The sequence below is a fragment of the Dyadobacter sp. 22481 genome (genome assembly GCF_052044875.1).
Classification (GTDB): domain Bacteria; phylum Bacteroidota; class Bacteroidia; order Cytophagales; family Spirosomataceae; genus Dyadobacter; species Dyadobacter endophyticus.
This window is the reverse complement of sequence record NZ_JBQENV010000007.1, coordinates 1-57,671: the sequence shown is the minus strand read 5'-3', so window position 1 is coordinate 57,671 and position 57,671 is coordinate 1. Positions and strand designations below refer to the sequence as shown.

Below are 57,671 nucleotides of genomic sequence, written 5' to 3'. Positions count from 1 at the left end.
ACAGCCTTTCAACGCCGAAACGTTCGATTTTTCGGACGAAGAATTTTTCCTTAAACTGGCGGCATTAGGCGAGAAATATGCCAACGACAAGGAGCTGCGTAAAATGAATATGAACCGGGGTTCCAAGCACTTTATTTACATCAACCGCACGTTCTTCGGGCTGTTCAGCCTGCTGCATGACCTCAAAGCGGTGGTGGATACCAAGCAATTTGTAAACTGACACCAATCATAACCGGTCGTGATACCCTCACGACTGGTTTTCTTCTTCCGGGTCGGTGCCTGCCGCCGGCTTTTTAAGTTTTACGAAACGGAACAGGTTGTTATTCGCCTGCTCGGGCGTTTGGTCCCCCAGTAAAATCCCCCACGGTTCCAACCCCTCTACCCGGTCGAAAATCACTTTCATCATGGCAATCGCCGGAATCGAAAGGAACATTCCCGACAAGCCTGCGAGCGCGCCGCCCACGAGCACGCCTACGATCGACACCAATGCATTGATGCGCACCTTCGAGCCGACAATGAACGGCACCAGGAAATTGTTATCGATCACCTGCACGGCGATAAATACACCCACAACGCCCAGCAGCACGTCAATTTCGGGATGGCTGATAAACGTTACCATTACCGCAAGCGCTGTCGCAACCAACCCGCCGATGTAGGGTACCAGGTTGAGAATGGCTGCCATTACGCCCAACAGGATTGCATATTGAACATTCAGTATTAATAACCCGGCCGAGTTGAGGACGGCAACCACTGTCGTTTCGAGCAGTAATCCCACCATGTAGCTCTGGATGATCGATTTGATTTCTCCAAGGATTTCCAGCACGAGTTGCTTTTGCCGTTCTGCGAAAAGCACCACCGAAAAATGGATCAGCATTGCCCGGTAATAGAGCAGCAGAAAAGTATAAATAGGAATGAGGATCAATGTGCCAAGCGGACCTGTTACCGCACCCAGCGTATCTGGTCCCTGAAACGTTTCCAATGTTTTACTCTGCGCATTTTTGAGATATTCGGCTTGCTGGCGGTAGCTCACACTGTATTCCCGGCGAATCCACCGGCGCGCATCACGGTAAAAAAGGTCGATATTCTTTTTGAGCTTCGGCCATTCGTCGGAGAAGTCGGCAACTTGCATGGATATCAATACTGTTACCGCCGACACCACCAAAACCGCGCAAAACAGGGCCAGCGTAATCGCGAGTGTTTTTGGAATACCGATTTGAATCAGTCGCTGTTCCAATGGGCGGAGCAAAACGGCAAGTAACCCCGCCAATGCAAGCGGCACGATAATGTCCTGCCCCAGGTAAATCGCGATCATGATAATGCCGATCGCGAGGAGGGTTAGGGAGAGTTTTTGGTAGAAGGGAGGGGTAGAGGTTTCCACTATGTGTCAGTTCGCGTTGAAAACGGTTAAGATAGAGTTTTCCCCAAACAAACACTCCGCGCTTCATCCGGAAATTCTCCGAAATGCGGAATATCGTTGTATCCCAGCTTCCGGTACAATGCGATGGCCTCCGGCTGGCCGATGCCGGTTTCGAGAATCGCCGTTGGATAACCAAGCTCCCCGGCCCATTTTTCTAATTCCTCAACCACCATCGAGGCAAGACCTATGCCACGGAAGTCGGGTGTAACAAACATTCGTTTCAACTCGATGCGCTGCGTGTCGAACTGTTTGAAGCATCCGCAGGCGATGGCGATGCCATTTTCGTAGGCAAGCACGACGGTTGACAGACCGGTTATGCGGTTGTAGTCCTCGTAATCTTCCTTTTTAGTGTTATAAATGCGGCAGAGTTCGGTGTCAAGCTCGCTGGTAAGATTCTGGAAATCGGGGTTGTCGCTGGTGGTGCGGATGATTTCGGGCATTAGTTTACGCAATTTGAATGTCTGGATTGCGAAGATAGGCATTTGCGTTATCCGAGTTTTATTTGACGATCTTTCGAAACGACTTGTAGTTTTGCATCGCGGCGCTTTCAGGGCTGTTTGTTAATACTTAAAAGAATATGCAAAATATAGTTGCTACTCTCCTGTTACTGGTCCTGTCGTTGGCCGCATTTGCGCAAAAGGGCTTCAAAGTCGTGCCTCTGGGTGTTAAAGGGGGAACAATGGATGGAAACCTTTCCGCATACCTGCTCGCGCCTGCCGGCTCGGATGCGTATGTGTGCCTGGATGCGGGTACGGTGAGTAACGGCATTGAAAAGGCTATCGAAAAGAAGACATTCAACGTGAATGGGGAAACGGTTTTAAAAAAATATATCAAAGGCTACCTCATTTCACACCCGCATCTCGATCATATTTCCGGCATGGTCATCAATTCGGTGGACGATACGGTGAAGCAGGTTTATGCTATGGAGCATTGCATTGGTGTGATGAAAGCGCATTATTTCAACTGGCAAAGCTGGCCTAACCTGGCGAACGACGGTAATGCGCCCGCATTGAACAAATATCGTTACCAACAATTGTCGGAGGGGGAAGAAACGCCGCTTGCGGAGACACGAATGTCCGTGAGAGCCTTCCCGCTAAGTCATTCGAAACCTTATTCCAGTACTGCTTTTCTCGTGAAGAGTGGAGAATCCTATGCGCTGTATTTCGGTGATACAGGGCCGGATGAGGTAGAGAAAACCGATCATATGCACAGGGTTTGGGCCGCTGTGGCGCCGCTGGTGAAATCGGGCCAATTGACAGGGGTTTTCCTGGAAGTCTCGTATCCCAACACGCAGCCCGACCGCCATTTGTACGGGCACCTCACGCCGAAATGGTTCATCCAGGAATTTGAAGTGCTGGCCGGATTGACCGGAAAAGAGCGTTTACGAGGCCTGAACGTGGTCGTTACGCACATCAAACCCACCGGAAATAATGAAGAAATAATACGCAAGGAATTAAATGCCGGTAATACCCTCGGGCTGCGGCTGATCTTCCCCGAACAAGGTGTAAAGTTTGAATTGAATTGAATGCAAAAGGCGGGTTTTGCGACCCGCCTTTTGCTATTTGAATAGGGTAACCTGGCCGCTTGCCACTCTCGGGTCGTAGGGGACTTGTAGTTCCATTCCCAATTCTTTGTTTAGTTTCTGGATCAAATACGAGGATAGCAAAGGCGATGCTTCCTCATGGTTCTGGTGAACAAAGAAATAGATATTCTGGATACCTTCCTCCGTCCAGCGTTTCAGCCTTTCAAACCAGTCGTCGAGGCGGGTATAATCAGAATCGACATTAGCGCCGTTGTAGCGGATGAATGCGGTGGGCGTTGTGAGTCGCATGTGCAGCAGGTCACGGCGTCCGGCCGAATCGGTCACGATATGCGAGATATTTTTCTTTTCCAGCAGACTATAAAGCTCTTCGCTGTCAAATGACCCGTCGTACCATCCCGTATGCCGCAATTCCAGCGCAAGCGGGAAGCCGGAAGGCCATTCTTCCAGGTATGCCTTCAATATTTCCCAGTTTTTGGGGCCGAAATTGTCGGGCATTTGCAGGAAAAGCATTCCGAGTTTGTCCTGCAAATGAGCGATCCCGTCGAGGTAAATGTCGGTCGGCTCCTTGGCATCTTTCAACCTTTTCCAATGGCTGATACCCTGGTGCAGTTTCGGGAAAAATTTGAAACCCGCCGGCGTTTTGGTATACCAGGTTTCGATCGTTTCAACAGGGAAATTATTGTAAAAGGTGGCATTCAGCTCAATGCTGTTGAATTGCGTCGCATAATACGCCAATTCATCTTTAGTACCCTTGGGATAAAAACCTTTGAGGTCGGTTTTATTCCATTTGGCACATCCGATGTAGATTCCCGGTTTTCCGGCTTTCGCCGCATTCAGCAGCGCTTTGTTGGCAGGAGCATCGGGCGGCAAACTGAAATCTATGTCATCGGGATTTTCAACTTTTCCGAATTTCATGACTGGCTAGGTTAGGATGAGGAATTAAAAACCTGGCAAGCCTCCAAGACTTGCCAGTTGTCGAATAACGACCGGATTATCTTCCGAAGTCGTCCTGAACCCGAACGATATCGTCTTCGTCGGATGGATTGGAAGGATCTGTATGTTGCCAGATTTCGGCTACGAAACCCCATTCGTTGACACCCACCAGGCGATGGCGCTCGCCTTTTTTGAGGTTCACGACCGTACCGATCGACAGTTGCTGCAATTCGGTTTCTTCGTCGGTGTCGCTGATCACGATGCCCGCGTTTCCGCCGATCACTTTCCATATTTCGGCGCGACGGTGGTGGTATTGCCATGAAAGGCGTTTGTTCGGGGCCACCACAAGAACTTTGGGGCTTAATTTTTCATAACCCGCGAAATCAGCGAGCGACAAATGCGGGAAGAATGTGGAGATGAACTTGGGTGCCTGACTTTCGTCGAGTACAAAGAAACCGCCCCATGGGCGTGAATGGTCTTTGGCTACAACCGTGAAGCCTTGCTCATCTATAAACTGCTGTACTTTTTCGAAAACCTCATTTTTATCGGCATCGGCCGCAAACGATTGTATCATAACCAATAGTAATTAATGAATCAGGTGAATTTCAAAATTAGGATAAAAAACAAAAAGATGCCCCAAAATATTCAGGGCACCTTTTGAATTAAATCTACTAATTTATACTATTTGTCCCACCATACCTTTGTGGTGAATTCGTCGGGCAAAGTAGCGCCTGTCTGGTAGTTCGGGTTACCTGCTACTTCGTTGGTCGGATAGCGGAGTCTTACGGGAATGGTTCCTTGGGTTACGTTGCCTGGGTAATTGGTGGGTGTCAGCTTGGGAAAGCCGGTTCTGCGCCAGTCGTTCCAAGCTTCCCACCAGTTGAAGAATTTGTTCACCCACATTTGCTCCCCGATCATTTCCAGCGCCGGTTTGGCGGTGCCATAGGGGTAGGTGTTGAGATAAGCGGTTACCGCCGCATCCGAAACTGTCAGCGCCGCATCGTACGGCGTGTACATTTGCATGGATGCTTTCACACCTGCGTCGTAATGCGATTTCGCCGTTCCAGAGATACCGGTTCCGATTTTGCGTTCAATGGCTTCTGCCAGTAGAAACTCGACTTCGCCGTAGTTCATGATCATGTATGGATCCGAGTCTTGCAACATTTTCACGTTGATACGGGAATACGTTTTCGGCAATATCACGGCCTGGCCTTCGAGTTTGTCGAGCATGGGCTGGTCGTATCCATTCGGCATGCCCTTTTGTTTCAGTGGGTCAAGCGTAATAGGAGTGTAGCCGGCGGCAGTCCAATCACCGATTCCTCCGCTGATAACCATCAATCGCGGATCATCATCAGCCGTACTGGTGGCATTGGTGCCCTTCAGGAAGTTTACGAGCGTAGCGCTGAGGTATGCAGGCTGTCCGCCATCGCCCGGATCGAATGCCCGGGAAATACCATTCTGGTTGGTCCATTCCCCCGGACCGTCGGCCATTGCTACCCAAACGTTGTCGGCATTGCTCGCGAATACGCCTCCGGCCGCTGCTTTGGTTACGTAAGTTGCCGCCTTGGCTGCGTCCACATTGGAAATGCGCATGGCAAGACGGAGCATAAGGGAATAACCGAATTTCTTCCACTTCGCGATGTCGCCTTTATAGATGAAATCGGCAGCAGCGAAGCCCTCATCTGCATTGGATGCGCTTAGCGCCGAGGAAGCTTCGTCCAGTTCTTTCAGCAAATCGGCGTAGACAGCATCCTGCGAGTCATATTTTGGAAAGAAAATACCTTCCGTGCCTTTATTGGCCTCGGAATAGGGAATGTTGCCGTAAAAGTCGGTGAGGCGGGCAAAGCTGAATGCGCGAAGAATGCGTGCAGCCTGGCGCATATTCAGGTATTTACCTTCTCCAAATCCGCCCGGTCCGGATTGTTTCAGGATTTCGGCAAGGTTTTTCAATTGATCATTGTAGGTGAAATCAAAGGGTGCCGCATTGGTTTCGGCATTCACCGTGTATTTATCACCGGGAGCGATACCGCCGCCTGCATTAGCCAGCTGTTGGATCGCGTAGGCACACATACCTATGTTGGTACGCCAGTCGATGTAGCGGTTGTCGCCGGATGTACCATTGGAAGCTATGCCCAATTCGGCTGACGTGAACATCAGGTTCAGGTTAACCTGGTTCAATGCCTGCGGATTAATGTTGAGATCGTGGAGTTCCTTCGTATCACAGCCAGTCGCCAACATTATCGCCAAACTATATTTCAAATATTTCGTCAAATTTTTCATGTCGGGATAATTAGAATGTTGCTCTCAAGTTGAAACCGTAACTGCGTGTAGAAGGGAAACCGAAGTAGTCGAAGCCCTGTGAGTTTCCATTCGAGTAAGTCGACTCAGGATCCACATTATCGATGTTTTTAAACAGGATAGCCAGGTTTCGTCCGACGAATGAAACGCTCAGGCTTTGCAACGGGGTTTTTTCAAGCAGTTTTCTCGGAACTGAGTAACCTAAGGTTAACTGCCTCAACTTAATGAACGAAGCATCATAAAGGTACATTGGAGTTACAGCGTCGGCTTCACCGCCAACGGATTGCCAGTAGTCATAAGCTTCACGTGGCGACAGGGTTTTGGTGAAAGGTTTGTATTCGGTGCCTTCCTGTGTTACGCCTGTTACGGTCAAAGGTGCTTCGCCTTCTCTTCCTTTCAGCGACTGTTTGCTCACACCCCATTGATCAAGGCGCATATTGGTACCTGAAAGAATATCCCCTCCCCATTTGAAATCGACAAGAAAAGAAAGATCGATGCCTTTGTAATTGAATGCGTTGGTCAGACCGCCGGTAAGCTTGGCTATACCATTACCGATGATTTCATACCCGCTCGATCCGACAGGGCGGCCGTCGTTGTAAAACACGGGCTGGCCATCCGGGGACATTTTCTGCACCCGACCGGTGATCATACCAAAGGGTTGGCCTACAATGTTTTTGATGTAAGAGTTACGTGTACGCGGTTCATCCATTACAAGCTCATTGCTGCCTTCGATCAGCGCTTTTACTTTATTGTTATTTTTGGCAAGGTTCAAACTGACATCCCAGTTAAGTATGCTGCTCTTAAGGGGAGTTACTGTGAGCAACAATTCGATGCCCCTGTTTTGCAGTTTACCAAGGTTTACGTAAGTCTTCTCGAAGCCCGTGGCTTTGGAGATGGTCGCGCTAAGGATGTCGTCGGTAGTCTGCTGATCGTAATAAGTGAAATCCACGGCGACTTTGTTATTAAAAAGACGGAAATCAATACCGATCTCTTTTTCTGTCACTGTCAATGGTTTCAGGTTCGGATTCGGAATGGTACCGCCGTTACCCATTGCTTGCGAGAACGATGCCATCGGATAGCCCAGGTGGGGATTGCCGTTCAGAGAATAGGTCAGGTTGGTTGAATACTCCTCATTTGTAGCGTTACCCACCTGTGCCCAGGATGCACGTACCTTACCATAGGAGACCCAGGAAGGGAGGTTTTTAAAAGCATCAGAAAATACGAAGCTGGTTCCGATTGACGGATATAGTGTACTGTTGCTTTCCGGATTCAAAAGAGAGAACCAGTCATTACGCGCGGTTGCGTTTAGATAGAGAAAACCGTCGTAAGAAATCTCCGCCGATCCCAACAATGAGTTAATCCCTCTCTCTTTGAAATCGTAATCCCACGATTTACCCTTTACGTTGTTTAAAGCAGGGAAGAATTGAACGTTGAAGCCATTACCATAAGCGTTCACGTAGTCATATTTCCGTCTCATGCGGTTACCGCCGGCAAACGCGTTAATACCGATTTTCCCAAAATCTTTGTTAACTCCTATCATATATTCGGCATTGATTTCCTGGACATTCCAGGTTCCCATGCTCCGCGCCCCACCACGCTGATAACCTGTTCCTTCCGGAGTGAGCCCTTCGGCGCGACGTTGGTATTTGTCGAGGCCAACACGGCCAGAGATGTATAGCCAGTCGGTAAGCTGGTATTTCAATGAGCCGGAAGTGATAAACCGGTTCTTTTTGTCGGTTTTAATGAACTGGTGCGTGACCCAGTAGGGGTTCTGGCCCCAGTTGTTGCTGGCTTGCTGGTATTCTTCACCTACCTGCTTGCCGAAAATACTCAGGCTATTCGCGTCGGTTCCGGCAGGAATCGCACCTGGTTTGTTAGGGTCACCATAATAGTCAAGCACATTATAGCTGCCGGGAGTGCGCCAAAGCGACTGGATCGCGTTACCGGGTGAATCGGACACGTTCGGACGGTTTTTAGCTTTTTCTTCTGAATAGAGAACTTTCGCATCCAATGTCAGCCTTTTGCCGAATTTGGCATTGGTCGATAGCGAAAGGTTGATCCTGTCATAGCCCGAATTAGGGATAATGGTGGTGCTGTTCAGATTGGTAACCGATGCCCGGAAGTTCTGGGTTTCGTTTCCGCCCGACAATGCAAGGTTGTTGGTAAATGCGTGACCTGTTTTATAAAAGCGAGAGAAATTGTCGCCCTGATAAGCATAAGGCCGCATTTTGCCGTCGAAGCCTACATATTGGCTGTTATCGTATTTGGGCCCCCATGAGTCGTCGCCCCATTCGTAGGCTTGTGTTTGATTGGCGGGCTTAGAAGCTACACCATTCACGTAAGAACCACTGCCGTAAGAATGTTGGAGGTCCGACAGGTCGTTGAATTTCTCAAGAACATAGTTTGAACCGAATTCGACACCAATACCTTTTCTTTTGGTTCCGCGCTTGGTAGTGACGTTGATAACGCCGTACGCTGCGCGTGAACCATACAATGCTGCTGCATTAGCACCTTTCAGTACCGTCACCGACTCGATGTCATCCGGGTTGATACTCGAAAGACCATCCCCTTCATCGGAACCTCCCCAAAGGCCGGCCTGGCCGAAGTTGTTGTTATCCATCGGAATACCGTCGATTACATAGAGTGGCTGGTTAGGCCCTTGAAGGGATTTGTTACCGCGGATGATCACGCGGGAGGAACCCGCAGGCCCAGAGGCGATTTTACTGACGTTAACCCCCGCTACACGTCCGGCCAGGGCGTTACCGAGGTTGGCCTCCCGAGCCGCCGTCATGTTGGTTCCTGCTACTTCCGTAATGGAATAGGCAAGAGATCTCTTTTCGCGACTGATACCCAATGCGGTTACTACCACTTCGTTCAATGCCGTTGCTTCGGCGGTCAGTGAAAGGTTCAGGATGGTTGCATTGGCTGTCACTTCTCTGGTAACGTAACCGATATAGCTGAACGCCAATGTTTTCCCCTTCTCGACAGTGATACTATATTCGCCTTTATTGTTGGTGGAGGTACCTCTTGTGGTACCTTTTACAACTACATTGACACCGGCTATCTCACCGCCGGCAGCGTCGCTTACTTTCCCGGATACTGTCATTTCCTGCGCATACCCCCTAAGGGAGAGCACAGTGAGCAGTATCAGCATCTTAACTAGTAAATTTTTTTTCATACAGTTTGTACATCGATAGGTTAAACCGTTTTCTTGGATTAAGGAATTAGGGCTGAAAATCAGGTCAAATATACCGCAGTTGACTCCATATGTATATAGTGCTTTTTTAACTGAAAATAACACATTTTTAACACCTTTTTAATATTGAATTCATAAGTATTCTTATATTGGATAGAGATATTTATAGATTTGGATGCCGGTTTTTCCCTGGCTTTAACAATACAGATTGGCCTGAATCACATCAAAAATTATCAAAAAACATGTTCGGTGGTATGTATACGTTTGTAATAGACACTATCTTAAAATGTCAGAGGGAGTACCGCTTTCCACATCGCTGGGGTTAAGGAAGGGAAGATTGCGGCCGATAATCGCGGTAAGGGTATTCCGGGAGGCGGCAGAAGTGAGGCCGTCGGATGGTGTGTGGATGACGTAGTCGAGTAGCCGCTCTACCGACGTGGTAGCCACATGCAGTCGCGTGTCGGAAGAGCCGTAATAGATGAATACTGAGCCGTCGTCGTCGGCAATCCACCCGTTTGAGAATACGACATTGGAGACGTCGCCGATGCGTTCGATGCCCTCTGGCGCGAGAAAATAGCCGGCGGGCTTGTAAAGGACCTTCGCCGGATCTGCAAGGTCGGTCAGGAACAGGTACAGCACGTAGCGCAGGCCTGCCGCGGTTTGCCGGACGCCATGCGCTAAGTGAAGCCAGCCAAGCCGGGTTTTGATGGGTGCGGGGCCCTGGCCGTTTTTGGATTCGTAGGTTGTGTGGTATTTCTTCGGGTCGATGATCGTTTCGTGGGCTACTTGCGCATTTTCAATGCTTTGGGCTAATCCGAACCCTATACCACCGCCAAGCCCCGCCTCGATGAACGAATCCTGGGGACGGGTATAGAACGCGTATTGACCGTGGACGAACTCGGGGTGCAAAACCACATTCCGTTGCTGGACTGAGGATGTTTTCAGGTCCGGGAGCCTTTGCCAGCTGCGCAGGTCCCGCGTGCGTGCGATCCCGCATTGGGCGATCGCCTGCGATTCGTTGCCCGGAACTGCGGCGGGATCTTTGCGCTCGGTACAAAACAGTCCGTAAATCCAGCCATCCTCATGCGCCGTGAGCCGCATATCGTAGATATTCACATCCGGCTCCGAGGTTTCGGGCATATCGAGCGGATATTTCCAAAATTCGAAACCACCGGTGCCGGTAGGACTTTCGGCCACGGCAAAAAACGATTTCCTGTCGTAACCTTCGACCCGTACCACAAGCAGGTACTTGCTATTGAGCTTAATGGCGCCTGCATTGAAAACCGAATTGATCCCGAACCGCTTCATGAAATAGGGATTACTGCCCGGATCGAGGTCGTATTCCCAAAAAACCGGGACGTGTGCTGCCGTGAGCACGGGAAATTTGTAGCGGTCGCAGAATCCGTCGCCTGAACCTAACATTTCGTTAGGTGTTTCGGTCAGCCGCTGCTTTTCGCTTTTGATGCGTTGAAGACGCTCTTCGAAGATAGTCATGGTTGATTTTTGTCAGGGATTGTTCTAAAACTCACTGGTGAGGAAGGCGCTTGTACCACGTCTTCCAGAGAATCGCTGAGCATATCAGAAAAACAGCTGTGGCGACGAAAGTTTCAGCAGGCATTTTAAGGATACCAAAAACAGGTACTGCTGTGAGGGCGGTTTGCGCTACGATGCCGGCGGCTACATTGAAAAGGTCTCTTGCAAAATGCCTGTTTGGTAAAAAAAATGGATCGCTTTTGCAGACTGCCTCCCTGACTGGCCCCCAGAAGCCCCACGGGTTTACCGTGCGGTAAAATGTTTTGAGGACTTCCATGTCGGTAGGTTTCGTTGCCAGCGATCCTGCAACTGCCCCGATCGCCGAGATGATCAGTATAAGCGGGAAGTAGTACAAGGGCAATGTGTCTGCAAAAAGATGCGGACAAGTCAGCGCACAGAGGATACCTGCCGCCATTCCCCAAAAAAAGCCGGCGCTGTTGAACCGCCACCAGTACCATTTGAGCATATTCGAAGCGATATATCCTCCATACAAAGCGGATACGATCCATTGAAGAATGCTGTTGACATCCTTCGCAAGCAGACCGAGCAGAATGCTGACGCAGACGATCACAATGCCGGAAAGATAGCTTACCCGGCTGATTTGCCGGTTGCTTGCGTCGGGATTGAAGGAGCGGAGGTAGATGTCGTTTACGAAATAGGCCTGCGCTGCGTTGAAAGTACCGGCAAACGTACCCATGAACGCACCCATCAGGCCGATCAGCACCAATCCCAATAAACCCGAGGGAATGTAGGTGTTGAGCACGGCGGGAAGTACTTTCTCGAAATCAGTACCGATGGCGGCCGAAATGCCGGGTTGCCGGAAATAAAGCAGCGCTAACACGGCAACGCCGGTGATAAAAAGGTACCGCGTGGGTAGTAATACAATGTTCACGATCATGCTCATCAGCGCCGCTTCCCGCGCCGAGCGGGTCGAGAGGATTTTCTGCATATCGTAATTAGGCGCCGGGCCGGCGAGACTCGCCAGAATACCTTTCGCGGCCATGAGCGCGAAGAAGTAGCCAAAGGGGGCAAAGCTGTCGTTTTGCAGCTTTCTGACAGCGGCTGGGAGGCGGTCGGACCAGTCGAGGCCGAGTTCCTTTCCGAAAAACAGGTCAGTCCAGCCGTGGGGAATCGGTAAACTGGCCACGCCTGGCAGTGCCGTATATGCCATAGCGGCCACCGAAACGCAAACGACGACCATGATCAGGTAATGCAGCATATCGGCCCACACAATGCTTTTCATACCACCCAGCAGGGCATAGCAGGCAGTGAAAACCGTGAAAAGGATCCCGTAGAAATGGGCGGTGTACGCGTGCGGTAAATCAAATGGAAGGAATGCTTTAACTATTTCCCACGGTATGAATATTTCAATGAATTTGCCGAGCCCGATAAAACCGTAAGCCATAAAGCTCATGCAGGAAAGCAATGCAAAAATAATGATGATTTTATGAGAGAGCCCTGCTCCGTGCCGGTCGCCGAAACGGAACAGCATCCATTCTGCGCCGGTAGCCGCATTGGAGCGCCTTAGCCACATCGAGAGGTATACCATCATGAATATCTGGTTAAATACCGGCCACAACCACGGCAGCCAAATGCTTTTTACGCCGTACACTACCATAATAGCGACCATCCAGGCTGTGCCGGAAAGATCGAACATACCCGATGCATTGGAAATACCAAGCATCCAGAACGGCATGGATTTCCCTCCGAGCAGGTAGTCGTTTTTGCTTTTTGACGCCTGCCGTTTCAGGTAAATGCCGATCACCATTACTGTAATCAGGTAGAGTAATATGACGAGGAGGTCGATCGCCCTGATTTTCATCGGTGAGCCGGCAGATCGATCCGCGCCTGGCACAAACTTATCGACAAAACCGCCGCGGGGTATAGTACTTTTTTATCCATGATTAGACCAATACTAACTGTTTATAGGATTATAGGAAGGGTTACAAATGGTTTTATTAGTAATTAATATTTAAATTGTTACCTCAATGTAACATAGCGAGCCGATACGGACCGAGTCGTTTTCAATTTAATCTAAAAAATACAATTTAGCCTATGAATGAAATTTACAGAGAAATTACCCCATTAACCCAGTACGATTGTTTTACTGTTTTTGACCGAAAAAAGACCGTTTTCGATTTCCCGCTACACAACCACGAGGAGTTCGAGCTGAACCTGATCCTGTCGGGGAAAGGCGTGAAGCGGGTCGTAGGCGATCATACCGAAGTGATCGAAGACGTGGAACTGGTGCTGGTGGGGAACAATCTGCCACATGGCTGGCTTACGAATTCCTACCGATGGCAGGAGGGAATGCCGGAGATTAAGGAAGTGACCGTGCAGTTTCACCGAGACTTGTTCGACGACAAATTTCTGAAACGGAACCAGCTGTTTTTTGTTCGTTCGCTGCTGGAAAAATCGGCTAAGGGAATCGCGTTTTCCAGGGATACGATTGAGCGGATCAAGCCCAGGCTCACCTCTCTGGCGCAAAAGAGCGGCTTCGATTCAATGCTGGAACTGATGTCTATCCTGCACGACTTGTCGGTTTCGCGTGATATGCGAACGCTTTCCAGCAGTACATTTACGGACGAAGACATCAATTTCAATAGTCGCCGCATCGAAAAAGTGTTCGCATTTATGCGTGACAATTATGATAAGGACGTGAATCTGGCAGGAGTAGCGAAGCTGGCCGGAATGTCGGAGGTGTCGTTCAGCAGGTTTATTAAAAAGCGCACGGGCAAGACCTTTGTGGAAAGTCTGAACGAGATCCGCCTCGGCCATGCATCGCGGTCGTTGATCAATACCTCAAACACGATTTCGGAGATCGCTTACAAGTGCGGTTTTAATAACCTTTCGTATTTCAACCGGATTTTTAAGAGCAGGAACGGCTGCACACCAAAGGAGTTTCGGGACAACTATTCCGGAACGCGAACATTTGTGTAGGAACTAGTTAGTGGCCGATGATTGAATTTTGAATGACCAAATAAAAAAGAGTTCAAAGTCTCAGATAACCCTTGACTTTGAACTCTTCCGGAATTCATAACTTATGACTCATTCAGTCATTCAATCACTAAACCTTCAACATCCAGCCGAAGATATCTTCTTCTTTGCCGGTGCGGAGGTCGGTCAGGTAATTTTTTACTTTATTCACGAATGAATCTTCTTTGATTTCGGGTAGTGCGTAATCCACACCTTCGTACGCGATCGTCGCGAAAGGAGAGATTACCACGGCAGTTCCGGCCCCGAATGCGGCTTCGAGCTTACCGGCTTTCAATGCGTCGATGATCTCTTTCACGGTGATACGGCGCTCTTCTACCGGAATTCCCCAATGCTCTGCGATGGCCACGATGCTTTTACGTGTGATACCGTCAAGCGTGGTTTCGGAAACGTGAGGGGTAAGCAGTTTGCCGTCCAGCATGAACATGATGTTCATTGTACCCGATTCTTCGATGTACTCATGATTGCGGGCGTCGGTCCAGATCAACTGATCGTACCCTTCCTGCTGGGCGAGTTTCGCCGGGTAGAGCGAACCTGCGTAGTTACCTGCGCATTTGGTAGCACCTACGCCACCTTCCGCAGCACGGATGAAATGCGTTTCCACTTTCACACGCGGAGGTTTTGCGTAATAGGTACCTACCGGGCTGGTAAAAATGATGAAATAGTATGATTCCGACGGTTTGACACCAATGTAAGGGTCGGTGGCAAACATGTATGGACGAATGTAAAGCGAGCAGCCAGGCTGAGACGGGACCCAGCCTGCATCGAGGCGAAGCAATTCCGTAAGACCGTTCATGAAGACCTCTTCCGGGATTTGCGGCATACAAAGGCGCTCGGCGGACTTGTTGAGCCTTTTCCAGTTATCGATAGCACGGAAAAGCAACACTTCACCTGCGTCGTTTTTGTAGGCTTTCATTCCCTCGAAAATAGCCTGACCGTAATGGAGCGCGGCGGTCGCGGGGCTCAACGAGAGGTCGCCGTAAGGGACGATGCGCAGGTCTTGCCATTGTCCGTTTTTGTATTCGGCGATATACATATGGTCGGAGATGTTCCTTCCAAAAACGAGGTTGTTGAAGTCAACCTCCTGCAAACGGGATTTGGTGGTTTGCTGAACTTCTATTTGTACTGTGTCGGCTGTCATGATGCCAAAAATTTTAATTTTTCAAACGCTTTCCGAAGCTAATACTTTGAAAAAAGGCAGGATTTGGAGATCCCGGCGGATTCTCTAAGTCCCGCAATTTAAAGAATTTAATCTATAAATAATTGATATTTAGTATAACAATTATTTTTCCCGCGAGACCCTAGGTTGCCAGGTAACCTCTTCAATTCCCAGCTCGTGCGTCATCGCCCGGCAGAGCATAAAAAGGTAATCGGAAAGGCGGTTCAGATAGCGGATTACGGCAGGTTCGACTTCTTCTCCCTGCTGTAAATGGATCACCGCGCGCTCGGCCCGGCGGCAGACCGTCCGCGCGATGTGCCCGAATGAAACAGCCTGATGCCCGCCCGGCAATATGAATGCTCTTAATGGAGGCACATTAGCGTCGATCAGGTCCATTTCCTTTTCGAGCAGCGTAATGTCGTCGTCGTAAAGATCGGGTAGTATCTTCCTTTTCTGGTCGGGCTCCGAAGCGAGGTGCGAGCCGATCGTGAACAGGCGGTCCTGGATTTCTTTGAGCAGGTCTTTACGACTCTCATTCACCGGTTGGTCGCGGAGCATTCCGATGTAGCTGTTCAGTTCATCGACGGTCCCGTACGCGTCGATACGCACGTGGGCTTTACTCAGGCGCGTACCCCCGATGAGTGAGGTTGTGCCTTTATCACCGGTTTTGGTGTAGATTTTCATGTGGGAATTAGGCCTTTGCTTTTTTCAATTAGGTTTTAGAAGCTTCCCGACCTAATTTTGCACCCGATTTACTATGGCGAAAAGACCTCTATTTAGGTTACCAATTCATGAAAGTTACAACATTTGCAATAAAGATCTGGCGTTGGGCATCGTTATTATTCGTTATCGGGGCGCTGGTATGGACGTATTCGCTCTTCCCGGAAATGGTCGCGGTCGACTTCGCGGATAGCGGTTTGGCCGAGCATTATGTGGATAAGGAGCATATTTTTTATATCGTAATGGGCCTGTTTCTGGTGAACAATGTGATCATCACAGGTATTGCCCGCCACATCCCGAACATCGATCCGATGAACCTCCCTATTTTGAAACGCAAGGAATGGGCGCAGCACCGAACTGAACTTAATGAGCACCTTACCAACTGGCTTTTTTGCCTCGTGGCCGTGATCAATACCATTATAGGTTTCAGCCTGCTGGCATTGGCGACTATCAATAGTACCAGCTACAAACTGGACGTTTTCGACTTCTCATGGCTTTATTACGCCAGTGTTGCCCTCGTTTTGTTTGTTTTCCTGCTTCCGTTGCGCCTGCTGTGGCCGCCTGTACACGAGGATAAACTGTAACATGGCGTGGTATGGAAGGTAGAATAACGGCTGAGGAGAACCACGACGCATTATGGCGGAGAGAGGCAGAGGCGATCGATCTTGAAAGCTATACCTATGACCTGCCCGATGACCGGATTGCGAAGTATCCTATGGAAATTCGTGATCAGTCGAAGCTCATGGTATACGGGAACGGTGAAATTAACCATTTGCGGTTTACCGACATTACTTCGCAGTTACCCGAAAACACACTCCTCGTTTTTAACGATACCAAGGTTATCCCGGCCCGCGCCCATTTCAAAAAAGAAACCGGCGCGGTGATAGAGCTCTTGCTCCTGCATCCCGAACTGCCTACCCGGGTGATCAACGATGCTATGCTGGTGCAGCATTCGTGTGTGTGGGAATGTATGATCGGAAACAAAAAGCGGTGGAAAGTAGGCGATACATTATCAGCCGTCATACAGGTAAGTGGGGCGGACGTACAACTGAAGGTCTCCTATCACGATTACGAGCAAAATCTTATACGATTGCGCTGGGACACTGACGTTAGCTTTCTGGATCTCGTGAAAGCGTTGGGTGAGATCCCGTTGCCGCCTTACCTCAACCGTGATACGGAAGAGCCCGATAAGGAGACATACCAGACTGTGTATGCACACCATGACGGAGCAGTGGCGGCCCCGACAGCCGGATTGCACTTCACTTCGCGCGTTTTTGATGAACTGGAAAAGAAGAATATTCGTAAATCGTTTCTCACTTTGCATGTAGGAGCCGGTACTTTTCAGCCTATTAAGGTGGAGAAAGTGACCGAACACCGGATGCATTCCGAACAGGTCGTGTTCACGAAGGCGCTTATTGAGGATTTGCTTCAATCAGTTGAACGCGTTGTACCCGTAGGGACTACTTCTCTGCGATCGCTCGAAAGCTTGTATTGGTACGGAGTGAAGCTCTTCAAAAAGGAGACGACAGACTTCAATATAGAAAAACTTTATCCTTATCCCTGGAAGGAGGAAGAATTGCCCTCGGCTAAGCAGTCTCTTCAAGCCATTGCCGATTACATGAATAGCGTTGGTTTGGAAGAGATCGTAGGAGAAACGGAAATCTTCATTTTTCCGGGCTATCGTTTCCGCTTATGCCGCGGGATAATTACTAATTACCATCAACCGGGTTCCACACTCATTCTCCTTGTTGCTGCGTTTGTCGGAAATGACTGGAATAGGATATATTCAGAGGCATTAGCAAAGGATTATCGCTTTTTGAGCTACGGCGACTCGTCGCTCCTTTGGCTCAATGATAATGCATGATCTTATCATTTGCGAAATCCACCATTTGAAATAAGCCTTATTGAACAGTAACTACCTTACTCGCTGCCGATACCCCATTCTCATTAAAAGCCTCAATAGCAAAGTAATAAGGCACGCCCACATTCAGGGCGCGTAGCTCGAACGTATCCGGCTCGTCGTTCCAAAACTGATAGGTTTGGTAAAGCTTGTCGGGAGCGATGCCCCATAGCACATTGTAGCCGACAGCACCCGGTACTTTTTCCCATTTCAAATCCGCATTTCGAGTATCTTTCTGGCGGATGGCTGTGAAGGTCGCCGGCGTTTGGGGGGCTTTGCCGAAGCCATTCCCAAAGATGCGCAATTCGCTGATTGCGAGGGTTGGCGAGGCTACGTATACATGCTCATAACGCACGTAACGCGCACGGACGGGTGTCGCAAGTTCGATGTAGGCGCAGGGGCGGTCGCGCTTGGGTTCCTTTGTAAGGTCGCTCGCGAGGTCCCACTTTTTGCCGTTTTTCGATGTCCAGATCTTAAATTGCGTATAGACTTTTTCAGGCTTGTTGTCGAAAATGTCGGATTTGTAGTCGGTGTAGTTGACCTGGATAGCCTTCACTTCCTGCTCGGTTTGCAAATCGATCGTCAATGTTTCACCGGGCTTGTTTTGCTTGGCCGCCCAGAATGTCCGCGGGTTTTCGTCGGTAATTTTTTGCGCCGCCATGGTATCAAGCGTGGAAGAGGCGGTTGCGGGCTTTTTGTAGGACAATAGCATCCAGCCGGTGAAAAGCTCGTCGCCCTTGCCTGTCCAGGTTTTGGTGGGCATTTTGTGCGGAAAATCGCCGAAGCGGGTATTGGCGAACATCTGGCCATCTTTGTCGAAACCGGCCGCATATCGCACAATGCGGCGCTCCATGGCCCAGTTCAGGCCGATCCACGAGGTTCCGGTATTCCAGTAGTTGCCAAAATTGTCCTGAAACGTATTGCCATGCCCGGCGCCGGTCGCGAAGCCGCCCGGCTTGTAGGAAACCGGGTTGTAAGGTGCATAGGTAAATGGCCCCAGCGGTTGGTCGCTCACATATGTGCCATTGGCGTATACATTATATTCTGTGCCGGGTGCGCCGTATTGCAGGTAGTATTTGCCTTTGTGCTTAGTCATCCAGGCGCCTTCGGTGAATGGTTTGAAAGGGTCCGAGTGGTTTGGCCCAAAGCGTTCCCAGCCATGCTCGTACTGATTTAGCCAAAACATGGACTGATATTGCCCCTTAAATGCAAGCCGTTTGGAATAATCCAGCTCCGAGCCGAAAATGGGATAGACGTTCGAAGAGCCCCAATACATATACCATTTGTCGGTATCGGGGTCGTGGAACAATGCCGGGTCCCACGGGCCGATGTCCTTCGGCAGCCGCGGCGTCCAGCGGTTGTAGAATTCCCAAATGCCTTTTTCAGGCGCAACCGAATACAATATCGGACGCGATTCGAAGGTGGATTGGAACAAAAATAATGTATCCCTGACGGAAACGGCTGCCGGCGCGCACATGTCCTCGAAAGGCCAGCGGTTGGCGGTCAGGTATTTCCAGTTGATCATGTCTTTGGAATGCCAGTAGCCACCTGAAATGGTTACGAAAAGGAAGTATTCGCCTTTGTGATTGATAATTACCGGGTCGGCGCCGGAGCGGTAGCTGATATTTTCGTTGAGCTGTTCGAAATTGTATTTGTAATCGATGTCCATCGGGTTACAATAAGTGCTCTGGGCAGTGATGGGCATTGCACTGAGAACGAGTATCAAACCCATGAATATTCCGAAAGAGCGTAACAACATGATTTTGCTGATGACAGGGTACATATTATCCTTTTTAATCTTGCAAAATTACCTGTTTTTGAATTAATAATCTTCCGTGCGGGCAAAACCATCGCGTCTTTAAGAAGTTTTGAAACCGATAACCTTTACCTTTGCGGTCGATTTTGAAATAAGCAACAGTTTTTAGAATGGCGATTGATTTTATAGAGGAACTACGCTGGCGGGGCATGCTGCACGACATGATGCCGGGAACGCATGAGCAACTTCAAAAGGAGATGACTTGCGGATATATCGGTTTCGACCCAACGGCTCCTTCGCTGCACATTGGTAACCTGGCTACCATTATGCTTTTGGTGCATTTCCAACGCGCAGGTCACAAGCCGATCGCATTGGTGGGAGGTGCTACAGGGATGATTGGCGATCCTTCTTTTAAGGCGGCCGAACGGTCGTTCCTCGATGAAGATACATTGCGGATCAATCAGGAAGGTATCCGCAAGCAGCTGGAATCGTTCCTGGATTTCGATTCCGGCGAAAATTCCGCTGAAATGGTCAATAACTACGACTGGTTCAAGGATATCGGCTTTTTGCAGTTTCTGCGCGATGCTGGTAAGTATTTGAGTGTCAATTATATGATGTCTAAGGATTCTGTGAAGAAGCGCCTGGAAACCGGAATCTCGTTTACCGAATTTTCCTACCAGCTCTTGCAGGGTTACGATTTTTATCATTTATATAAAAACAAAAATGTCCGGCTGCAAATGGGCGGCTCGGATCAATGGGGTAACATTACGACCGGTACGGAGATCATCCGCCGCAAGGAAGGCGATGAAGAGGGCTATTTCAAGGCCTACGCATTGACCACGCCGCTCGTTACCAAGGCCGACGGCTCCAAGTTTGGGAAAAGCGAGGGGGGGAACATCTGGCTCGACCCGGAACGGACGTCGCCGTATCAGTTCTACCAATTCTGGCTCAACCAGAGCGACGACGATATGCCGCGTTACCTGCGCGTGTTCTCGCTGAAAGGTCGGGAGGAAATTGAAGCATTTGAAGCAAGCCACGCTGCCGAGCCGCATTTGCGTATCATGCAAAAGGCATTGGCGTCAGAGCTGACGATCCGTATTCACTCGCAAAAGGCCTATGACCTGGTGTTGAAGGCATCGGAAGTTTTATATGGCAAAGCGACATTGGAAACGCTTCAAAGCATTGCGGAAAATGAGTTCGAGGCAGTGTTCGATGGTGTGCCGCAAACTGAGATCAGCCGTCGGGAATGGGACGAATGCGCTAACATCACCGACCTGGTTTCCACTGCGACCCGCTCGGAAGTGTATGCTTCCAAAGGCGAGGCACGCCGCGCGATCCAGCAGAATGCGGTGAGTGTGAATAAATCGAAAGTTAGTTCAGCCGAACAGCCTTTGAGCGATTTCGCATTGCTGCAAAACAAGTTCTTGTTAATTTCAAAAGGTAAGAAGAACCATTTGATCAAGGTAATATGATGTTTCGACCGGCTTGGCAGGCGATTATGCCTTACCAAGCCGGTCGAAGCTGAAAATAGCGGCATCCTTATTTTTCTTTCCTGCAATAAGATCCGTGATGATCCCGGCAGCGATGACGCTGAACAGGATGCCGTTCCCGCCAAATCCCAATGCGAAATAGGTATTCGGGTGCTCCCTGACACCTCCGATAAATGGAAGACCGTCCTCGGTTTCCGCAAAAGTGCCGCACCAGCTGTAATCGGTAGCAAAGGGCAGATCGGGAAACATGCTACGGGCATTTTTTTCCAGTTCTTTGGACTTTCTATTGAGCAGTTTGTCCCTTCTAATGGCGCTTTGGAACATTTCGTCCTTACCGCCGATCAACACCCGGTGATCCGCGGTTGTGCGCAAGTACAGATAAGGACGGGCGCTTTCCCACAGCAACGCATTCCCGTACCACAGTTCTTCCTTTTCGGGCATAGGCTTGCTGACGATCGCGTAGGAAGAATGCAGGCGCACGAAGTTGTGCGATACCAGCTTCTGTGACTCATAGCCTGCGGCAACAACCAATTTCTTTGTTTTGACGATATTGCCGTTGTCCAACACCAGGGTGACACCGACCCGCTCATGTCGGATGTCGGTGATTTCCACTGTATCATACACGCGCGCACCCTTCTGAATGCACTCCTGCAATAGCGCATGCGTGAGCGCGTACGCATCTACCTGCGCGGCTTCGTGCGAGAGGATGGCGCCGCTTTTGCGAATGCCGGGAAAATGGGAACGCAATGTGGCCTGGTCCCACCACTCGACATCGATACCGATCTTTCTCCGTGCCTCGTACTCTTTTTCCAACAGCGGCAGTTCCTCTTTTTGGGACGCGTAATACACACTCTTTACAAGCGAAAAGCCGGTTTTAACCTGCAATGAGTCCACAATTTCGCGGGCTTTATGAATAGCCTCCACACACAAAAGGTAGCTGCGCACGGCATGTTTTTCTCCGACCATACCGATAAGATCTGTGAGCATGGTGTCGATCTCGTATTGAAGCAATGCCGTGGAACCGGACGTGCTTCCCATTCCGATATGCCGTTTTTCCAGCACCACCACGGGGAAACCGGCTTGTGTAAGATGCCACGCCAGTAACGCACCGGTAATGCCGCCGCCCATGATGACTATTTCCGCTGTCAGGTTTTCTGACAAAGCAGGGTAAGCATGCATCGCCCCGTTTTTGTAAAACCAATGAGGCTGCCCACTGAGTAGATCCATCGAGAGTTTTTGTTAACTGAATGGATCAGGTGGTTAAAATTCTGTACCAGGAGGTTTGGAATGCACTGATATTTTTATGGAAAAGGAATACTTAAATCTGATACGCCTATTGAACGAGGAAGCCGTTGAATATTAAATCTCAATTAGCTCTTCCCGGAAAACGTATTCAAAACCGGCGCTGCGGTAGGGTTGTATTGGTACGACTGCCAGGTGTGGTCGTTGTAGATTTCAACGATGCGGTAGCCCTTGTATGCGGTTCCCCAGTTGCCGCCGAAATGGCCGTCGAAGAAATAAGGCTTTTTGCCGTAGATTTTCGTGCTGTCCTGGTCGTGGTCATGTCCGTTAAAAATCGCTTTCAGATTTGGCGTATTTTCGAAGAGTTCGATCACTTCCTTGCATTCGATACCGTTAACCGTCCATTTGGCCGGAGTAATATGCAGGAACACGAAAATGCCCTTTTTGTCTTTGTACTTAGCGATTTCGCTGCGTAGCCAGGTCGCGTCCGGGCATACGTACTCTCCTTTTTCATTCGAAGTATCACCTACGACGAAAGCATATTCCCCCTTGGCAAAACTATGGTTGGTTGGGTATCCCCAGGTGCTTTGCCAGACATCCAGTCCCACTTTGTCGTGGTTGCCGCGACTCACGTAATAGGGCACGCTGAGGTTCGAGATGGTGTTCTTGAAATCGTATAACAATGTTGGGTCGTCGTGGATGAGGTCGCCGTTCAGAAAGAGAAAATCTACGCCTTTTTGCAGCTTTTCGCGGTTTACCCAGCTTACCAGGTCAGAATGGAAAGTCTTAAACTCCGTGTTGGCCTGTCCGTAATGTCCGTCGGAGGCGACGATGAACCGCAGCGAGATATTAGCGGCAGGTTGCGCTTTTACGGGTTCCGACAGGTAGGTGATTCCGGATAATGCAGGCAGGAGTTTAAGAAAAGACCGTCTCTGGAAAGTCATGGTTTTAGGGGTTTAAATAAAATGGAAACAGGGGTTTCTTGTACTTTCAAAAATAGGTATTAGTCCGTGATATTTCCTTAATCTTGCACGGTGTTAAGAATATTTAATAAAAATAGCATTCATGGACCGGCTTATTCTGCAAAAAGCGGCTTCCTATTGCGCCTATCAGGAGCGGACGCAGGACGAGGTTAAGCAGCGCTTGAAAAAATGGAATGTGTGGGGCGACGAGGCCGACGAGATCATTGCCGAGCTTATTTCCATGAATTACCTCAGCGAGGAACGGTTTGCAAAAACATATGCCGGCGGCAAGTTCAGGGTCAAAAACTGGGGCCGTATGAAAATCAGGCAGGAACTCAACCGCCGGGGGCTCAGCACGTATAGCATTGAAAAAGGAATGGGAGAGATCGGCAACGAGGATTATGTAGCCGGGTTGCGCGAGTTGCTTTCCAAGAAGCGGGATCTGTTGTCGAAAACAGAGACCGACCCTTTCAAACTGAAACAAAAACTGGCGAGGTTCGCGCTCGGGAAGGGGTATGAAAGCGAACTGGTGTGGAAGGAGTTGGGGGAGTTATAAAGGTTGTAGTAATAGGCGGAAACGATGTCACCCTGAGCGGAGTCGAAGGGTAATTGCATCACGCAAATGCCCTTCGACGCCGCTCAGGGTGACAGTAACACTCCGAGCGAAGTTCTTTCTTTAATTTATTAGAAATCAGAGTCGAACGAGATTCTGTGTGCCGACTCTTTGTCTTTCACACCGCTCATTACACCCGCTTTCTGATATTCTCCCACGCGTTTTTCAAAGAAGTTGGTCTTGCCCGGAAGCGAGATCAGCTCCATGAAGTCGAACGGGTTGGCCGAGCCGAACTGTTTTGGGCAGCCGAGTCTTTCGAGCCAGAAATCGGCGATGTATTCAATGTATTGCTTCATTAATTCTGCATTCATGCCGATCAGCGACACGGGAAGTGCCTCGCTCACGAACTCTTTTTCGATTGCCACGGCGTCCAGCATGATTTCAATCACGCGTTCTTGGGGCAACTGATTGACGATATGCTTGGTATAAAGCAAACATGCGAATTCGCAGTGCAAGCCTTCGTCCCGGGAAATCAGCTCGTTGGAGAACGAAAGTCCCGGCATCAGACCGCGTTTTTTAAGCCAGAATATCGAACAGAACGATCCCGAGAAGAAAATTCCCTCTACGGCCGCAAAAGCGATAATGCGCTCCGCAAAAACAGGGCTATTTATCCACTTCAATGCCCAATCGGCTTTTTTCTGCACGCAGGGAATGGTCTCGATTGCCCGCAGCAGTCTGTCCTTTTCAACGGGATCTTTAATATAAGTATCGATCAGCAGGGAATAGGTTTCGGAGTGGATGTTCTCCATCGCGATCTGGAAACCGTAGAAGCATTTGGCTTCCGCATATTGCACTTCGCTAAGAAAATTGACAGCCAGGTTTTCGTTGACGATCCCGTCGGATGCCGCAAAAAATGCCAGTACGTGGGAAATGAAATGCCTTTCACCATCGTTCAGGTTCTCCCAGTCCTTCATATCCTGCGACAAATCGATTTCCTCGGCGGTCCAGAACGAAGCCTCATGACGTTTGTACATTTCCCATATGTCGGAATGTTTGATGGGGAACAAAACAAACCGCAAGGGATCTTCGGTCAACAGGGGTTCCTGTCTGGTAAGTTCTTGTGACATAGTTGATTAGAGTATTTTACTGCGATCAGAATGATATAACGTTATTACTTGCCGTTGGCTCTGACAGCCGGGCCGGAAGAAAACAAAGCTACATGCTTTGGGCTAAAATTCAAACAAAGTTACCGACATGAGGCCGTTAGAAAACCCGAAACGCCCCGCCCAATAATTATTAAAGTCATGTGAATGAGCCTGTGGGTATAATGCAGGTGGGTAGTGCTTTGGATTTCTACCCCGCAAATATTAAAATAACGACCTATGCCCGTCACAGGCCTGAGGAGGTACGTCAATTTGTTTCGTCATCTCCGCAACCCCTCGGAATATGTTTTCGATAAGTTCCGCGACCGTGGCAGGACGCTACACTTTGTCACTAAACCCAACAAACTCAGGTTCGAAGTCCCGCCTAGCCTCTATCAAGTATTCAAAGAAATTTTTATGGCCGACGTGTACAACATCGAGGCCCTGAGGCGCGTACTGCCGGATGATCCGCTGGTTATCGATATCGGCGCCAACGCCGGTTTTTTTGATATATTGCTTTTATCTAAGACAAAGAATGCCCAAATTTATGCGTATGAGCCTCTAAGCAGTAATATCGAACGAATGCGTTCGGTTGCCTCCTTCAATCGCGAGTTTGATAAGAGCGTGATTATCAATCCCGTTGCCGTGACCGGGACACCCTGCGAAACGTTGCGTCTCTACACACAGGATACCGAAGATAATCAGGTCGTTGCTTCATCGTTGAAGGGGTTTGATATTGGTAATACAAAAGAGCTGTGGACACGTGCTATTTCGCTTTCGGGTATTATAGCCGGTATGCCGAAGGTGAAGATCGATCTGTTGAAAATGGATTGTGAAGGAAGCGAGTACGACATTATTCTGAATACCTCTCCGGATATGATCCGCCGGATTGAAAGAATGCTGATAGAAGTGCATGATATTGATAGCCAATTTAATATAAAAACATTTACCCGGTATCTTCGTGAGTTGGGGTATGAGGTGACTTACACATCCATTAACGGTTTTTGTTATGCCCTGGATGCTTGCAAAAAATGAATGATCAATTTATGTTGAAAAGAATTCTGATTGATTGCGAAAGGATGAGGCACCCTCATACCGGGCTTTATCATTACTGCCTTCAATTGGGGAATTCCATTTTGAAAAAAGTGGGCGACGACAAAGAGAAGATCGCTTTTTATTTGCCAACTTCCGCAGAACATGCATTCGGAGAAAATGCTAATTACGTTTCCCAGCACTTTATTCACAAATTGTTTTTTCCGGATACCAAATCTGTCGACATCTGGCATTGTACTTACCAGGGGTCGAGATATTTTCCGTTCGGCAAGAAAGTATCGGTGGTTTTAACGGTTCATGACCTGAATTTTCTTTATGATGGAAACCGGTCCGAAAAACGCATAAAAAAGTACCTGAACCGATTGCAGCTCAAAATCGACAGGGCCGATCATATTGTGGCCATTTCATTTTATGTTCTGGAAGATTTAAGAAAGTACCTTGAATTGGGAGCCAAGCCGACGTCCGTGATTTATAATGGTTGCAATATCGAGGATTCGGGCATCATATTTAAGCCTGAAAACCCGGTGGAACAGCCATTTCTATTTACCATAGGTACGATTGTGGGAAAGAAGAACTTCCACGTGCTGCCTGCATTGCTGGCAGGTAGCAATTTTAAATTGGTTATAGCGGGTATCGAAAGCAGCCAGGAATATAAAAAGACAATTATCAGGGAAGCGCAGAAGTTCGATGTGCTCGACAGGCTGGTTTTTACCGGGCCCATCTCTGAGAACGACAAGAAATGGTATCTCAGTAACTGTGCGGCTTTCGTCTTTCCGTCGATTGCAGAGGGTTTTGGGTTACCGGTGATCGAGGCGATGTATTACGGCAAGCCGGTGATCCTGTCACGCTGCACCTCGTTGCCGGAAATCGGAGGGGACTGTGCGTATTATTTTGATAACTTCGAGCCGGAGCACATGCGCAATGTATTGAATACGAGCCTCGAACATTATAATAAAACAAAGCCCAGGGAAAGAATCCAGGACAGGGCCAGATTCTTTTCCTGGGACAGGGCTGCTTCGGAATACCTTGAGTTATATCGAAGTCTTGCTAATTCAGTTTAATAACCTGCTGATATTTTAGCATCATCCGGAAGTTATTAATCACATCGATAATGCCGATTTCTGAGTGGTGCTTCTTCATTTCCCTGTTAAAAGCCACTTTCTTCGCTTGCAGGTTTTCCCGATTTTTGAAGAAATCCCAATAGGCTTCCACTTTGAAGAATTGCAGTGTGAGAAGACCGAGTAATACATCACAAAGGAGAATCTGTAAGTGCCACAATTTTAAATCCATTCCTTGTAAATGCAGGTAATGAACATAATAGCGGTTCCTGAAATGGATTCTTTTGATTGCTTTTTTATGATTATGGTTTTTGGTACTGGCTGAAACTTCATGCCGGCAAACAGCATCGTGTTCATAATAGCATTTCCAGCCCAATCTCCAAGCCCGGATCGAAAGCTCCTGATCTTCGCCATAATAGGGATTAAACATTTCATTGAAGCCATTAATGGCTTTCAGTTTCTGTGTATCCATTAATGCAATTGCTCCCGACAAATAAAATGTTGGAGTAAATGTGTTGATGTTTTGCAAATGGAAGAAATCCGACGATTTTATTTTCCTCCCTGAAATTTTAGGCTCTCTTGCTGCTTCGCGAATCAAATCATCGTTCATGCCTATAACCCTACCCATAACACCAAAAGTGTCTTTCAACTCGAAATATTTGTAGAGTTTTTCCATGTAACCTGGTTCAAGGGTTACATCGGTATTCAGGAGAAAAATCAGGTCATTGGTGGCATTCTGAATGCCTATATTGCAAGTATCCGAAAATCCTGAGTTAGTATCTTTGCGAATCAGCGTGATTTTATCGTTGTAATGTTCTTGTAAATATGCAACAGATTCATCGGTGGATGCATCGTCGATTACGATGATCTGAACACTTGTTTCAAGTTTTTGAAGGACTTTATAATTATGCTCAAAATATTTTTCGAACAGGTGTTTTCCGTTATAATTGGGAATTACTACTGATATACTTTTCATATATAATCGGTTATCCAGTTAGTTGAGCGTTTTGTTAATACCCGATTCTTTAATACTTCCTCGTAACAGGATGGCGTTCATGATCTTCTCCTTTGGTGAAATTATATAGCTCATTTCCATATCCATGCGGATATTTTTTGTACAAATATCAAGCCAGCGTTTTTTGAGCTACGCCGCCTGGACTTATGACTCTGTTGTTAGGGAAATGGTTGGAAGAGGGTCGATAGCACCAGGTGCAAAACCAAGTGGCCGAAATATAACTTCTATACTAACACTACGGCGTAATATTTATTGCATTCACTTGGAACAATAAAGATTACATTAAAATTATACCCGCGACGTATAATCATCGTAAAAAATAAAAACGGGTGGTAAATTCTCTTCTAAATCCATTTTTTTCTTCTGAAAAACCAAAGGACTACGAGAGAAGAAGAGACCATCAGCAGAAGCGAAAGCCAGAATCCCCACGGTTCACCGGTAGAGGGTATGTGCTGGTAATTCATGCCGAAAATACCGGCTATCAACGTCGGCGGCATGAAGATGATCGTCACCACGGTGAAGATTTTGATTACCTGGCTCTGTTCGAGATTGATCAGACCCATGAAGGTGTTCTGCAGGTATTCGAGCCGCTCGAAATTGAAGGTTGTGTATTCGAGGAGGGAATTGATGTCTTTGAGAATAATGCGAAGGTGTTCCTTCCGGTCCTCGGGGAAATACTGGCTTCGAAGGATGCCGGAGAGTACGCGCTGCTTGTCGATACTCGTTTCACGGAGCATCATCGTGATCTCCTGCAAACCGCTGATGCGGATCAGGACTTCCTGCCGTGTTTTCTGCTCGTGCGTAAGATCCTTACTGATGGCAGAAATGTCCTTGGAAATGCCTTCCAGCGCATCCGCATCGGCTTCTATGCGTGTTTCGAGCAACAGCAGCATAAAATCGACGCCGCCCTGGATGCCGTCCGGACCAACTTTCATCTTCTTAACCGTGTCGGCAAAGGTTTTCGAATCGCCCCGACGGTACGTAAAAAGGACGTTTTGATTGAGGATGAACGAAACCGGGTAAGTTTCGTAGCCCTCACGATCTATTTTCAGGAAGTTGGAATTGGCGTTGATCGTCTCGTTCTGTTCGAAAAACCGCGAACTACTTTCGATCTCAACGATTTCCTGGGGTGTTTGAAAACTGATATTGCACTTGTTTTCCACCCATTCTTCCTCTTCCGCGCTGGGAGACTGCAAATCCACCCACACGAGGTTCGGGATCTTCCCGAGCTCGCGGATATCGTTTTCGCGTTTAATGACTCGGCCTTCCTTATAGAATATGCGTACCATGCGTTAAAGTTGGGAAAAAAAGCCATACGCTTAACCGTTCGTTCATCGGTGTTGCATTGACTTGGAGCGCTCGACGGTTAAAGCTAACTTGTATTCTTTTAATACACACACTGTGAAAGAGAAATTTTACCCGTTCGAAGCTTCGGAGGATTATTTATTCTTTTGGTTTGAAAGCCAGTCGGAGCAACGAAAAATTGTGAAAATGGTGGAGCTGACAAAGGTTACGGAGAATATTTATAACCTGGCATTTGGGGATGTGGATGAAACGGGCGTGCTGGATGATCTGGTGGTTAGCAATAATGGCGATATGCGCAAGACACTAGCGACGGTAGTGCAGGTAATCGTTACATTTTTCGGAGCTTATCCTGATAAGCAGTTATATTTCACTGGAAGTTCACCCGCGAGAACAAGACTTTACCGGGCAATTTTGAGTAGAGAGGCGGAAAATTGGAATGAAGTGTTTGATATAACAGGCATACTGGGAGGTGAAACGTTTCCGTTCCAAAATAGTATCGCATATGAAGGATTTATGATAAGCCGTAAAACTTAGTTAAGATGAAACCGAAAAAGGAAGATATTTTCGATCTATCTAAAGTGAAGATCAATCCCAATCTCAAAAGCCACGCCAATGACCCATTCGTCGTCCGCAAAGTCGAGGCGGCGAAGCAGGTGCTGGCGTCTTTGAAAACACCTATCGACGATATCTACAAGTAATTTTCCGCTCATTCTGGAAAGTGTCGTAAATTTGTGCGATGCAAAACACCGCTTCTCCCGGAATATTGACGACGCAGTTCTGGTTGCTGGGCCTTAGCTCGTTTCTTTTCTCTTCCAGCTTCAATATGCTGATCCCCGAACTCCCGGCGTATCTTTCGAGTATGGGCGGGGCAGAGTACAAAGGTGCTATCATCGGTCTTTTTACGTTGACGGCGGGGCTTTCGAGGCCATTCAGCGGCCGGCTTACCGACCGCATCGGGCGGGTTCCCGTAATGGCTTTCGGGTCGCTGGTGTGCTTCGTGTGCGGGTTTTTGTATCCGATTTTCACCACGGTGATGCCTTTTCTGCTTTTGAGGCTCGTCCACGGATTTTCGACAGGTTTCAAGCCAACAGGCACGGCTGCCTATGTTGCCGACATTGTACCCGCGAGCAGGCGCGGGGAAGCAATGGGCATACATGGGATGTGCATGAGCGTAGGCTCCGCGTTCGGACCAGCGATAGGGAGCATGATCAGCCAGGAATTTTCTCTGAATGCACTTTTTTACACATCATCGCTCCTTGCATTTCTTTCTATCGCAATTCTTTTGAATATGAAGGAGACTTTGCAGGAAAAACAAAAGCTCACTTTAAAATCATTTCAAATCACCCGGCGGGATATTTTCGAGCCGGATGTATTCAGCCCGGCACTGATTACATTTCTTTGTTATTTTGGATTCGGCGCCGTCGCTACCGTCACGCCGGATTTCAGCGGTTACCTGGGTTTGCAGAACCGGGGGTTGTATTTCATGATGTTTACGATCTCGTCCATCATGGTGCGCCTATTCGCCGGGAAAATATCCGACCGCCACGGTCGGATGCCTGTTACGATCGTTGGATGTATTGTACTCATTATAGCGATGGTACTGACAGGCTTTGCCGGGTCGGTGGCGATGTTCCTCACAGGCGCTGCATTCTTTGGTGTATCGATGGGTATTCTCTCTCCGGTACTTTCTGCCTGGACGGTCGATCTGAGCGGCGATCATAATCGTGGTCGCGCGATCGCGACAATGTTCATTTCTCTGGAAGCAGGCATTGGCCTCGGCGCATTTCTTTCTGCGGAGTTGTTTGAAAACCAGCGCGAGAACCTCCCGCTCGTATTTTTCTGTATGGCGGCATTTGCAATGGCGGCACTTTCTTATACGGTAGTTATTTATCAGTTTAAAAAGCGTCGCGCCCGTGTTATTTGACGATACTTACCAAAGCATTGCCGAACCGGCGGAAGGCTTTTTCAAGGATAAGGGAAGCAAATTCCTGGCATATGCTTACCCCGTCGAGAATGACGCGCAAGCCAAATCACGCCTGGCCGATCTGTACGAGCTGCATCCCAAAGCGGTCCACCATTGTTATGCCTACCGCCTGGGCGCGGACAGAATGAGTTACCGTATGAGTGATGATGGCGAGCCGTCGGGGACAGCGGGACGTCCGATTCTCAATACATTATATTCGAGGAATGTTACGAATGTGCTCGTTGTGGTTGTCCGGTATTTCGGCGGGACATTGCTCGGGGTGCCAGGGTTGATCAACGCTTACAAAACCGCTACCGAGGCGGCATTGGACGTTGCAGCGATCGTCACCCGGCATTACTTTAGTGTATACAGGCTGTCATTCCTGTACCCGCAAATGAACGATGTCATGCGGATTGTGAAAGAAATGGAGCTGCCGGTGCGTGAGCAGGTATTTGAAATGCAGTGCACATTGGAAGTAGAAGTCCGCTCCACGCTCGTCGAGCGGTTTATGACGCGCTCGGAAAAGATTGAAGGCCTATCCGTAGAACTGACGGATTAGTTGTTTTCACGAAGCATTCGCACGAAATCGTCTTCGTAGTCCTTGATCGCTTTCAGGAGTTCTTGAAGTTCCTTTTCCTCTGGAGTGCCTTTTTTTGCATCGAATAGCTCCTCGGCCCGTTCCGAAGCTTTTTCGTATTCGCTTTCATTTGTGATTTTCATCGTCGCAGGAGTTGAATGTTTTCTCAAAAGTATTTCATTGTTTCGCAATGCACAAAAAAACCGGCACGAAGGCCGGCTCTTTTGTGGGTGCATTAGTGAGTTACACCGGTATTAATATCCGGGATTTTGAGTCAAAGTAGGCTTTCCGTCTACCTGGCTGTTCAGGATTTCGTCCTGTGGCAGAGGGAAGTACAGGTTTTTCTGCGTGAAAGTTTTACCTGCCATGTAGCCCCGCTTATTGAACGTACGTCCCGATGGCTCTTTGCCCGGTACAGCTTCTTCCGCCGCGTATTTGTTCAGTACTTTTTCGGCGATACCCCAGCGTACAAGGTCGAAGAAACGGTGGCCTTCCATCGCAAATTCGAGACGTTGTTCCATCCGTACCGCATTTCTCGCATAATCGGCACCTTTTGCAGCGAAAGCCCCTGCCGGATATGGTTCCACTTTATAAGTAACGGATTCGTCCTGTACCGAACCGGTTTTTGCCCGGATGCGGAGCTGGTTTACCAGATCCTGAGCTACTGCCAGGTTACCCAGTTCTACTTCACATTCAGCCAACCATAGCAACACGTGCGAAAACTTAATGAGGCGGTAGTTGTTGTTAACATTCCGCTTGCTGGTCGAGTGGGTGGTGCTGTTTTCTTCCGCCAGATAATACATCCATTTTTTACCTGTAAATGGACCCGCGTACGCCTGGTCACGAATCCAGGTCGAACCTGGCATAGGGCCCCAGTCCAGGAAGTTTACACCCCGGCGGCCGACGGTCCAGTCGAGGCGGGGATCAACAGGAACGGTCTTGTCCAACGTAAATGTCGCCGAAGCAACGATTCCCTCGTCGTTTGGCAAATCCACTTTATTGTAAGTATCCAATGTGCCGTCGGCGGCAGTTCCGATCATAGGAAGCCCGTTTTCGGTTTTGAATGCATTCACCAGGTTGTGTGACGGCTGGTAGAAACCGCAGCATCCGCGTCCCGGAGCGGTTGCCGAATAGGGCCAGTTCAGGTTGTCACCTGCGTTACCGTTATTACCGTTCGTTCCATCGTTTACAGAAAATTGTACTTCCATAATCGATTCGCTGTTGTTGTTGCCGGCTGTACGGTAATTGTCGTGGTAGTTCGCTACTAGCTTTTTGCCGGAGTTTTTAACAATATCGTCCAGCAATTCTTTGGCTTTGGCCCATTTTTTCTGGAAAAGAAGTGCCTTGGCCAGATATGCCTTGGCTGCCCATTTGGTAGCACGGCCTTTCTGAGCCTGTGTTGCAGGGAGATTATCGGCTGCAAACTGGAAATCGGCTTCGATTTTAGCCCAGATATCTTCGGTATTAGGGACTTTTGTCGAATTAGGATCACCGGCATTGTAAATCTTTTCGTCGATAAAAGGTACGTTGTTCCACATTTTCTTGGCCTCGAAGTGATAATGGCCGCGGAGGAAACGTGCTTCTGCAACTACCTGGGTCTTTTCCGCATCGGTCATGTCTTTCACGTCTGGACTTCCTGCGATCTGGATCGTCTCGTTGGCGCGGGCAACACCATCGTAGGAATGCCACCATTTACCGAGGAAATAGGTATTGTCGGAAAGCCAGTTGTATTGTTCGATGAACGATTGCTCCGGCTGGTCGCCGGCATCGGTGCCTTTCACGGCGTCGTCACTGCTGATACCACCAAAAACATAGTTCGAAATCGTCGATTGGCGACCTGTGTTACCAGCGCCCACACCATCGAGCAGTGAATAAGCGCCGATGAGCAGCGCATTTACACCGTTTTTGTTGCTGAGCTGCTCCTTCGACGCACGCCCCTGGGGTTTCAGATCAAAGAAATCGTCGGAGCAGGAGAAGCTCAGGCCGACCAACATGCATATTAATATTGTCTTTTTCATTGTATGGTTCTGTCTAATGAAGATCAATGTGGAATTAGAAATTGAAACGCAAGCCACCGAGGAACGACTTGGCCACAGGGTAGGAGCCTTCGTCAACACCCATATGGGTATCCTGGTTGTTTTCGCCCGATCTTCTCAGGTTAATATCCGGGTCAAGTCCTGTGTATTTGGTGAATGTAAACAGGTTTTGTCCTTGAACGTAGACCTGAGCCGATCCCAGTTTCAAACTTTTCAGCCACGATGAAGGTAAATTGAATGTCAACTGGATGTTTTTCAAACGGAAGTATGAACCATCTTCCAGGAAGTAGGACGAGACCTGCTGGCTGGTAGCATCACCTGAGTTCAGGCGCGGCAGTTTTGCATTGTCCCCCGGTTTTTTCCAGGAATCGTAAAGCATGGTTTTCGAGCGGTTACCCTGGAATACGTTGAAATCTGTCCAGTACTTCACATAATTGAAGATTTGATTGCCATGCACGCCTTGTCCGAACAATGTCAAATCGAACCATTTGTAGCCGACACTCACATTGATACCATAGTTGAAATCGGGGTGGGGGCTGCCGATAATGGTACGGTCGGCCGCGGTAATAACGCCGTCGCCATTCACATCGCGGAATTTAAAAGTACCTTCTCTTGTATAGGATCCGAATTTCGGAGCGGCATCAGCTTCTGCCTGGTCTTTGATTACGCCATCCACAAAATAACCATAGTAGCTCGCGATCGGCAAACCGGCCTTCGTAGCGGACATAGCCGGCAGACGCGTTGTAAAACCGAAAATAGTCGCATTCGGGTCATTGTTCAGTTTCAGCACTTCGTTTTTGTAGTGGCCGAAGTTTACACCCACCATGTAGTTGAAGTCACCTTTCTTATCGCGGAAAGTCAATCCAAGGTCCACACCACGGTTGCGTACTTCACCGATGTTGGTGTAAGGGATCGTACCTGAACCGGCGGTTCTTGGAATGGCGATTTGCGTCAGCATGTCGGAAGTAACGCGGTTGTAAAGGTCGAGCACCACTTCCAGTTTGCTGTTGAACAAGGTCGCGTCGATACCAATGTTGGTAGAGGTATTGGTTTCCCACTTACCATTGGAGTTCCCGAACTGAACTAGGTCAAAGCCGCCTACGATAGAAGTACCCGTGCCGTTGATGTCATAGGCGTTGTTTTGCGGGTCGGCTGCATAAAGCGTATAAGCGTTATAAACGTTAGGGATGAGTTGGTTACCGGTTTTACCCCAGCCAAAGCGGACTTTCAAATCGTCGACGAACTTAGCGGGCTTCATGAAACCCAGCTCGGTCATCCGTAAACCCAGCGAGAATGCAGGGAAGACACCGTAACGATTGGCGGCCGAGAAGCGCGACGATCCGTCACGGCGTATGGTTACGTCGGCAAGGAGGAGTTCTTTAAATGAATAGTTCACTTTTCCGAACTGAGAGAACAGCGCACTTTCCGTTGCACCCGGACCGGCATTGCTCAAACCGGCTGCCGAACCCGCATCGAGGTAGCGGTAGTCGAGGTCGTCGAATGCAAATGAACTCCGGCTTGCACGGAATTCAGCCGCGTAAGTTTTCACAGCTTCCATACCCGCCAGCACGTTGAAGCTGTGTACGCCGAATGATTTGGCATAGTTCAATGTGTTGAACCAGGTGAACGAACGGTCGACGTTGTTGATCACGTTCAAGCTATTGGCATTTCTCGCCTCCGCAGCTTCGATATCACGGTGGAAGTATTCCGAGCGGTTGAACTGGTTGTATTCAACACCAAGGCTGGTACGGGCGTACAGGCCTGGAAGGATGTCGATCTGTGCGAACACGTTACCGAATGCGTGCGTGCCTTTTGTGAGGTTGTCTTTCTCGCGGTATAAACGCGCCAGCGGGTTGGGTGCGTTACCGAGGTTGCTACCGCGGCTTCCTGCAAATCCGTTATAATCGGAAGTATTCGTTCCGCCCAATGCTTTCGGGCCGCCTGTGATATCGAACACCGGGATGATCGGGTGCACGCGGATCGCGAACATGATCGGGTTACTTTCATCGTTGTTGGTAATCCCTTGTCTCTGGTCGTAAGAGAAAGTAAAGTTCTCACCCACAGTTACCGGGCCTTTTTTGAATTCGGTGTTGGCACGGACCGAGTACCTTTTGTATTTTGTATATCTCAAAATACCATTCTGCTGAAAGTAATTGGCCGACAGGGCATATTTAGCTACTTCCGAACCACCCGAAGCGCCGATCTGGTAATTTGAAATCGATGCGGGATCGAAGATCTCATTCTGCCAGTCGGTTCCCTGTTTGTTCGCTTTCGTAATGTTGAATGCGGTTTTACCAAGGTTAGGGTCAGCGATGTCGTTGGTGTAGGTATAATTGCTGGGAAGTTCGCCGTATACGTTCGGATAAATGTAGTCGGCGATGGTCTGGTTGCCGTTTTCATCGAATTTGTATTGTGCGGAAGGCGATGTCACCGACGGGTTTTTGCCCGCACCGAGGTCAGCTTCGTACAGGTACTGGCCCAGCTCTTTGGTGTTCAGCAGGTCGAGCATCTTGCCCGGGCGCTGTGAGCCGGTGTAAAAATCGAAAGTGATGTTGGGTGCGCCGGTCTTCCCTTTTTTGGTAGTAATGATCACCACCCCGTTCGCTGCCCGCGCACCGTAGATAGACGCCGCAGACGCATCTTTCAATACCTGCATGGATTCGATGTCGTTCGGGTTGATCTGGTTCAATGTACCTTGTGTAGGCACGCCGTCGATCACGTAAAGCGGGCTGTTGTTGTTGATCGAACCAAAACCACGGATACGGACCATCGTTCCACCTCCGGGAGAGTTGTCATTTCCGACGGTAACCCCGGAAGCCCGGCCTTGCAGCATTTGTGTTACGCTCGCGCTTGGAACGGATGTCAGTTCCTTGGGATTGATAACCGTTACAGCGCCCGTAATGTCCTTCTTACGCTGTGCCGCGTAACCGGTTACAACCACTTCGCTCAGGTTCTTGATATCGTCTTCCATCGACACGTTAATGCTCGTCTGGTTTCCGACAGCTACTTCTTTTTTAATCAAACCGATCGAAGAAAAGACAAGGACAGCACCGCTGCCTTTCACATCGACGGCGTAATTGCCTTCAGCGTCGGTTACAGTACCGACAGCCGTTCCTTTCAGTTGCACGTTCACACCGGGAATGCCGGTTCCATCAGCAGAGGAGGATACTTTACCCTTGACCTGATGATCCTGGGCGTAGGACAGATGAGCTGCTATTGCGAACAGCATAATCATGACACCCCGGAAAAGCGGGACTAGTAAATGTTTGTTCATAAATTGAGTTGGGGATGATGTTAAAAATGTATTACTAAATGTCAATATACTGTCAAATATAGAAATATGGGACACATGTGAGGATCGTTTTTAGGAATATTTTCATATTTAATATAAATATATTACCGGTTACAAAATATTTTTTCTTTGAAAAATCTTATTATGCAATCGTTTGCATTACTGCTACTGATCTTGGAAAAAACCAATCTGTGAATTACATACGGGAGCGGTAGCGTGCGAGAAAATTTGCAACTCAAAGTGTATTTTTGTGGTTATCAGAATTACAGCTTCATTTACAGACTAACTCACAAACTACCATCAGGATTTTGGAATATTTAAATGGCCTCGAAGTAACAGAGCAGGATCTCATTGAAGTACAAGGCGCCCGGGAACACAACCTTAAAAACATCGACGTAGCGATTCCACGCAACAAACTTGTGGTGGTGACGGGCATCAGTGGCAGCGGAAAATCGTCCCTTGCGTTCGACACCATTTACGCGGAAGGCCAGCGCAGGTACATGGAGAGTTTCTCCTCCTATGCACGTGGCTTTATCGGTGAAATGGAGCGGCCGGATGTGGACAAGATCAGCGGGCTGTCGCCGGTGATCAGTATCGAGCAGAAAACGACTTCAAGAAACCCGCGGTCAACAGTCGGAACGGTGACGGAAATCTATGACTTCCTGCGCCTGCTATACGCGCGTGCGGGCGAGGCATATTCGTACGTGACGGGCCGGCGGATGATCAAGCAATCGCAGGATCAGATCGTCAACCAGCTTATGACCCAGTTCCTCGGGCAGAAAATCGTGCTGCTGGCACCAGCAGTTAAAGGTCGGAAGGGGCATTACCGGGAGCTTTTCGTGCAGATTGCCCGGTTGGGTTACACCAAAGTCCGTGTCGACGGCGAAGTGCAGGACATTACGCCCAAAATGCAGCTCGATCGCTACAAGGTCCACGACATTGAGATCGTGATCGACCGTGTGATCCCGAAGAAGGAAGAAGAGGACGCGCAATCAAGGTATCGGATGAGCCAGTCGGTAGCGACGGCCATCAAGCAGGGTAAAGGCGCATTAATGGTGCTCGATGCCAAAGGCAACACGCATTATTTTTCCCAAAACCTGATGGACCCCGAGTCGGGGATCAGCTACGACGATCCGGCGCCGAATGCTTTCTCATTCAACTCACCCTATGGCTGGTGCCCTACCTGCCAGGGCCTGGGCATTATCGAAGAGATTACGGAGGACTCCATCATTCCCGACAAATCGCTGAGCATCAGTCGTGGAGGCATTGCGCCAATGGGCGAGTACCGCGAGGCGTGGATATTCAAGCAATTGGAAGTACTCCTTAAAAAATACAAGATCACGCTCGCGACCCCTCTGGAAAAATTTCCCGAGGAAGCCTTAAAATTGGTGCTATACGGCAGTGAAGAAGCGGTTCCCGTACCCTCGAAGAAATACCCGGGTACTGAATGGGAAACCAAATTCGACGGAATCATCAACTTTTTGAAACGACAGCAGGAATCGGGGAATGAAAAGATTCAGGATTGGCTGAAAGATTTTATGGTAACCCAAACCTGCCCCGAATGCAAAGGCAAGCGTTTGCGGAAGGAGTCATTGCATTTTAAAATAGATAAAAAAGACATCGCCGACCTGGCTGACAGCGATATCCGCGAATTGGCGGAATGGCTCGTAGGCCTTGAAGACCGCCTCGAAGAAAAGCAGCGTGTGATTGGACATGAAGTGTTGAAGGAGATCCGCAAGCGTGTCGGGTTTATGCTCGATGTGGGGCTCGACTACCTGACATTGAACCGTGCATTGCGGACATTGTCGGGCGGTGAGGCACAACGCATTCGCCTCGCGACGCAGATCGGTACCCAGCTCACAGGGGTTCTATATATTATGGATGAGCCAAGCATCGGCCTGCACCAGCGGGATAATGTGCGGCTTATTAATTCGCTTAAAAGCCTGCGCGACCTGGGCAACACGGTCCTAGTGGTGGAACACGACAAGGACATGATGCTCGCCTCGGATTACATTCTCGATATCGGTCCCGGCGCTGGCCGCCATGGCGGAAGCGTAGTAGGAGCCGGAACGCCGGAGAAGTTCCTGCAAAATGGCTCGCTGACGGCCGATTACCTGGCCGGTCGGGAAGCGATTGAAGTACCCAAAAAACGCAGGAAAGGCAAAGGAGACTTCATTGCTTTAAAAGGCTGTACAGGTCATAACCTGAAAAATGTTTCAGTTTCAATTCCACTAGGAACGATGATCTGTGTGACGGGCGTTAGCGGCAGCGGCAAGTCATCGCTGATCCACGAAACGTTGTTTCCGCTATTGAATCACCATTTTTACAAGTCGAGGAGGGAGCCTCTTCCCTATAAATCTATCGAAGGGCTCGAACATATCGATAAGGTGATTGAAGTAGACCAGTCGCCGATTGGTCGTACACCGCGCTCCAACCCGGCCACTTATACCAACCTGTTTACGGACATTCGGACGCTTTTCGCGGAGCTTCCGGAGGCAAAAATCCGAGGTTACAAGCCGGGGCGTTTCTCGTTTAATGTGAAAGGCGGCCGCTGCGAGGACTGCGAAGGCGCGGGTATGAAGAAGATCGAAATGGATTTCCTGCCCGATGTGCACATCAATTGCGAAACCTGTAAAGGCAAACGCTTCAACCGCGAGACGCTGGAAGTGCGTTTCAAAGGGAAATCCGTCGCCGATGTGCTCGATATGACTGTAGAATCCGCATTGGAATTCTTCGAAAACCAACCGAGACTGCTTCGCAAAGTGCAGACATTGAACGATGTTGGTTTGGGTTACATTACGCTTGGCCAGCATGCGACCACATTATCGGGCGGTGAAGCGCAGCGTGTGAAATTATCGGAAGAGTTATCGAAAAGAGATACCGGCAAAACCCTGTATATTCTTGACGAACCTACCACAGGGCTGCATTTTCAGGATATCCGCCATTTGCTCAATGTTTTGAATAAACTGGTTGAAAAAGGAAATACGGTCCTCATCATCGAGCATAACCTCGACGTGATCAAGGTGGCCGACCATATCATCGACGTGGGCCCGGAAGGTGGCGCGAAAGGCGGCCGCATTATCGCCGAAGGCACGCCCGAGAAGGTAGCGAAGGTAAAGGATAGCTTCACGGGCTACTTTTTGAAGCAGGAATTGAAATAGACTTTTTAGCACATCATAATAACGCCCGGTACTTTTCAAAATGCCGGGCGTTATGCATTTAGCGCACTTCAATTTTGTTCCAATACGGCATCGATACCGACTTATCGGGATACGAAAGCCGAGCTTCGTATGAGCCGGGTGCAAGGTCGGCAGGCAGCGTATATTGTCCGTAATAAATGCGAAAAGTGCCATCAGCGAAGGATGGGTCGGCTTTCGTTACCGCTTTTAATGTAATGGAGTTCCCCGCGTTTTTCAGCTGTAAATCGGGCAGGGTCAGGTTTGGGTCGAATGGAGAATACATCCTGCCGAGTACTCCCGGGAAGGGGTTTACATAAATAACCTGACCTCTTTCAGCAGTTATCCTTCTTGCATTATAGTAGGGCAGGCTGTTGATAAAATATTCATTTTGCGAGGTCCATATCTGACCGACTGCATTTTCTTTCTCATTTCGGGCAATGACCCGCACCAGCGATTTTACCAAAGTATCATTTTCGAAAATGCTGATATTATAAGAACCATCGGGGATGCCCGACGGCAGCGTGCAGCTGAGTGATGCGGAATCACTGAAAGTAGCGGGGATGGTGACCGAGTTTAACAGAAAATCGCTTTGAACTGTCACTTTGTAAATGGCTTTCGGTGAGAAGCGGGCTCCTGAAATCGGGATTTTCTTGTTGAGCGGCGCAGCTGAAAAAAGCGGATAATCTCCGAACAAGTACACGAGCGAGCGCAACGGTAATAACTTCCGGTTTTTGGTCAACTCGAAAGTTTTGTCGCCATAGCGGAGTACGACGCTCAACTGAGTGGATTTTTCGAATTGGCTGACATTTTCAAAATAAATCGAATTGAGCCATGTATTTCCTACGATTTGCTTTCCTGTACTGGCGTCGGTAAGTACGGCTGTCAGCTTGGCTTCGGCACCTGGGCTCTCTGGAACGGTGCCGATACCGGTGATGAGGTCGCACGATAGCCCGAACCCGCTGGCGCTCGTAAGCTGAAAGTCATCATTCGTTTCGAGGGCGGCCTTTAACTGACCAGGATGTTTTACGTAAAATTCGTAGGTTTTGGTTTGCCCGAATGCCGTGGTGATTTCCAGGCGCAACGGTGGTTTGTTCTTGAATGTGAAATCAACCAATGTGTTTGAACTCGTATTGCTCCAGTTGAGGTAGGTACCGGGATACAATTTGAACTGAATACCAATTTCATCGGCCTTGTGACCGGATTCAAGGGTGATCTGATAAGCATCCAGCGTGGAGTCGAATGTGATCTTTTCCGCACCGGCTACTTCGATATATTGTATGAAAGCCGGGTCGGTCAGTGGCGTAACTTTAATCTCCTCCGGCTGTGGTTCCGTAGCGTCTTTTTGTTCTTTGTGACAGGCGAGGAAAAATATCAGCGAGGCGGATAACAGGAGAAGAAGTCTTTTCACGGCTACGTCGGGTTGATGAGTCAATTACCAATCACCAAAGTAAGTAAAAAACACCTTCGGTTACATCCACTTACTCAAAAACTGGTTGAATGCCTCCTTATATTGTTCGCTGACGGGAATGGAAGTCGCGCCGATCTGGATGGTATTCCGGGTAACGGCGCTGATTTTGTCGAGATTGACGATGAACGACCGGTGCACGCGCATGAATTTCGAGGCGGGCAATTTTTCTTCCAGTGCTTTCAAGCTCGTGAGCGAGAGAATGGGCTTCGGATCCGATTTAAGGTGGACTTTGACATAATCTTTGAGTCCCTCCGTGTACAAAATGTCGTCGTAGGCTATCCGTACCAGCTGGTATTCCACTTTCAGGAATAAGTACTCGTCTTTCGGCTCCGATGAGCCGGCCGACGAGGCTTTTCGAACCAGCTCTACGTAGGTCTGCGCCTTGGATGCAGCACGGAGGAACTCTTCATAATTAAAGGGTTTTAGGAGATAGTCAATGGCGTCTACGCGAAAACCATCGAGTGCGTATTGGTTAAATGCGGTTGTAAAAATGATCCTCGGCGCTTTGTGCCCGGCTTTTTCAAGCACTCTTGCCAATTCGATACCGGTAAGGTCCGGCATTTGAATATCCAGGAAAATGACGTCGATAGGCTTGCTGTTGATCATCTGCAATGCTTCCACGGCGCTTGAATACCTGCCTGCCAGGCTCAGAAACGGCGTTTTCTCGATAAATGCGCATACCAGTCCAAGTGCCAGCGGTTCGTCGTCGACGGCGATGCATTCTAACGTCACGCTCATGTCGTTTCCAGTTCGAGGTGTACTTCAAACTCTTTTTCCTCTTTGTTTTCGGTTACCTCCAACTGGTATTTTCCAGGGTAAAGTAAATCGAGGCGGCGCTGGGTATTGGCGAGGCCAATGCCATTGCTTTCATCCAAAATGGCCCTTTTGTCCGTAAACAGCGTGTTTTTCACTTCTACAAAAATCTTGTGGCCTTCCTGGCGGATCTGAATGTCGATCCGGCTCGGCTGGACGGCGCTTACTCCGTGTTTGAATGCGTTTTCAATAAAGGGTAGGAATAGCATTGGTGCGATTGAAACGTCATGGAGCGGGTTAGGCGGATCGAGGTGCACAGTTACCTTGTCGGTAAGGCGCAGCTGCATTAGCTGAATATAATCCTGTGCAAATGCGATCTCCTGGCTCAATAATACGGTACCGTGCTGGGTTTCGTACAACACGTAGCGCATCATGCGCGAGAGCTTATGCAATGCCTCGCGCGCAGCTTCCACGTCGATCACAGTGAGTGCATAAATGTTGTTTAGTGTATTGAAAAAGAAATGCGGGTTGATCTGCGCTTTCAGGAACGAGAGCTCGGAGTTGATCTTCTCCTTTTCCAGGTTCTGACGGTACTGCTTGTCGAGCTGCGCCGTGCGCACGGCGGCAACGCTGGTACTGAGCCCGATGATCATCAGGGCGGTCATCAGGGAGAAATAGTCGAGCTTGTCGTGGCGTTTTTTGTCGCCGTTCGTTTCCCGCGCCAGTTTGAATGCACGGTCCATTTGCTCGCCATGGTTGACGGCCACCTTCACTTGTTCGATCACAACCGCCAGCATGACAACCGACACGATATTGAAAAGGATAAATCTTAAATACCGGTTTTTCGCCAGAAAATTGGGGAACCAGTAATAATAGTTGAGATAAAATATTGCGACCAGCAGTGTAAACAATACCGCTTGTTTGATCCAGAAACTGACGGGGAATTCGATCTGCCAGCTGAGAGGTTGCCACATCAAGAACAGGGCCAGAAAACTCCATCCAAGTAAATGGAGGAATAACGGGGGGTATTTCCGGGCGGCGCGCGTATCCATTTAGCAATTAGTTAGTTTCAATGTGCTTTGAACGCAACACATCACTGCAATCTTACGTGGAATTTACGAAACCACCTATTCCAATCGATCAATGTACCCTGAATACCGACCGGCGGCGCATGGCAATCTATTAACGGACCAGGTATCGGGAGCGGTTTTTGTAGCATATATAAGCCTTGTTTGGAAACCAGTGTGGATTTGCGGCCCGGCTGCTGAACCGCCCGTCATTTCCAGGGTTGTATCGTTTGAAAGTGCCCTTTGATCGGCATATCCGTCCTATCTATCTATTCCTTTTTTATCCCAGAGATATAGGTTGTTATTTTGAAATTCGAAAAGTACACTTTTAAAACCCCAACCATGAAACTTGTTTTACATCTAACATTCCTGGCTGTGTTCTCAGGGCTAATATCAGCAGCATTTGCCCAATTTCCGGGCGGCGGTGGAGGCCGGGGCGGCGGCGGAGGAGATTTCCGTGGAGGCGGCGACAGGCAGCGGCAGACGGTCATTCCGGGAACGGCAGAGGACACTCCTAAAGGTAGTGGAAAGATCACGGGTATACTCGTGGATTCGACTTCCCAAAAACCGGTGGAATTTGCAGCGCTATCTTTGGTGGATATCAAAACCAACAATCCTATCGACGGTACCACTACCGATGAAAAGGGCGCATTTACGCTCACGAAAGTGGCGTCAGGTAACTTCAAGATCCTGATTTCCTTTATCGGCTATAAAACGAAGACGATCAATAATGTCAAAATCGATCGCAAGACGGAGCTGAACCTGGGTTCGGTAACGCTGGTGCCGGATGTGGTTCAGCTCAATGAAGTCGAAGTGGTGGGAATGGCGCAGATGATCGAAGAAAAAGTCGACAGGCTGGTTTATAATGCAGAAAAAGACATTACCAGCAAAGGCGGTGATGCTTCGGACGTGATGAAAAAAGTGCCTATGCTGACCGTCGATCTCGATGGTAACGTTTCGCTTCGCGGTAGCTCCAACGTGCGCGTGTTGATCAACAACAAGCCTTCGACCATTATCGCGACGAGTGTGGCCGATGCATTGAAGCAGATTCCGGCGGATATGATCAAGTCGGTGGAAGTGATTACTTCGCCTTCTGCGCGTTACGATGCCGAAGGGTCTGCGGGGATTATCAATATTATCACCAAGAAAAGCACGATCCAGGGCGGTACGCTCAACCTTGATACGGGTATTGGTAACCGTGGTTCGAACCTTGGCTTGCGCGGCAATTACCGTGTTGGCAAAATGGGTTTCAGCCTCGGTGGTTTTGGCCGGTTCAATTATAATATGCCGGGTAAATCGGAGAATAAGCAGGTTGGAAAACTGAGCCCGTTCTCGGTTCTTCAGACAAGTGATTCTAAAAATAAAATGGCTTTCGGTTCATACAATTTCGGATGGGACTGGGAGATCGACGCCAAAACATCTTTGTCGGCCGGTGTACGCTATGGAATGCGGAATGCGAAAGTCGATCAGGAACTTTACACTTACAATACGGTAAACGATACGACAAAAACCAGCTTCCGCGACGTGAACAGCAAGGATCTTTCCGGTACCTGGGACGTGAATGTGGATTACATGAAAACATTGGGCAAAGCAGGCCAGGAGTTGAGCATTTCAACACAATACAGCCGTAACAACCGGACCAACGACTACGATGCGGATGTATACTCATTGAATAACACGCAATTGAAGGAACTGCTTGGGGCACAGGGTAATAACAATAGCAGCCATAACCAGGAAAGTACCGTTCAGGTCGATTACCAGACGCCTATCAAAGACAACCAGATGTTAGAGCTCGGTGGTAAAGGAATTTTCCGTCAGGTTGTGAGTAACTATGATTATTACAGCGAGGTTGGGCAAGCACAACCAGCCAGCAATCTGAACTATGACCAGAATGTCGCTGCCGGATATTTATCCTATACTTACACTACTAAAAGCAAGTTTACCGTGAAGGCGGGTACGCGTTACGAATACACGAGTATCGACGCGCAACAGGGCGAGGCGGGTGATTTGAAACTACCGGCTTACGGCAACCTCGTACCTAGTATTAACCTCTCGCAGGTTTTCGGGAAAGGGCAGACCATTAAACTGGCCTATAACCGCCGTTTGCAACGCCCGGGTATTCAGTTCCTGAACCCCAACCTGAATGCAGCCAACCCGCAGAACGTAACAGTGGGTAACCCAAATCTAAAGCCGGAGCTTACCGATCAGGTAGAATTGGGTACGAGCTTCTTCAAAAACTCGATGTACATCAACGTTTCGACATTTGCGAGGTTCACCAATAGCTCCATCGAAAGCATCCGTACTACCAGCGACCAGGGCGTGATCACGACGACTTATGGCAACATCGGCTCGAAAAAGAACTACGGTGCCAACATTTTCGGAAACGTGACATTCTTCAAAAGATGGCAGCTGGGCGGCGGTTTCGACTTCTATTATGCTGATCTGTCTAACAACAGCCCTGATCCAGCATTGCAGAACTCCAACAGCGGCTTCGTGTTGAGCGGTCGTATGCGGACAAGCCTTACCATCAAAAACGGCTGGGGCTTGCAGGCGGGTGGGTTCATGCGTGGGCGGGATGTGCAGCTCCAGGGAACGCAAGCCGGTTTCAGAATGTACGATTTCGGTATCCGCAAAGATTTCAAGAACAAGCGCGGAAGCATTGGTTTTGCTATGGAGAACTTCCTGGCGCCGTCGTTCAAAATGGAGACGAGCCTGGAATCGAAAACATTTACCCAGAACAACACCAATTACCTGTTTAACCGCGGTTTCCGCGTGAACTTCTCTTACCGTTTTGGTAAAATGACTTTCGTGGAGCAGAAAACACGCCGTAAAAAATCCGTGAATAACGACGACCAGAAAAGCGATGGCGGAGGTGGTATGGATGCTGGCGGAGGTGCTGGTGGCGCACAAGGTGGTGCTCCAACGCCGGCAGTTATTCCAGCAGCAGGCGGACGTGGCGGTCAGGGAGCAGGCGCTCCCGGAATGGCTCGCCCGCAGGGCGCACGGCCCGCTGCCGACAGCACAGGCCGCCCGGTTCGGCAGGGCAACTTCCCCGGACAGCCAGGAACACGCCCGGATTCGACTATGAAACGTGATTCTACACAATTCAGGCCGGATTCAACACGGGTACGTCCTGACAGCAGCTCGGTAAGACCCGACAGCACTGCGCGTCCGGCATTGCCAGCGGCACCGGTGAAACAAGACTCCACTGCATTGCCAGTGAAACCAGCCACACCGGCCGATTCGACGAAGAAAGACTAGTATTGTATCACAAACGAAAGAAGCCCGGTTGATATCAGCCGGGCTTCTTTCGTTTAACAAAGTTTTATAGCGAGCCGTTTTGCTGCTTAATGCTTGCCAGAATGCGGTCGGCACCGGCTGCGAGCAATTCTTCTGCCAGTGCTGTGCCCAGCTCCTGTGGAAATGCATGCCCGCCGCTCTCGGCTTTGCGGATGAGTTCCGTGCCGTCTAGGCTGATGATCCCGCCGGTCATCCGGATTTCCTCGTCGTGCAATGTCGCCATACCGAAAACCGGGATACTACAACCGCCCTGGAGGCGTTTCAGGAATGCCCTTTCGGCAAGCAGGCAGGTTTCGGTTGGCTCGTGGTTGAGTAGTTCGCGGAGCTTGCTTTTCTTTTCAGCGTTTAATAAAACAGCGCATTCGATGGCAACGCTGCCCTGGCCAACTGCGGGTGTAAACTCGTCGAGAAGCAGATGCTCGGCTATCTTGTCGTCGTACTCCATGCGGTGCACGCCCGCGTAAGCGAGCAGGAGGGCGTCGCATTGGCCTTCCTCCAACTTGCGGAGGCGGGTTTGCAAGTTTCCGCGCATGTCTACTGTTTTGATATGCGGGTAATAATGTTTCAGAACCGCTACCCGGCGCGTCGACGATGTTCCTACTGTAAACGACTCGCCACTTTTCAGCGATAATGTGGTATCGTGGCTGACGAGCACATCATTCGCCTGCTCACGCTCGGTGAATGCGACGATTTCAAATGCGTCATCCAGTTGCGATTGCAAGTCTTTGGCGCTGTGGACGGCGATATCGATCCCGCCGCTGCGAAGCTGATCTTCCAGTTCTTCCGTAAAAACTCCTTTGCTACCGATTTTGGACAGCGACCGGTCAAGGATCTTGTCGCCCTTCGTTTCAATTATAACGATCTCTGTCTCAATACCGCCCCGTTGCAACAGCTCCTCGACATAATATGCCTGCCAAAGCGCGAGTTTACTCCTGCGGGTTCCTATTTTTATATGCATGGTAATAAAATGATCCTAAACGATATCAACTCAAAGGCGAAGTTATGCCATAAGTGGGAAACTGCCGCGTGAAATCTTACAGTTCCCGTATTCTCCTTTTTAGGCTCAGGTTTTAGTGGATTGAGAGAGAAAATACCCGTAAATTAACACAATCAAAATCAGCACTATGGAAACCAAAGGCCTCATCTTCATCCCCGATATCAGCGGCTTCACGCAGTTTATGCATGAAATCGAGATCCTGCATGGCCGGCAGATTATCCAGGAATTGTTAGAAACACTTGTGAATGCGAACCAGATCGGCCTGGAAATCTCTGAGATCGAGGGCGATGCGATCCTTTTCTTCAAATTTGGGGAAGCACCGGAGCTTGAAACGCTGTACCGGCAAGTCGAGAAGATGTTCTGTGATTTTCATAAATACCTGATCGCCTTCGACAACCGCCGGTTTTGCCAATGCAAGTCCTGCATTTCGGCGATCAACCTCACATTGAAAGTGGTAGCACATTATGGCGAGTTTACCACTTATCAGGTCAAAGATTTCAAAAAGCTGATTGGAAAGGATATTATCGTGGCGCACCAGCTGCTAAAAAATGATATCGAACAGCATGAGTACTGGCTGGTAACCCAAAATCTGCTGAACGGGCAAAACCCCGACTACTTTACTGACGGTATGAAATGGCAGCCCGGCTCAAAAACGACCGAAAATGAGCAAATACCTTTTCAATATACCCAGATAGGCTATTTGAAGGACAGCATTCCGCCTTACAGACCACCATTGCTGGAACCGAAGGAGAAGGTCAAAATGGTGTCGGTTTCAAGAGAATATGATGCGAATATCAAAAAAGTTTTCTTTACCTCCGGTCACCTGGAACTGCGTTCTCACTGGCAGGATGGTGTGAAATCGATCGAAGAGCTGGATCATTTTATTCCGGGTGTGGGATCGCGCCACCGGTGCGTCCGTGAGGACTGCGAAACGGTCATGTATGCCAGCGGATTTTCGTACGATCCCGAATCCCGGGTCATTTTCAGTGAATCCGATGAGAAGTTCACGAGTGCGCTCTATTTTGTGCTCGATAAGCTGAGCGAGAACCGCACGCGCCTCAGTCTGGAATATTATCTCAAAAAAGATCCTTTAAAACAACTTTCGTTCAGATTCTTCAAAAAGGATAAAATGGAAGCCGAATTCCGGAAATCGCTGGCCAATCTCGAAAGGCTGCTCCCGGAAATTACCTTACCGATTGATTTTTAAACCCCGACCGTATCGCTCTCGTCTGTAACAATCTTGTCTTCAATATAAGACACGATCAGCGATGCAATGTCGATCCCGCTTACCTCCTCGATGCCTCGAAGTCCCGGCGAAGAATTCACCTCCATTACCAGTGGCCCCCGCTCGGATTGCAGCATATCCACCCCGGCGATTTTTACGCCCAATGCCTTAGCCGCTGCAATAGCCGTGTGCTCTTCTTCGGGCGAGAGTTCGATCATGCAGCCGGAGCCTCCCCTGTGAAGGTTGGAACGGAAATCACCCTCGGCGCCTTGGCGCTTCATAGCGGCGATCACCTTATTGCCGATCACAAATGCGCGGATATCGGCCCCTTTGGACTCTGCCACGTATTCCTGGATCAGGAAGTTGGCCCTCAGGCCGTAGAATGCCTCGATGGTCGATTTGGCAGCTTTGATCGTTTCAGCGAGCACCACGCCTACGCCCTGTGTGCCTTCCAGCAGTTTGATGATCACCGGGGGGCCGCCTACCATATGAATGAGCTCGTTGACTTGCGCAGGATTTTTGGCAAAAACCGTCTTCGGAATGTCGATACCGGCCTTCGCGAGTACTTGCATGCTGCGCAGCTTGTCGCGCGAGCGTAGGATGGCTTGCGATTTTACGGTGGTAAATATTTTCATCAATTCGAGCTGACGCACTACCGCGCAGCCGAATGCATTTACCGAAGTGCCGATCCGCGGAATGACGGCGTCGATACCGCTGAGGGGCTTGCCTTTGTAAATTACGGTCGGCTTGCCGCCTTCGATCATGACAAAGCATTTGACGTGGTCGATCACAACCGCTTCGTGTCCCTTTTGTTTGATTGCCTCCACCAGACGCCTGGTTGAATACAGGTCCGGATTGGTGGATAATACGGCGATTTTCATAAAAATGTTTTTAGAAAATGTGGAGGTTGGGGCCGTGGCCGAGGGTTATGCGCCCTAAGCTGAGGTTTGAGGTAGTTTTTGGGAACGAGTTGGTGCCAGCGAATGCCTTGCCGCCGACAGGTTCTTTTTGGAAACATCCACGATGAACCTGTTTTTGAGCAGTTTTCGCCCGAGTAGTATGGGGTAGCTCATTTTCTGCCGGTTGGCCAGCGAAAATTCGGTACGTATTTTCCGGCCGAAGAGTCTGATCGGTGTCTTGATCACGAACCGTTTTTCTTCCTTCCCGAAGGAATTCCGGATCACGGTTTCTTTGAAATCGGTTACTATAAAGAAATGTTGAGGTGCCCCCCGCTTGGCGTCGAGGTATATATGGAGCTCTTTGCTCCCTTCTTTTTCTACAAGTTTCACGCGCGAACAATGAATGGCAGAGGTTGCTGCACCGGAATCCACTCGCACAGGCACATTATGCCAGCCCAATTCCGGTAAGTCCGCCATATCGGTCGCACCGATAATTTCCAATGGACGTTTCATCTGCGTTGAAAAAACTGGGCGACCGTCAGCGACAGGTCCAGAAACACCATTTTGGCCCGCACGTTGCGCTCAATGTGGTAATAGGCCGTATTCACTTCCCCGATCATCCTTTCCAGCGACTCAAAATTGACGGTTTTGGAAAAATTCTGCACGAATGTAAGCTCTTCCTGCGGAACGCGCAAAAGCTCACCAGCGCCGTGGCTCCACACGAGCATATCCCTGAACAGCCGCAATGCATATTCAAGCAGGCCTTTTTGCTTTTCCTTACTCATGACGTCGTAATTGTCGGAGAGTTTGACCAAATGCGCCACATCGAATTTATAAGAAGATCGCATCCAGTCCGCAAACCATGCCGAACGGTCATCCTGCTCTTCCTGAACGAGTTTCAGCGCCTCGGCCATGTTTCCGTCGGACAGGAATGCTACCTGGTTGGCCATCGCATCGATCGCATCGTTTTGTTTCAGGTAGGTTTTGATTTCCGAATCCGTGAATGCCGGAATGGTAATACGCTGTGTCCGCGAAATGATGGTAGTCAGCAATTTGTCCGATTGGTCACTTATCAAAAGGAACAATGTTTTTTCAGGCGGTTCTTCGAGAATCTTCAAAATGGCATTCGAAGAAGCCGCATTCATAATGTCGGGCTTCCATATCAGCAGGATTTTGTACTCGCCTTCGTAGGCCTTCACCGACAATTTCCTCAAAATCCCGCGCGCTTCTTCTACCGAAATATTTCCCTGCTTGTTGTCTGCGCCGATGTGGTCGAGCCAGTCGGGCAGGACGCGGTAGGGGTTTTCCAGCAAAAATGAACGCCAGAGCGGCAGGAATGCCTCACTGGTTTTACCATCAACTTTTTTGGAGGTGGCAATGGGAAATATGAAATGAAAATCCGGGTGAATGAGCTTGCTCATCTTCGCGCATGACGCGCAGGTGCCGCAGGCGTCTTCTTCGTTCCTGTTTTCGCAATTAATATAGGTAGAGAATGCCAGCGCCATCGCCAGGCCAGCGCCGCCGGTGGGGTAATCGAATAGCTGGGCGTGGGCCAGATGGCTGTTCCGGACCGAGCGCCGCAATGTCGCTTTGATATTTTCAAGTCCCGGAATATCTCTGAAAAGCACGATTTTAAATCAATTAATAAATGGTTAAAAGCCTGTTAGCTGCGCTGGGATTGGGTCTCTTGCAAAACCGCACGCATAATGTCTTCTTCTATCTTCCCGAATGGAACTCCCCGGCGGCTCACCGTGTCGCTCGCTACGGCAAATGCTTTGTCAAAACGATACTCGCAATAGCCCTCGGTCGCTCCGCCCCAAGAAAAAGAGGGGATGTGTTTGGCCTGGAATCCCGCGCCGAATACGTTCACACTTACGCCAACAACCGTCCCGGTGTTGAACATGGTCGAAATTCCTGCTTTGGAATAATCGCCCATCATCAGCCCGCAGAAGATTAGGCCGGTATCAGCCAATGTATTGGTAGCATAGCTGTGCAGCTTGACGTTCGTGTGATCGTTTTTTAAATTCGAGTTATTGGTATTGGCCCCAAGGTTGCACCATTCTCCCAAAACCGAATTACCCAGGTAGCCGTCATGCCCTTTATTGCTATATCCAAACACCACACAATTACTCACTTCGCCGCCCACTTTGGATGAAGGTCCAACGGTCGTATTCGGCCGTATCTTCGTTCCCTGCGCTAAAACACCATTTTCGCCGATGGCAAATGGCCCCTGGACCATCGAACCTTCCTGGATCAATGCATTCTTACCAATGTAAATAGGGCCGTTCTCCGCATTTAGTATTGATGCTTTGATCACCGCGCCTTCTTCCACGAAAATATGCTCTTGTTTATAGCAATGCGTAAACGGATCATTAATACCTACCGATTTTCTAACGGAAACAATGCGTTCGTAATCGGCTTTAATCTGCGCACCATTCTGGCCAAAAATATCCCACACATTGCGGATCATCGTAAATGGCTCGGCATATTGCACAACCGACAGGCTTTTGGTGCCTTCCGACGCTTTCCAGGCGTCATACGTGCGTACGGCCAGGATCTCGCCCTTATCGGACACGAGTGCATTGCCGTGCGGTAAGCCTTTAACAATGCCGGTCAGATGTTCATCCGGGCATAACGCGCCGTTGATATACAGGTTATCACCCGAAGTGTGCTCTGGAAATTTGGCGGCAAGGTAAGTTTCCGTTTGGAACGAAACCGTGGTGTGGCATCTGTCGGCCCATTTCTCGGCCAGTGTGTGAATGCCGCACCGGATGCCGGCGACTGGTCTTGTATAGGTAAAAGGTAAAAGCTGGATTCTTATTTTGGGATCGTCGAACAGAATGGTACTGGGCATAAATTAAATCGTATGTGCCTGCCAAAGTTCGGGCATTTTATTGGTTACGGCAAAAAAAGAAGCAGTCTCCCGGACATATTTGTCGGGAGACTGCCACCGTATTTTTTCGTCGTCCTGCTGTGTTCGACCACGCAGGAAAAAGTCAATGCGTCGCTTATTTTCCGTAACGCTTTCTGAACTTGTCAACGCGACCAGCTGTATCAACCAGTACGTTCTTACCAGTGTAGAAAGGGTGTGATTGCGAAGAAACCTCGACTTTGTACACAGGGTAGCTTTTGCCATCTTCCATGGTAACGTTTTCAGAAGTCTCTATGGTAGAGCGAGTAATGAATTTAAAGTCGCTTGATAGATCCCAGAAAACTACTTCTCTGTAATTGGGATGAATATCTTTTTTCATTGGTATATGGTATTATTTGTTTCTATACGGTTTTCAAAAGGATTGCAAAAGTAAAAAATCCTGACTTGTAAATCAAGTATTGAAACGCTATCTTTTTTAATATTAATGCAATACGGCGGAAATTAATGTACTAAACTTCACTGAGTTGTTGTTTGAGCACTTCGACGCCGCGTTTAGCTTCCTTCTCGAAATCGGTATACACGAAGCATTCGATCGAAAGCCCGCCTTTGTAGCCGATTTTCTTCAATGCCCCCAGGTAGGCCCTGAAATCGTCGCCTTTCACGCCCGGTGGCGTGCGTTTTTCCTTCTCTGCAATATGGCAATGCACAATATGCTTACCATATTTCACGATTTCGGACGCAGGTTCGTCCTCCTTCAACATATGGTATATATCGCAAAGCAGCTTCACGCGCGGGCTTCTAACTGCATCCACAATTTCAACGCCTTCGGCCAGGCTGTTGATGAAGTTGGTTTCTCCGCGGTTCAAAGGCTCCACGGCGATGGTAACCCCGTATTTTTCGGCGAGCGGGGCCATTTTCTGGGTTAATTCAATGTGCTGCGCCTTCGCCTTCGCGCGGTCGAAACCCTCTGGTATGATTCTGGAAGCGCCACTTCCGAATACGACAAACTGTGAGCCGCATTCCTTGGCGCGTTTCAATACGGTCTCCGTTCTTTGGAGGATCGCCTCGTGGTTCGCTTCGGGACCCAGCGTCTTAAGGCTCGCCGGGAGCAGGATCACGTATGACTTAATAGGAAAGTGCTCGCTTTTCAGTTGTTGGAGGTTCTTCTCGTAGCCGGCATCGCCACCTTCCGGAATCAGAAAGCCCGCGACAGACTCCTCTATATATGAACATCCCGATTTTCTCAGAAACTCAGCCTTGTCGTATGCTGCATACACGCCTAGTGGAATGTTGTAAGCCGGGCTTCCGGCCGCTTTGGCCATGGCTTCGGTAATCGGTCCGCCCAGCGCAAGGCCCGCCACCATTCCGGAGGTGGTTTTGAGGAACGTCCGACGGTCGGCTTGTTCGATAATTGTGCTCATAATTATATTGTTTAGCGTCTGTTAGTTAAAATTTTATGCAGGATTGATAGGTGTTAGTTTATATAAAGTTTACAAGATTAGATTTATTCTAAATAGTTGATAACTTCTAATATGTTGATTTTCAATGTAAAAAATAGAATTCTGAAAAGAGAAGCTAAAAAAAAATGAAAAAATGTTTGCAAATTTTTGAATCTCATTTTGATGAAAAAATTTTCTCAGATTTAAAATTCTGTAAATAACTAGTTATTAGTTTCTTAACAATTTGATAACTTGTATTATGACGATAAACCCGGTTTTTGTAGCGAAATACTGATTGCGTTTGTGATTAATTTAATGTTATTTCAAGAGATTTTTAGTTGCACCTCCGAGTCCAATTCCAAGAATATACATCACTAACGTTCTATCAAACACCACATTCTATGTCTATGTATGTCATAAAGCGTGACGGCCGCCGCGAATCCGTGAAATTCGACAAGGTGACTGCCCGCATAGAGAAACTGAGCTACGGCCTGGACGCTGCTTATGTTCAGCCCGTGGAAGTAGCCAAGAAGGTTGTTTCCGGTATTTACGATGGCGTTACAACCGCCGAGCTGGATAACCTTGCTGCCGAAACCGCAGCTTCCATGACCACCAAGCATCCGGACTATGCAATCCTGGCTGCCCGCGTCGCTATCTCAAACCTCCATAAGAACACATTGAAGTCGTTTTCGGCTACAATGAAGCGTCTTTATACATATATAGATGCCAAAACCGGTGAAAATGCATCGTTGATCTCCAAGGAGGTTTACGAGGTGATCCGGCAGCATGCGTCGCTGCTCGACTCTACTATTATATATGACCGCGACTATTCCTACGATTATTTCGGCTATAAAACCCTCGAAAAGTCGTATTTACTGAAAGTTGAAGGGAAAATTGTCGAGCGCCCGCAGCATATGCTCATGCGTGTAGCGATTGGTATCCACCAGGAGGATGTTCAGGCCGCAATCGAGACATATCATTTGCTTTCGGAAAAATGGTTTACCCATGCCACGCCTACCTTGTTCAATGCAGGTACACCGAAGCCGCAAATGTCGTCATGCTTCCTGCTGACGATGAAGGAGGACAGTATCAATGGTATTTATGATACCCTTAAAAACTGCGCGTTGATTTCGCAGTCGGCCGGCGGTATCGGTTTGAGCATTCACGACGTGCGTGCGACGGGTACATATATTAAAGGAACAAACGGGCAATCGAACGGTATCGTACCGATGCTCCGCGTGTTCAACGACACGGCGCGTTACGTGGATCAGGGCGGCGGCAAGCGCAAAGGTTCTTTTGCCATATATATAGAACCATGGCATTCGGATATCTTCGATTTCCTGGATCTGAAAAAGAACCACGGGAAAGAAGAGCAGCGTGCGCGCGACCTTTTCTATGCATTGTGGATTCCGGATTTGTTCATGAAGCGTGTGGAAGCGAACGACACCTGGTCGTTGTTCTGCCCGCACGAATGTCCGGGACTGGCGGATACGCACAGCGACGAATTCGAAAAACTGTACGAACAATACGAGCGCGAAGGCAAAGCGCGCAAGACTATCAAGGCACAAGACCTCTGGTTCGCGATCATGGAGTCGCAGATTGAGACAGGTACGCCCTATATGTTGTATAAAGATCATGCGAACAGCAAATCCAATCAACAAAACCTGGGTACCATCAAGTCTTCGAACCTTTGCACGGAGATCATCGAATATACTGCTCCCGACGAAGTAGCGGTTTGTAACCTTGCCTCCATCGCATTGCCGAAGTTTGTGGAGCAGGGGGCGGATGGGTTCCTGCGCTTCGATCATCAGAAATTGTATGAGATCACGAAAGTGGTAACGCGCAACCTGAACAAGATTATCGACCTGAACTTCTATCCTGTTCCGGAAGCCGAGAAGAGTAACAAGCGCCACCGTCCGATCGGCATCGGGGTGCAAGGTCTGGCGGATGCATTCTGTATGATGCGCATGCCATTCGACTCCGATGAGGCACGCCAGCTGAACAAAGATATTTTCGAAACGATCTATTACGGATCTATGGAAGCTTCGATGGAGCTCGCCATGCAGCACGGCCCTTATGAAACCTGGGCCGGCAGCCCAATCTCGCAAGGGGTGTTCCAGTTCGACATGTGGAATGTGAAACCCGAGAGCAAGCGTTGGAACTGGGAGAAGCTGAGAAAAGATGTAGTACAAAACGGTGTACGGAATTCATTGCTGCTCGCGCCAATGCCAACGGCGTCAACCAGCCAGATACTCGGCAACAACGAATGCTTCGAGCCATTCACTTCTAATATATATGTAAGAAGGGTGTTGTCGGGAGAATTCGTGGTTGTGAACAAGTATCTCTTGAAAGACCTCGTGCGGCTAGGCTTGTGGAGCGAGGAGATGAAGAACAACCTCGTTCGCGCCAGCGGATCGGTACAAGCCATCCCGAACATCCCGGAGAATATCAAGGAGCTCTATAAAACAGCATGGGAGATCAAGCAGCGCAGCCTGCTCGATATGTCGGCAGACAGAGGTGCATTCATTTGCCAGTCGCAGTCGCTGAATATCTTCATGGAAGAGGCGAATTTCGGCAAGTTGACTTCGATGCACTTCTATGCATGGAAAAAGGGACTCAAAACCGGTATGTATTACCTGCGTACCCGTGCGGCGTCGGATCCGGTTCAATTCACCGTCAGCAAACAGGCCGAGCCGCAACTCGAACCTGCAATTGCCGTGGTGGCCGAGAAAGAACTGAACTACGCGCAATACGCGGAGGAGCACACCAAGCCTGCAGCGCCGCGCGATAATCGCTCCGACATGCAATGCTCCCTCGACGATCCGGAAGGATGCGAGGCTTGTGGATCGTAATTAAGGTTAAAATCACAATAGCGAAGAGGTGTCTGATCATAGGTCGGGCACCTCTTTCATTTTCGGGCGTTGGTATTTTCAATCTTGGCAGCACCAGCGTTTCCACTTTCCATAATGGGCTGTGGTAATACATTGCTGGTTGTGTTGTATTAATAAATGGAAAAATTGGACGTGTTGGAATCAGCTTTCCGCCACTTGAAATAGGGTGAGAAAGGGAGGGGAAAAAACTTCATTTTTTTTTGAGTTGTAGCAATTTGTTTATCAATCGGTTAGTCAGATTTCGGGAAAAAGATTACAAAATATTTGCGACTAGCACTTGCATGTTAAAAATAAACCCTGCACTTTTGCACTCCCAATCGGGAATAACGGTAGCGAAAACGATCGGTACCACTAGTTCTGAGAAGATTCAGAGCAAAGTTCTTTGACATGATGAAGAGAGCAATAAGATAGGTTCGTTAGAAACATTGGTCGGTTTCTTCGGAG

46 protein-coding genes (1 of these 46 running past the window's edge) are annotated in these 57,671 nt (G+C 48.9%); 17 read left to right on the top strand and 29 right to left on the bottom strand.

Annotation, left to right across the window (positions count from 1 at the left end):
* A protein-coding gene (locus ACTJJJ_RS31210; protein ID WP_426292152.1) for an ABC1 kinase family protein crosses the window boundary here: on the top strand, positions 1–220 show its 3' end. 1,082 nt of this gene lie to the left of the window's left edge; the window shows 220 of its 1,302 coding nt (coding positions 1,083–1,302); its start codon lies off the left edge, out of view; its stop codon occupies positions 218–220.
* A 27-nt stretch (positions 221–247) separates the two neighbouring features.
* Here the strand turns inward: ACTJJJ_RS31210 and ACTJJJ_RS31205 are convergent, their stop codons facing one another.
* Together ACTJJJ_RS31205 and ACTJJJ_RS31200 are read right to left on the bottom strand one after the other, a co-directional pair.
* Complete coding sequence (locus tag ACTJJJ_RS31205; protein ID WP_262892454.1) at positions 248–1,381, bottom strand: AI-2E family transporter; 1,134 nt, start codon at positions 1,379–1,381, stop codon at positions 248–250.
* Positions 1,382–1,404: 23 nt separating this feature from the next.
* A complete protein-coding gene (locus ACTJJJ_RS31200) occupies positions 1,405–1,899 on the bottom strand; it encodes a GNAT family N-acetyltransferase (protein WP_229223374.1) in 495 nt (164 codons plus the stop codon).
* A gap of 95 nt (positions 1,900–1,994) precedes the next feature.
* On the opposite strand from ACTJJJ_RS31200, the gene ACTJJJ_RS31195 reads away from it, so the two are divergent.
* Positions 1,995–2,942 (top strand): MBL fold metallo-hydrolase, encoded by a 948-nt coding sequence (locus ACTJJJ_RS31195; protein WP_440703862.1) that lies wholly within the window; start codon positions 1,995–1,997, stop codon positions 2,940–2,942.
* A gap of 33 nt (positions 2,943–2,975) precedes the next feature.
* On the opposite strand, the gene ACTJJJ_RS31190 is transcribed toward ACTJJJ_RS31195, so the two are convergent.
* The 6 genes from ACTJJJ_RS31190 to ACTJJJ_RS31165 all read right to left on the bottom strand — a co-directional run bounded on the left by ACTJJJ_RS31190 (position 2,976) and on the right by ACTJJJ_RS31165 (position 12,742).
* Positions 2,976–3,875 carry a DUF72 domain-containing protein gene (locus ACTJJJ_RS31190; protein WP_426292149.1) on the bottom strand — a complete coding sequence of 300 codons (900 nt, stop codon included), beginning with the start codon at positions 3,873–3,875 and terminating at the stop codon, positions 2,976–2,978.
* Positions 3,876–3,951: 76 nt separating this feature from the next.
* A complete protein-coding gene (locus tag ACTJJJ_RS31185; RefSeq protein WP_188939283.1) occupies positions 3,952–4,467 on the bottom strand; it encodes a phosphoheptose isomerase in 516 nt (171 codons plus the stop codon).
* 107 nt (positions 4,468–4,574) lie between these two features.
* Positions 4,575–6,173 (bottom strand): SusD/RagB family nutrient-binding outer membrane lipoprotein, encoded by a 1,599-nt coding sequence (locus ACTJJJ_RS31180; RefSeq protein WP_440703861.1) that lies wholly within the window; start codon positions 6,171–6,173, stop codon positions 4,575–4,577.
* A gap of 10 nt (positions 6,174–6,183) precedes the next feature.
* Positions 6,184–9,369, bottom strand: coding sequence for a SusC/RagA family TonB-linked outer membrane protein (locus ACTJJJ_RS31175; RefSeq protein ID WP_440703860.1), 3,186 nt, complete (start codon positions 9,367–9,369; stop codon positions 6,184–6,186).
* 294 nt (positions 9,370–9,663) lie between these two features.
* Positions 9,664–10,881, bottom strand: coding sequence for a glycoside hydrolase family 130 protein (locus ACTJJJ_RS31170; protein WP_440703859.1), 1,218 nt, complete (start codon positions 10,879–10,881; stop codon positions 9,664–9,666).
* Between the two features lie 31 nt (positions 10,882–10,912).
* Positions 10,913–12,742 carry a sodium:solute symporter family protein gene (locus ACTJJJ_RS31165; protein ID WP_440703858.1) on the bottom strand — a complete coding sequence of 610 codons (1,830 nt, stop codon included), beginning with the start codon at positions 12,740–12,742 and terminating at the stop codon, positions 10,913–10,915.
* 233 nt (positions 12,743–12,975) lie between these two features.
* On the opposite strand from ACTJJJ_RS31165, the gene ACTJJJ_RS31160 reads away from it, so the two are divergent.
* Positions 12,976–13,860 carry an AraC family transcriptional regulator gene (locus ACTJJJ_RS31160; RefSeq protein WP_188939288.1) on the top strand — a complete coding sequence of 295 codons (885 nt, stop codon included), beginning with the start codon at positions 12,976–12,978 and terminating at the stop codon, positions 13,858–13,860.
* Between the two features lie 127 nt (positions 13,861–13,987).
* On the opposite strand, the gene ACTJJJ_RS31155 is transcribed toward ACTJJJ_RS31160, so the two are convergent.
* Together ACTJJJ_RS31155 and ACTJJJ_RS31150 are read right to left on the bottom strand one after the other, a co-directional pair.
* Positions 13,988–15,055 carry a branched-chain amino acid aminotransferase gene (locus ACTJJJ_RS31155; protein WP_188939289.1) on the bottom strand — a complete coding sequence of 356 codons (1,068 nt, stop codon included), beginning with the start codon at positions 15,053–15,055 and terminating at the stop codon, positions 13,988–13,990.
* Between the two features lie 141 nt (positions 15,056–15,196).
* Positions 15,197–15,757, bottom strand: a complete 561-nt coding sequence (locus tag ACTJJJ_RS31150) for a cob(I)yrinic acid a,c-diamide adenosyltransferase (protein ID WP_426292141.1) — start codon at positions 15,755–15,757, stop codon at positions 15,197–15,199.
* Between the two features lie 107 nt (positions 15,758–15,864).
* Between ACTJJJ_RS31150 and ACTJJJ_RS31145 the strand changes: the two genes are divergently transcribed.
* Together ACTJJJ_RS31145 and ACTJJJ_RS31140 are read left to right on the top strand one after the other, a co-directional pair.
* On the top strand, positions 15,865–16,377 hold the full coding sequence (locus tag ACTJJJ_RS31145) for a hypothetical protein (protein ID WP_188939291.1): 513 nt from the start codon (positions 15,865–15,867) through the stop codon (positions 16,375–16,377).
* An 11-nt stretch (positions 16,378–16,388) separates the two neighbouring features.
* Positions 16,389–17,657: an S-adenosylmethionine:tRNA ribosyltransferase-isomerase gene (locus ACTJJJ_RS31140; RefSeq protein ID WP_440703857.1), complete on the top strand. Its 1,269-nt coding sequence runs from the start codon at positions 16,389–16,391 to the stop codon at positions 17,655–17,657.
* 37 nt (positions 17,658–17,694) lie between these two features.
* Here ACTJJJ_RS31140 and ACTJJJ_RS31135 read toward each other — a convergent pair whose 3' ends face one another.
* Positions 17,695–19,476, bottom strand: coding sequence for a family 43 glycosylhydrolase (locus ACTJJJ_RS31135; protein WP_440703856.1), 1,782 nt, complete (start codon positions 19,474–19,476; stop codon positions 17,695–17,697).
* Positions 19,477–19,625: 149 nt separating this feature from the next.
* Between ACTJJJ_RS31135 and tyrS the strand changes: the two genes are divergently transcribed.
* Positions 19,626–20,921, top strand: a complete 1,296-nt coding sequence (gene tyrS / locus ACTJJJ_RS31130; protein WP_440703893.1) for a tyrosine--tRNA ligase — start codon at positions 19,626–19,628, stop codon at positions 20,919–20,921.
* 24 nt (positions 20,922–20,945) lie between these two features.
* Here tyrS and ACTJJJ_RS31125 read toward each other — a convergent pair whose 3' ends face one another.
* Together ACTJJJ_RS31125 and ACTJJJ_RS31120 are read right to left on the bottom strand one after the other, a co-directional pair.
* Positions 20,946–22,166: an NAD(P)/FAD-dependent oxidoreductase gene (locus ACTJJJ_RS31125; RefSeq protein WP_440703855.1), complete on the bottom strand. Its 1,221-nt coding sequence runs from the start codon at positions 22,164–22,166 to the stop codon at positions 20,946–20,948.
* A gap of 143 nt (positions 22,167–22,309) precedes the next feature.
* Positions 22,310–23,125: a metallophosphoesterase family protein gene (locus ACTJJJ_RS31120; protein ID WP_426292136.1), complete on the bottom strand. Its 816-nt coding sequence runs from the start codon at positions 23,123–23,125 to the stop codon at positions 22,310–22,312.
* A 121-nt stretch (positions 23,126–23,246) separates the two neighbouring features.
* Between ACTJJJ_RS31120 and ACTJJJ_RS31115 the strand changes: the two genes are divergently transcribed.
* The gene (locus tag ACTJJJ_RS31115) at positions 23,247–23,699 is read left to right on the top strand and encodes a regulatory protein RecX (RefSeq protein ID WP_188939296.1); all 453 of its coding nucleotides are present in this window, start codon (positions 23,247–23,249) and stop codon (positions 23,697–23,699) included.
* A gap of 128 nt (positions 23,700–23,827) precedes the next feature.
* On the opposite strand, the gene ACTJJJ_RS31110 is transcribed toward ACTJJJ_RS31115, so the two are convergent.
* Positions 23,828–24,823: a ribonucleoside-diphosphate reductase small subunit gene (locus ACTJJJ_RS31110; RefSeq protein WP_188939297.1), complete on the bottom strand. Its 996-nt coding sequence runs from the start codon at positions 24,821–24,823 to the stop codon at positions 23,828–23,830.
* 255 nt (positions 24,824–25,078) lie between these two features.
* Between ACTJJJ_RS31110 and ACTJJJ_RS31105 the strand changes: the two genes are divergently transcribed.
* Positions 25,079–25,873, top strand: coding sequence for an FkbM family methyltransferase (locus ACTJJJ_RS31105; protein WP_426292135.1), 795 nt, complete (start codon positions 25,079–25,081; stop codon positions 25,871–25,873).
* Between the two features lie 44 nt (positions 25,874–25,917).
* The gene (locus ACTJJJ_RS31100) at positions 25,918–26,952 is read left to right on the top strand and encodes a glycosyltransferase family 4 protein (RefSeq protein WP_440703854.1); all 1,035 of its coding nucleotides are present in this window, start codon (positions 25,918–25,920) and stop codon (positions 26,950–26,952) included.
* Here the strand turns inward: ACTJJJ_RS31100 and ACTJJJ_RS31095 are convergent.
* On the bottom strand, positions 26,939–27,925 hold the full coding sequence (locus tag ACTJJJ_RS31095) for a glycosyltransferase family 2 protein (RefSeq protein WP_188939300.1): 987 nt from the start codon (positions 27,923–27,925) through the stop codon (positions 26,939–26,941). The genes ACTJJJ_RS31100 and ACTJJJ_RS31095 overlap by 14 nt on opposite strands.
* A gap of 383 nt (positions 27,926–28,308) precedes the next feature.
* Positions 28,309–29,253, bottom strand: coding sequence for a magnesium/cobalt transporter CorA (gene corA, locus ACTJJJ_RS31090; protein ID WP_188939301.1), 945 nt, complete (start codon positions 29,251–29,253; stop codon positions 28,309–28,311).
* Between the two features lie 112 nt (positions 29,254–29,365).
* Between corA and ACTJJJ_RS31085 the strand changes: the two genes are divergently transcribed.
* Genes ACTJJJ_RS31085 through ACTJJJ_RS31070 form a run of 4 tightly spaced genes read left to right on the top strand, consistent with a single transcriptional unit; the run spans position 29,366 to position 31,791 of the window.
* Entirely contained in the window at positions 29,366–29,803 is a 438-nt protein-coding gene (locus tag ACTJJJ_RS31085) for a DUF6934 family protein (RefSeq protein ID WP_440703853.1), read from the top strand.
* A gap of 5 nt (positions 29,804–29,808) precedes the next feature.
* Positions 29,809–29,967, top strand: a complete 159-nt coding sequence (locus tag ACTJJJ_RS31080) for a hypothetical protein (RefSeq protein ID WP_426292133.1) — start codon at positions 29,809–29,811, stop codon at positions 29,965–29,967.
* 38 nt (positions 29,968–30,005) lie between these two features.
* Positions 30,006–31,193: an MFS transporter gene (locus ACTJJJ_RS31075; RefSeq protein WP_188939303.1), complete on the top strand. Its 1,188-nt coding sequence runs from the start codon at positions 30,006–30,008 to the stop codon at positions 31,191–31,193.
* Complete coding sequence (locus ACTJJJ_RS31070) at positions 31,183–31,791, top strand: IMPACT family protein (RefSeq protein WP_440703852.1); 609 nt, start codon at positions 31,183–31,185, stop codon at positions 31,789–31,791. Before ACTJJJ_RS31075 ends, ACTJJJ_RS31070 begins: the two co-directional genes overlap by 11 nt.
* Here ACTJJJ_RS31070 and ACTJJJ_RS31065 read toward each other — a convergent pair.
* The 3 genes from ACTJJJ_RS31065 to ACTJJJ_RS31055 form a co-directional block, all read right to left on the bottom strand.
* Positions 31,788–31,952 (bottom strand): hypothetical protein, encoded by a 165-nt coding sequence (locus ACTJJJ_RS31065; RefSeq protein ID WP_188939305.1) that lies wholly within the window; start codon positions 31,950–31,952, stop codon positions 31,788–31,790. The two genes, ACTJJJ_RS31070 and ACTJJJ_RS31065, sit on opposite strands and share 4 nt — an antisense overlap.
* Positions 31,953–32,063: 111 nt before the next feature.
* Positions 32,064–33,827 carry a RagB/SusD family nutrient uptake outer membrane protein gene (locus ACTJJJ_RS31060; RefSeq protein ID WP_440703851.1) on the bottom strand — a complete coding sequence of 588 codons (1,764 nt, stop codon included), beginning with the start codon at positions 33,825–33,827 and terminating at the stop codon, positions 32,064–32,066.
* Between the two features lie 34 nt (positions 33,828–33,861).
* Positions 33,862–37,119, bottom strand: coding sequence for a SusC/RagA family TonB-linked outer membrane protein (locus tag ACTJJJ_RS31055; RefSeq protein ID WP_440703850.1), 3,258 nt, complete (start codon positions 37,117–37,119; stop codon positions 33,862–33,864).
* A gap of 326 nt (positions 37,120–37,445) precedes the next feature.
* Between ACTJJJ_RS31055 and uvrA the strand changes: the two genes are divergently transcribed.
* Positions 37,446–40,298 carry an excinuclease ABC subunit UvrA gene (gene uvrA, locus ACTJJJ_RS31050; protein WP_440703849.1) on the top strand — a complete coding sequence of 951 codons (2,853 nt, stop codon included), beginning with the start codon at positions 37,446–37,448 and terminating at the stop codon, positions 40,296–40,298.
* A gap of 58 nt (positions 40,299–40,356) precedes the next feature.
* On the opposite strand, the gene ACTJJJ_RS31045 is transcribed toward uvrA, so the two are convergent.
* Genes ACTJJJ_RS31045 through ACTJJJ_RS31035 form a run of 3 tightly spaced genes read right to left on the bottom strand, consistent with a single transcriptional unit; the run spans position 40,357 to position 43,589 of the window.
* Complete coding sequence (locus ACTJJJ_RS31045; RefSeq protein ID WP_440703848.1) at positions 40,357–41,724, bottom strand: hypothetical protein; 1,368 nt, start codon at positions 41,722–41,724, stop codon at positions 40,357–40,359.
* Positions 41,725–41,784: 60 nt separating this feature from the next.
* A complete protein-coding gene (locus tag ACTJJJ_RS31040) occupies positions 41,785–42,516 on the bottom strand; it encodes a LytR/AlgR family response regulator transcription factor (protein ID WP_188939324.1) in 732 nt (243 codons plus the stop codon).
* Between the two features lie 2 nt (positions 42,517–42,518).
* Positions 42,519–43,589, bottom strand: coding sequence for a sensor histidine kinase (locus tag ACTJJJ_RS31035; protein WP_188939309.1), 1,071 nt, complete (start codon positions 43,587–43,589; stop codon positions 42,519–42,521).
* A 357-nt stretch (positions 43,590–43,946) separates the two neighbouring features.
* Between ACTJJJ_RS31035 and ACTJJJ_RS31030 the strand changes: the two genes are divergently transcribed.
* Positions 43,947–46,865: a TonB-dependent receptor domain-containing protein gene (locus tag ACTJJJ_RS31030; protein WP_440703847.1), complete on the top strand. Its 2,919-nt coding sequence runs from the start codon at positions 43,947–43,949 to the stop codon at positions 46,863–46,865.
* A 64-nt stretch (positions 46,866–46,929) separates the two neighbouring features.
* Here the strand turns inward: ACTJJJ_RS31030 and hemC are convergent, their stop codons facing one another.
* Positions 46,930–47,862, bottom strand: a complete 933-nt coding sequence (gene hemC / locus ACTJJJ_RS31025; RefSeq protein ID WP_440703846.1) for a hydroxymethylbilane synthase — start codon at positions 47,860–47,862, stop codon at positions 46,930–46,932.
* 166 nt (positions 47,863–48,028) lie between these two features.
* On the opposite strand from hemC, the gene ACTJJJ_RS31020 reads away from it, so the two are divergent.
* Entirely contained in the window at positions 48,029–49,108 is a 1,080-nt protein-coding gene (locus tag ACTJJJ_RS31020) for a DUF2652 domain-containing protein (protein WP_426292127.1), read from the top strand.
* Here the strand turns inward: ACTJJJ_RS31020 and rimK are convergent.
* The 6 genes from rimK to ACTJJJ_RS30990 all read right to left on the bottom strand — a co-directional run bounded on the left by rimK (position 49,105) and on the right by ACTJJJ_RS30990 (position 54,318).
* A complete protein-coding gene (rimK, locus tag ACTJJJ_RS31015) occupies positions 49,105–50,007 on the bottom strand; it encodes a 30S ribosomal protein S6--L-glutamate ligase (RefSeq protein ID WP_188939313.1) in 903 nt (300 codons plus the stop codon). The genes ACTJJJ_RS31020 and rimK overlap by 4 nt on opposite strands.
* Before the next feature lie 54 nt (positions 50,008–50,061).
* Positions 50,062–50,538: an ATP-dependent zinc protease family protein gene (locus tag ACTJJJ_RS31010; protein WP_188939314.1), complete on the bottom strand. Its 477-nt coding sequence runs from the start codon at positions 50,536–50,538 to the stop codon at positions 50,062–50,064.
* On the bottom strand, positions 50,535–51,653 hold the full coding sequence (locus ACTJJJ_RS31005) for a DNA polymerase III subunit (RefSeq protein WP_440703845.1): 1,119 nt from the start codon (positions 51,651–51,653) through the stop codon (positions 50,535–50,537). The genes ACTJJJ_RS31010 and ACTJJJ_RS31005 overlap by 4 nt, the downstream gene beginning before the upstream one ends.
* A gap of 35 nt (positions 51,654–51,688) precedes the next feature.
* Complete coding sequence (locus ACTJJJ_RS31000) at positions 51,689–52,879, bottom strand: putative sugar nucleotidyl transferase (RefSeq protein ID WP_440703844.1); 1,191 nt, start codon at positions 52,877–52,879, stop codon at positions 51,689–51,691.
* Positions 52,880–53,033: 154 nt separating this feature from the next.
* Complete coding sequence (locus ACTJJJ_RS30995; protein WP_188939317.1) at positions 53,034–53,276, bottom strand: type B 50S ribosomal protein L31; 243 nt, start codon at positions 53,274–53,276, stop codon at positions 53,034–53,036.
* Positions 53,277–53,406: 130 nt separating this feature from the next.
* Positions 53,407–54,318 carry a sugar phosphate isomerase/epimerase family protein gene (locus ACTJJJ_RS30990; RefSeq protein WP_440703843.1) on the bottom strand — a complete coding sequence of 304 codons (912 nt, stop codon included), beginning with the start codon at positions 54,316–54,318 and terminating at the stop codon, positions 53,407–53,409.
* A gap of 425 nt (positions 54,319–54,743) precedes the next feature.
* Between ACTJJJ_RS30990 and ACTJJJ_RS30985 the strand changes: the two genes are divergently transcribed.
* Positions 54,744–57,188, top strand: a complete 2,445-nt coding sequence (locus tag ACTJJJ_RS30985) for a ribonucleoside-diphosphate reductase subunit alpha (protein ID WP_440703892.1) — start codon at positions 54,744–54,746, stop codon at positions 57,186–57,188.
* Positions 57,189–57,671: the final 483 nt, after the last annotated feature.

What these genes read in the sequence shown, in the direction of transcription:
- ACTJJJ_RS31200 (WP_229223374.1), bottom strand. Translation starts at nt 1,899, where the DNA reads ATGCCTATCTTCGCAATCCAGACATTCAAATTGCGTAAACTAATGCCC.
- ACTJJJ_RS31035 (WP_188939309.1), bottom strand. Translation starts at nt 43,589, where the DNA reads ATGGATACGCGCGCCGCCCGGAAATACCCCCCGTTATTCCTCCATTTA.
- ACTJJJ_RS31175 (WP_440703860.1), bottom strand. Translation starts at nt 9,369, where the DNA reads ATGAAAAAAAATTTACTAGTTAAGATGCTGATACTGCTCACTGTGCTC.
- ACTJJJ_RS31150 (WP_426292141.1), bottom strand. Translation starts at nt 15,757, where the DNA reads ATGAAAATCTACACCAAAACCGGTGATAAAGGCACAACCTCACTCATC.
- ACTJJJ_RS31115 (WP_188939296.1), top strand. Translation starts at nt 23,247, where the DNA reads ATGGACCGGCTTATTCTGCAAAAAGCGGCTTCCTATTGCGCCTATCAG.
- ACTJJJ_RS31195 (WP_440703862.1), top strand. Translation starts at nt 1,995, where the DNA reads ATGCAAAATATAGTTGCTACTCTCCTGTTACTGGTCCTGTCGTTGGCC.
- ACTJJJ_RS31190 (WP_426292149.1), bottom strand. Translation starts at nt 3,875, where the DNA reads ATGAAATTCGGAAAAGTTGAAAATCCCGATGACATAGATTTCAGTTTG.
- ACTJJJ_RS30995 (WP_188939317.1), bottom strand. Translation starts at nt 53,276, where the DNA reads ATGAAAAAAGATATTCATCCCAATTACAGAGAAGTAGTTTTCTGGGAT.
- ACTJJJ_RS31180 (WP_440703861.1), bottom strand. Translation starts at nt 6,173, where the DNA reads ATGAAAAATTTGACGAAATATTTGAAATATAGTTTGGCGATAATGTTG.
- ACTJJJ_RS31010 (WP_188939314.1), bottom strand. Translation starts at nt 50,538, where the DNA reads ATGAAACGTCCATTGGAAATTATCGGTGCGACCGATATGGCGGACTTA.
- ACTJJJ_RS31100 (WP_440703854.1), top strand. Translation starts at nt 25,918, where the DNA reads ATGAGGCACCCTCATACCGGGCTTTATCATTACTGCCTTCAATTGGGG.
- ACTJJJ_RS31065 (WP_188939305.1), bottom strand. Translation starts at nt 31,952, where the DNA reads ATGAAAATCACAAATGAAAGCGAATACGAAAAAGCTTCGGAACGGGCC.
- ACTJJJ_RS31165 (WP_440703858.1), bottom strand. Translation starts at nt 12,742, where the DNA reads ATGAAAATCAGGGCGATCGACCTCCTCGTCATATTACTCTACCTGATT.
- ACTJJJ_RS31135 (WP_440703856.1), bottom strand. Translation starts at nt 19,476, where the DNA reads ATGTACCCTGTCATCAGCAAAATCATGTTGTTACGCTCTTTCGGAATA.
- corA (WP_188939301.1), bottom strand. Translation starts at nt 29,253, where the DNA reads ATGGTACGCATATTCTATAAGGAAGGCCGAGTCATTAAACGCGAAAAC.
- ACTJJJ_RS31080 (WP_426292133.1), top strand. Translation starts at nt 29,809, where the DNA reads ATGAAACCGAAAAAGGAAGATATTTTCGATCTATCTAAAGTGAAGATC.
- ACTJJJ_RS31095 (WP_188939300.1), bottom strand. Translation starts at nt 27,925, where the DNA reads ATGAAAAGTATATCAGTAGTAATTCCCAATTATAACGGAAAACACCTG.
- ACTJJJ_RS31120 (WP_426292136.1), bottom strand. Translation starts at nt 23,125, where the DNA reads ATGACTTTCCAGAGACGGTCTTTTCTTAAACTCCTGCCTGCATTATCC.
- ACTJJJ_RS31155 (WP_188939289.1), bottom strand. Translation starts at nt 15,055, where the DNA reads ATGACAGCCGACACAGTACAAATAGAAGTTCAGCAAACCACCAAATCC.
- ACTJJJ_RS31075 (WP_188939303.1), top strand. Translation starts at nt 30,006, where the DNA reads ATGCAAAACACCGCTTCTCCCGGAATATTGACGACGCAGTTCTGGTTG.
- ACTJJJ_RS31105 (WP_426292135.1), top strand. Translation starts at nt 25,079, where the DNA reads ATGCCCGTCACAGGCCTGAGGAGGTACGTCAATTTGTTTCGTCATCTC.
- ACTJJJ_RS31000 (WP_440703844.1), bottom strand. Translation starts at nt 52,879, where the DNA reads ATGCCCAGTACCATTCTGTTCGACGATCCCAAAATAAGAATCCAGCTT.
- ACTJJJ_RS31125 (WP_440703855.1), bottom strand. Translation starts at nt 22,166, where the DNA reads ATGGATCTACTCAGTGGGCAGCCTCATTGGTTTTACAAAAACGGGGCG.
- ACTJJJ_RS31055 (WP_440703850.1), bottom strand. Translation starts at nt 37,119, where the DNA reads ATGAACAAACATTTACTAGTCCCGCTTTTCCGGGGTGTCATGATTATG.
- ACTJJJ_RS31185 (WP_188939283.1), bottom strand. Translation starts at nt 4,467, where the DNA reads ATGATACAATCGTTTGCGGCCGATGCCGATAAAAATGAGGTTTTCGAA.
- ACTJJJ_RS31030 (WP_440703847.1), top strand. Translation starts at nt 43,947, where the DNA reads ATGAAACTTGTTTTACATCTAACATTCCTGGCTGTGTTCTCAGGGCTA.
- ACTJJJ_RS31160 (WP_188939288.1), top strand. Translation starts at nt 12,976, where the DNA reads ATGAATGAAATTTACAGAGAAATTACCCCATTAACCCAGTACGATTGT.
- hemC (WP_440703846.1), bottom strand. Translation starts at nt 47,862, where the DNA reads ATGCATATAAAAATAGGAACCCGCAGGAGTAAACTCGCGCTTTGGCAG.
- ACTJJJ_RS30990 (WP_440703843.1), bottom strand. Translation starts at nt 54,318, where the DNA reads ATGAGCACAATTATCGAACAAGCCGACCGTCGGACGTTCCTCAAAACC.
- ACTJJJ_RS31170 (WP_440703859.1), bottom strand. Translation starts at nt 10,881, where the DNA reads ATGACTATCTTCGAAGAGCGTCTTCAACGCATCAAAAGCGAAAAGCAG.
- ACTJJJ_RS31145 (WP_188939291.1), top strand. Translation starts at nt 15,865, where the DNA reads ATGAAAGTTACAACATTTGCAATAAAGATCTGGCGTTGGGCATCGTTA.
- ACTJJJ_RS31140 (WP_440703857.1), top strand. Translation starts at nt 16,389, where the DNA reads ATGGAAGGTAGAATAACGGCTGAGGAGAACCACGACGCATTATGGCGG.
- ACTJJJ_RS30985 (WP_440703892.1), top strand. Translation starts at nt 54,744, where the DNA reads ATGTATGTCATAAAGCGTGACGGCCGCCGCGAATCCGTGAAATTCGAC.
- ACTJJJ_RS31020 (WP_426292127.1), top strand. Translation starts at nt 48,029, where the DNA reads ATGGAAACCAAAGGCCTCATCTTCATCCCCGATATCAGCGGCTTCACG.
- ACTJJJ_RS31060 (WP_440703851.1), bottom strand. Translation starts at nt 33,827, where the DNA reads ATGAAAAAGACAATATTAATATGCATGTTGGTCGGCCTGAGCTTCTCC.
- ACTJJJ_RS31110 (WP_188939297.1), bottom strand. Translation starts at nt 24,823, where the DNA reads ATGTCACAAGAACTTACCAGACAGGAACCCCTGTTGACCGAAGATCCC.
- rimK (WP_188939313.1), bottom strand. Translation starts at nt 50,007, where the DNA reads ATGAAAATCGCCGTATTATCCACCAATCCGGACCTGTATTCAACCAGG.